At 68.5% G+C, this 44,722-nt stretch carries 43 protein-coding genes and 1 tRNA gene; 30 read left to right on the forward strand and 14 right to left on the reverse strand.

Annotated features, from left to right (window positions below; all coding sequences use genetic code 11):
* Window positions 1–566, forward strand: a 566-nt coding sequence (locus E3T24_RS17250) for an NlpC/P60 family protein (RefSeq protein WP_174776539.1), incomplete at its 5' end; no start/stop codon positions are given.
* A gap of 122 nt (window positions 567–688) precedes the next feature.
* Here the strand turns inward: E3T24_RS17250 and ppa are convergent.
* Window positions 689–1,180, reverse strand: a complete 492-nt coding sequence (ppa, locus tag E3T24_RS05725; RefSeq protein WP_134366850.1) for an inorganic diphosphatase — start codon at window positions 1,178–1,180, stop codon at window positions 689–691.
* Window positions 1,181–1,224: 44 nt separating this feature from the next.
* On the opposite strand from ppa, the gene tilS reads away from it, so the two are divergent.
* The 14 genes from tilS to E3T24_RS05795 all read left to right on the forward strand — a co-directional run bounded on the left by tilS (window position 1,225) and on the right by E3T24_RS05795 (window position 13,140).
* Window positions 1,225–2,265 (forward strand): tRNA lysidine(34) synthetase TilS, encoded by a 1,041-nt coding sequence (gene tilS / locus E3T24_RS05730; protein WP_134366849.1) that lies wholly within the window; start codon window positions 1,225–1,227, stop codon window positions 2,263–2,265.
* Complete coding sequence (gene hpt, locus E3T24_RS05735; protein WP_134366848.1) at window positions 2,246–2,797, forward strand: hypoxanthine phosphoribosyltransferase; 552 nt, start codon at window positions 2,246–2,248, stop codon at window positions 2,795–2,797. Before tilS ends, hpt begins: the two co-directional genes overlap by 20 nt.
* 97 nt (window positions 2,798–2,894) lie before the next feature.
* On the forward strand, window positions 2,895–4,892 hold the full coding sequence (gene ftsH / locus E3T24_RS05740) for an ATP-dependent zinc metalloprotease FtsH (RefSeq protein ID WP_134366847.1): 1,998 nt from the start codon (window positions 2,895–2,897) through the stop codon (window positions 4,890–4,892).
* A gap of 9 nt (window positions 4,893–4,901) precedes the next feature.
* On the forward strand, window positions 4,902–5,471 hold the full coding sequence (gene folE / locus E3T24_RS05745; protein ID WP_134366846.1) for a GTP cyclohydrolase I FolE: 570 nt from the start codon (window positions 4,902–4,904) through the stop codon (window positions 5,469–5,471).
* A gap of 44 nt (window positions 5,472–5,515) precedes the next feature.
* Entirely contained in the window at window positions 5,516–6,310 is a 795-nt protein-coding gene (folP, locus tag E3T24_RS05750) for a dihydropteroate synthase (protein WP_134366845.1), read from the forward strand.
* Window positions 6,307–6,672, forward strand: a complete 366-nt coding sequence (gene folB / locus E3T24_RS05755; RefSeq protein ID WP_134366844.1) for a dihydroneopterin aldolase — start codon at window positions 6,307–6,309, stop codon at window positions 6,670–6,672. Before folP ends, folB begins: the two co-directional genes overlap by 4 nt.
* Window positions 6,669–7,190, forward strand: coding sequence for a 2-amino-4-hydroxy-6-hydroxymethyldihydropteridine diphosphokinase (gene folK, locus E3T24_RS05760; RefSeq protein WP_134366843.1), 522 nt, complete (start codon window positions 6,669–6,671; stop codon window positions 7,188–7,190). The genes folB and folK overlap by 4 nt, the downstream gene beginning before the upstream one ends.
* Entirely contained in the window at window positions 7,187–7,657 is a 471-nt protein-coding gene (locus tag E3T24_RS05765) for a DUF3180 domain-containing protein (RefSeq protein WP_134366842.1), read from the forward strand. The genes folK and E3T24_RS05765 overlap by 4 nt, the downstream gene beginning before the upstream one ends.
* Window positions 7,650–8,147, forward strand: coding sequence for a PH domain-containing protein (locus E3T24_RS05770; RefSeq protein ID WP_134366841.1), 498 nt, complete (start codon window positions 7,650–7,652; stop codon window positions 8,145–8,147). Before E3T24_RS05765 ends, E3T24_RS05770 begins: the two co-directional genes overlap by 8 nt.
* Complete coding sequence (locus E3T24_RS05775) at window positions 8,144–9,706, forward strand: PH domain-containing protein (protein ID WP_134366840.1); 1,563 nt, start codon at window positions 8,144–8,146, stop codon at window positions 9,704–9,706. The genes E3T24_RS05770 and E3T24_RS05775 overlap by 4 nt, the downstream gene beginning before the upstream one ends.
* Complete coding sequence (locus tag E3T24_RS05780) at window positions 9,703–10,482, forward strand: DUF2520 domain-containing protein (protein ID WP_134366839.1); 780 nt, start codon at window positions 9,703–9,705, stop codon at window positions 10,480–10,482. The genes E3T24_RS05775 and E3T24_RS05780 overlap by 4 nt, the downstream gene beginning before the upstream one ends.
* A gap of 32 nt (window positions 10,483–10,514) precedes the next feature.
* Entirely contained in the window at window positions 10,515–11,384 is an 870-nt protein-coding gene (gene panC, locus E3T24_RS05785) for a pantoate--beta-alanine ligase (protein WP_241978631.1), read from the forward strand.
* A 12-nt stretch (window positions 11,385–11,396) separates the two neighbouring features.
* On the forward strand, window positions 11,397–12,938 hold the full coding sequence (gene lysS / locus E3T24_RS05790) for a lysine--tRNA ligase (protein ID WP_134403054.1): 1,542 nt from the start codon (window positions 11,397–11,399) through the stop codon (window positions 12,936–12,938).
* Window positions 12,939–12,945: 7 nt separating this feature from the next.
* A complete protein-coding gene (locus E3T24_RS05795) occupies window positions 12,946–13,140 on the forward strand; it encodes a hypothetical protein (protein ID WP_134405514.1) in 195 nt (64 codons plus the stop codon).
* On the opposite strand, the gene E3T24_RS05800 is transcribed toward E3T24_RS05795, so the two are convergent.
* The gene (locus E3T24_RS05800; RefSeq protein ID WP_241978632.1) at window positions 13,133–14,389 is read right to left on the reverse strand and encodes an ROK family transcriptional regulator; all 1,257 of its coding nucleotides are present in this window, start codon (window positions 14,387–14,389) and stop codon (window positions 13,133–13,135) included. The two genes, E3T24_RS05795 and E3T24_RS05800, sit on opposite strands and share 8 nt — an antisense overlap.
* 105 nt (window positions 14,390–14,494) lie before the next feature.
* Between E3T24_RS05800 and E3T24_RS17255 the strand changes: the two genes are divergently transcribed.
* Both E3T24_RS17255 and cls read left to right on the forward strand, forming a co-directional pair.
* A complete protein-coding gene (locus E3T24_RS17255; protein WP_166787168.1) occupies window positions 14,495–14,671 on the forward strand; it encodes a hypothetical protein in 177 nt (58 codons plus the stop codon).
* Window positions 14,672–14,677: 6 nt separating this feature from the next.
* Window positions 14,678–16,141: a cardiolipin synthase gene (gene cls, locus E3T24_RS05805; RefSeq protein WP_134366835.1), complete on the forward strand. Its 1,464-nt coding sequence runs from the start codon at window positions 14,678–14,680 to the stop codon at window positions 16,139–16,141.
* A gap of 17 nt (window positions 16,142–16,158) precedes the next feature.
* Here the strand turns inward: cls and E3T24_RS05810 are convergent, their stop codons facing one another.
* Together E3T24_RS05810 and E3T24_RS05815 are read right to left on the reverse strand one after the other, a co-directional pair.
* Window positions 16,159–17,031: a cytochrome c biogenesis CcdA family protein gene (locus E3T24_RS05810; protein WP_134366834.1), complete on the reverse strand. Its 873-nt coding sequence runs from the start codon at window positions 17,029–17,031 to the stop codon at window positions 16,159–16,161.
* Window positions 17,031–17,765, reverse strand: a complete 735-nt coding sequence (locus E3T24_RS05815; protein ID WP_134366833.1) for a thioredoxin domain-containing protein — start codon at window positions 17,763–17,765, stop codon at window positions 17,031–17,033. The genes E3T24_RS05810 and E3T24_RS05815 overlap by 1 nt, the downstream gene beginning before the upstream one ends.
* A 68-nt stretch (window positions 17,766–17,833) precedes the next feature.
* Here E3T24_RS05815 and E3T24_RS05820 point away from each other — a divergent pair, with 68 nt between their 5' ends.
* Entirely contained in the window at window positions 17,834–18,598 is a 765-nt protein-coding gene (locus E3T24_RS05820; protein WP_241976073.1) for a GntR family transcriptional regulator, read from the forward strand.
* A gap of 140 nt (window positions 18,599–18,738) precedes the next feature.
* Here the strand turns inward: E3T24_RS05820 and E3T24_RS05830 are convergent, their stop codons facing one another.
* Window positions 18,739–19,962 (reverse strand): hypothetical protein, encoded by a 1,224-nt coding sequence (locus E3T24_RS05830; RefSeq protein WP_134403053.1) that lies wholly within the window; start codon window positions 19,960–19,962, stop codon window positions 18,739–18,741.
* 748 nt (window positions 19,963–20,710) lie between these two features.
* Here E3T24_RS05830 and E3T24_RS05835 point away from each other — a divergent pair.
* The 7 genes from E3T24_RS05835 (at window position 20,711) to E3T24_RS05865 (ending at window position 33,290) form a co-directional block, all read left to right on the forward strand.
* Entirely contained in the window at window positions 20,711–23,236 is a 2,526-nt protein-coding gene (locus E3T24_RS05835) for an ATP-dependent Clp protease ATP-binding subunit (RefSeq protein WP_134366831.1), read from the forward strand.
* A 227-nt stretch (window positions 23,237–23,463) separates the two neighbouring features.
* The gene (locus E3T24_RS05840) at window positions 23,464–23,970 is read left to right on the forward strand and encodes an amino-acid N-acetyltransferase (protein WP_134366856.1); all 507 of its coding nucleotides are present in this window, start codon (window positions 23,464–23,466) and stop codon (window positions 23,968–23,970) included.
* A gap of 231 nt (window positions 23,971–24,201) precedes the next feature.
* Window positions 24,202–28,926 (forward strand): ExeM/NucH family extracellular endonuclease, encoded by a 4,725-nt coding sequence (locus E3T24_RS05845; protein ID WP_134434408.1) that lies wholly within the window; start codon window positions 24,202–24,204, stop codon window positions 28,924–28,926.
* A gap of 121 nt (window positions 28,927–29,047) precedes the next feature.
* On the forward strand, window positions 29,048–29,680 hold the full coding sequence (locus E3T24_RS05850) for a hypothetical protein (RefSeq protein ID WP_134366829.1): 633 nt from the start codon (window positions 29,048–29,050) through the stop codon (window positions 29,678–29,680).
* Window positions 29,681–29,701: 21 nt separating this feature from the next.
* Window positions 29,702–30,136 carry a dehydrogenase gene (locus E3T24_RS05855; protein WP_241976069.1) on the forward strand — a complete coding sequence of 145 codons (435 nt, stop codon included), beginning with the start codon at window positions 29,702–29,704 and terminating at the stop codon, window positions 30,134–30,136.
* 196 nt (window positions 30,137–30,332) lie between these two features.
* Complete coding sequence (locus tag E3T24_RS05860) at window positions 30,333–31,844, forward strand: GGDEF domain-containing protein (RefSeq protein WP_134366827.1); 1,512 nt, start codon at window positions 30,333–30,335, stop codon at window positions 31,842–31,844.
* A gap of 240 nt (window positions 31,845–32,084) precedes the next feature.
* The gene (locus E3T24_RS05865; protein WP_166789171.1) at window positions 32,085–33,290 is read left to right on the forward strand and encodes an HNH endonuclease signature motif containing protein; all 1,206 of its coding nucleotides are present in this window, start codon (window positions 32,085–32,087) and stop codon (window positions 33,288–33,290) included.
* A gap of 37 nt (window positions 33,291–33,327) precedes the next feature.
* On the opposite strand, the gene radA is transcribed toward E3T24_RS05865, so the two are convergent.
* Both radA and E3T24_RS05875 read right to left on the reverse strand, forming a co-directional pair.
* The gene (gene radA, locus E3T24_RS05870; RefSeq protein ID WP_134434410.1) at window positions 33,328–34,692 is read right to left on the reverse strand and encodes a DNA repair protein RadA; all 1,365 of its coding nucleotides are present in this window, start codon (window positions 34,690–34,692) and stop codon (window positions 33,328–33,330) included.
* A gap of 10 nt (window positions 34,693–34,702) precedes the next feature.
* The gene (locus E3T24_RS05875; RefSeq protein WP_241976067.1) at window positions 34,703–35,644 is read right to left on the reverse strand and encodes an SGNH/GDSL hydrolase family protein; all 942 of its coding nucleotides are present in this window, start codon (window positions 35,642–35,644) and stop codon (window positions 34,703–34,705) included.
* Between the two features lie 100 nt (window positions 35,645–35,744).
* Here E3T24_RS05875 and E3T24_RS05880 point away from each other — a divergent pair.
* Window positions 35,745–35,834, forward strand: a tRNA-Ser gene (locus tag E3T24_RS05880).
* Between the two features lie 244 nt (window positions 35,835–36,078).
* Here the strand turns inward: E3T24_RS05880 and E3T24_RS05885 are convergent.
* Both E3T24_RS05885 and E3T24_RS17260 read right to left on the reverse strand, forming a co-directional pair.
* On the reverse strand, window positions 36,079–37,995 hold the full coding sequence (locus tag E3T24_RS05885) for a hypothetical protein (protein ID WP_134434411.1): 1,917 nt from the start codon (window positions 37,993–37,995) through the stop codon (window positions 36,079–36,081).
* Window positions 37,992–38,918 carry a tyrosine-type recombinase/integrase gene (locus tag E3T24_RS17260; protein ID WP_166787169.1) on the reverse strand — a complete coding sequence of 309 codons (927 nt, stop codon included), beginning with the start codon at window positions 38,916–38,918 and terminating at the stop codon, window positions 37,992–37,994. The genes E3T24_RS05885 and E3T24_RS17260 overlap by 4 nt, the downstream gene beginning before the upstream one ends.
* A gap of 159 nt (window positions 38,919–39,077) precedes the next feature.
* Between E3T24_RS17260 and E3T24_RS17265 the strand changes: the two genes are divergently transcribed.
* Window positions 39,078–39,434, forward strand: a complete 357-nt coding sequence (locus E3T24_RS17265) for a hypothetical protein (RefSeq protein ID WP_166787170.1) — start codon at window positions 39,078–39,080, stop codon at window positions 39,432–39,434.
* A gap of 4 nt (window positions 39,435–39,438) precedes the next feature.
* Here the strand turns inward: E3T24_RS17265 and E3T24_RS05895 are convergent, their stop codons facing one another.
* The 5 genes from E3T24_RS05895 to E3T24_RS05915 form a co-directional block, all read right to left on the reverse strand.
* On the reverse strand, window positions 39,439–40,350 hold the full coding sequence (locus E3T24_RS05895; RefSeq protein WP_134403046.1) for a hypothetical protein: 912 nt from the start codon (window positions 40,348–40,350) through the stop codon (window positions 39,439–39,441).
* A 129-nt stretch (window positions 40,351–40,479) separates the two neighbouring features.
* The gene (locus E3T24_RS05900; protein WP_134405540.1) at window positions 40,480–40,824 is read right to left on the reverse strand and encodes a hypothetical protein; all 345 of its coding nucleotides are present in this window, start codon (window positions 40,822–40,824) and stop codon (window positions 40,480–40,482) included.
* Window positions 40,805–41,620, reverse strand: coding sequence for a metallophosphoesterase (locus E3T24_RS05905; RefSeq protein ID WP_166789172.1), 816 nt, complete (start codon window positions 41,618–41,620; stop codon window positions 40,805–40,807). Before E3T24_RS05905 ends, E3T24_RS05900 begins: the two co-directional genes overlap by 20 nt.
* 140 nt (window positions 41,621–41,760) lie before the next feature.
* Window positions 41,761–42,132, reverse strand: a complete 372-nt coding sequence (locus E3T24_RS05910; RefSeq protein ID WP_134403043.1) for a hypothetical protein — start codon at window positions 42,130–42,132, stop codon at window positions 41,761–41,763.
* Entirely contained in the window at window positions 42,129–42,455 is a 327-nt protein-coding gene (locus E3T24_RS05915; RefSeq protein ID WP_134403042.1) for a hypothetical protein, read from the reverse strand. Before E3T24_RS05915 ends, E3T24_RS05910 begins: the two co-directional genes overlap by 4 nt.
* A 311-nt stretch (window positions 42,456–42,766) precedes the next feature.
* On the opposite strand from E3T24_RS05915, the gene E3T24_RS05920 reads away from it, so the two are divergent.
* From E3T24_RS05920 to E3T24_RS05930, 3 genes are all read left to right on the forward strand, one after another.
* On the forward strand, window positions 42,767–43,330 hold the full coding sequence (locus E3T24_RS05920) for a hypothetical protein (protein ID WP_134434412.1): 564 nt from the start codon (window positions 42,767–42,769) through the stop codon (window positions 43,328–43,330).
* A 116-nt stretch (window positions 43,331–43,446) separates the two neighbouring features.
* Complete coding sequence (locus E3T24_RS05925) at window positions 43,447–43,941, forward strand: helix-turn-helix domain-containing protein (RefSeq protein WP_134403040.1); 495 nt, start codon at window positions 43,447–43,449, stop codon at window positions 43,939–43,941.
* The gene (locus tag E3T24_RS05930; RefSeq protein ID WP_134434413.1) at window positions 43,938–44,423 is read left to right on the forward strand and encodes a hypothetical protein; all 486 of its coding nucleotides are present in this window, start codon (window positions 43,938–43,940) and stop codon (window positions 44,421–44,423) included. The genes E3T24_RS05925 and E3T24_RS05930 overlap by 4 nt, the downstream gene beginning before the upstream one ends.
* Window positions 44,424–44,722 lie beyond the last annotated feature (299 nt).

Here is a 44,722-nt window from a genome sequence, read left to right on the forward strand (position 1 = left end):
CGGCCGTCCGTCCGGCGCCGGCCGCCCAGCCGGCTCCCGCTGCGGCTAAGCCGGCTGCTCCGGCTCCGGCTCCTGCGCCGGCTCCGGCTCCTGCTCCTGCGCCGGCACCCGCACCTGCGCCGGCACCTGCGCCGGCACCCGCACCTGCGCCGGCTCAGCCGGCCGCCTCGGCACCGACCCCCAACGCGAGCGCCGTCGACACGGCACTGAACTTCGCCCGTCAGCAGCTCGGCGACCGCTACCAACTGGGCGGATCCGGTCCCGACGTCTGGGACTGCTCCGGCCTGACCAAGGCCGCCTACGGTGCGGCCGGCGTCTACGTCGGGCCGCATTCGGCGACCGCGCAGTACCGCACGATGGCCAACCAGGGCCGGCTGGTGTCGTTCAGCCAGGTTCAGCGCGGCGACCTCGTCTTCTGGGGCGGCGGCGGCGACTACTACCACGTGGCCATCTACGTGGGCGGCGGGCAGGTGCTCGAGGCTCCGGACGTCGGCAAGCCGGTGCGCATCCACAGCATCTGGTCGCCCGGGGACGTAGCCCCGTACGTCGGCCGGCCCACCGGCTGACCCCGACCCCTCATCCGGCCGGCCCTTCTACGCCGAACCGTGAGAAAAGCCCCTTCCCGGACTCCGGGAAGGGGCTTTTCTCACGGTTCGGCGAGTGTGTGTGGGTGTTGGAGGAGCGGAGGCTAGTGGCCCTCGGTCGCCAGCTTCTCGATCCCGTCGCGCACGATCTGGTCGGCTTCGGCGGCGTCGCCCCAGCCCTCGGTCTTGACCCACTTGCCGGGTTCGAGGTCCTTGTAGTGCTCGAAGAAGTGCTCGATTTCCTTGCGCGTGTACTCCGGGATGTCCTTGACATCCTGGATGTGGTCCCAGCGCGGGTCGCCGGCCGGAACGGCGATGACCTTCGCGTCTGAGCCGCCGTCATCCGTCATGTTGAACACGCCGACCGGACGCACGGAGAGCCCGACGCCCGGAAAGAGCGGGAAGTCGAGCAGCACGAGAACGTCGACCGGGTCGCCGTCCAGGCCGAGGGTGTTCTCGAAGAAGCCGTAGTCGGTCGGGTAGACGAAGCTCGTGTAGAGCACCCGGTCCAGGTAGACCCGGCCGGTCTCGTGGTCGACCTCGTACTTGTTACGGCTCCCACGGGGGATTTCGATTACTGCGTCGTATGCGGCCATGGCCTGTTTCTCCCTTGATCAAAGTCTGCCGCTAACGTTACTGGATGGAGTCCCCCCGCCGTCCGAGGCTCAGCCCGGCCATCGCCGATGTGCGGCGGATGGTGCGTGAGCTGCTCCCCGAGGCCGGTCTCGTGCTGGTCGGGCTGAGCGGGGGAGCCGACTCGCTCGCCCTCGCCGCCGCCACCGCCTTCGAGGCGTCGCGCGCCGGCCTGGGCGCCGGGGCGGTCATCGTCGACCACGCGCTGCAGGCCGGCTCGGCCGAGGTCGCCGCCGAGGCGGCCCGTCAGGCCGGTGCGCTCGGCCTCGACCCGGTGCTCACCCTGCGGGTCACCGTCGACGAAGGCGCGGGTGCCGGCGGGCCGGAGGCCTCCGCCCGCCAGGCGCGGTACGCGGCGTTCGACCGGGCGCTGGCGGAGACCGGTGCGAGCCACGTGCTGCTCGGCCACACCCTCGACGACCAGGCCGAGACCGTGCTGCTCGGGCTGGCGCGGGGCTCCGGCCCGACCAGCCTGCAGGGGATGAGCGCCGTCAGCGGGCCGTTCCTGCGGCCGCTGCTGGGCATTCGCCGAGCCGTGACGCGCCGGTTCTGCCTCGACGTCGGACTGACGCCCTGGCAGGACCCCCATAATCTCGATCGAAGATTCGCGCGGGTGCGGGTGCGGCACACCGTGCTGCCGCTGCTCGAGGACGAACTGGGCCCGGGCGTCGCCGAGGCGCTCGCGCGCACGGCCGACCACCTGAGGGAGGACTCCGGCGCCCTGGACGACCTGGCCCGGCAGCGGGCCGAGGAGCTCTGCGAACTAAGTACGGGCGGCGTGCGGCTGGCGGTGAGCGGGCTGGAAGCGAACCCGCCCGCGCTGCGGCAGCGGATCATCCGTTTCGCGGTAGAGCGCGAATTCGGCGCATCCCTGGAACGGGTGCACACGCTGGCCGCGCTTCGGCTGGTCACCGACTGGCACGGACAGAAGGCGCTGGACCTGCCAGGCGTTAGAGTTGTACGGCAGGACGGTTGGCTGATTTTCGCCGCGCCTGGACACACTCCAAGCAAAGGAACATCCCGCTCCCATGGAACCCCGCGACATTGAAGGCGACCTCACCGAGATTCTGATCGATGAGGAGCAGATCCGGGCCAGGCTCGCCGAGCTGTGTCGCGTGATCGAGAAGGACTACGCCGGCAAGGACCTGCTGCTGGTCGGCGTTCTCAAGGGCGCGGTCATGGTCATGGCGGATCTGGCCCGCGAACTCGTGCACCCGATCACGATGGACTGGATGGCGGTGAGCTCCTACGGCTCCGGCACGCAGTCCAGCGGCGTCGTCCGCATCCTCAAGGACCTTGACACCGACCTGCACGGGCGGAACGTCCTGATCGTCGAGGACATCATCGACTCCGGGCTGACGCTCTCCTGGCTGCTCGCCAACCTCAAGTCGCGCGGACCCGAATCCGTCGAGATCTGCGCGCTGCTGCGGAAGCCCGCCGCGGCTCGCGTCGACATCGACGTGAAGTACCTCGGATTCGACATCCCGAACCAGTTCGTCGTCGGCTACGGCCTCGACTTTGACGAGCGCTACCGCAACCTGCGCTCGGTCGGCGTGCTCGCCCCGCACATCTACGCCTGACCCGCACGGAGCGCTGACACCCTGGCGCTGACACACATAGCGCTTTGGGCGAACACACGGTTCCCGCTCAGTGGCGGCAAGGTAGCCTGTGACCACGATGAACGTCAAGAAGCTACTGCGCGGGCCGCTCCTCTACATTCTGCTGGCATTTGTTGCCGTCTGGGTAGGGTCGAGCCTCATTACCATGTCGGGATTCAAAGAGATTTCGACCCAACAGGGGCTCGAGTTCCTCAAGGACGGGAAGGTCTCCGAGGCCAAGATCGTCGACGGCGAGCAGCGCGTCGACCTGACCCTGACCAAGGCCGATCCGAAACTCGGCAGCGAGGTGCAGTTCTACTACGTCGCCCCGCGCGGCGAGGAGATCATCACCGCCGTCACGAACGCAGACCCGAAGAACGGTTTCACCGACGAGGTGCCCAAATCGAGCTGGTTCCTGTCCCTGCTCGGGATCCTGTTGCCGCTGCTGCTGATCGGCGTGTTCTTCTGGTTGATGCTCTCCGGCATGCAGGGAGGGGGCAACAAGGTCATGCAGTTCGGCAAGTCCAAGGCCAAGCTCGTCTCCAAGGAGAGCCCCCAGGTCACGTTCGCGGATGTCGCGGGCGCCGACGAGGCGATCGAAGAACTCGAAGAGATCAAGGACTTCCTCAAGGAACCGGCCAAGTTCCAGGCCGTCGGCGCGCGCATCCCGAAGGGCGTTCTGCTCTACGGCCCTCCCGGCACCGGAAAGACTCTCCTCGCCCGCGCCGTGGCCGGTGAGGCCAACGTGCCCTTCTACGCCATTTCCGGTTCCGACTTCGTCGAGATGTTCGTCGGCGTCGGCGCGAGCCGCGTGCGCGACCTGTTCCAGCAGGCCAAGGAAAATGCCCCGGCCATCATCTTCATCGACGAAATCGACGCCGTCGGGCGCCACCGCGGCGCCGGCATGGGCGGCGGTCACGACGAGCGTGAGCAGACCCTCAACCAGCTCCTGGTCGAGATGGACGGCTTCGACGTCAAGGCCAACGTCATCCTGATCGCTGCGACGAACCGTCCGGACATCCTCGACCCGGCGCTGCTGCGCCCCGGCCGGTTCGACCGTCAGATCGGCGTGGACGCCCCCGACATGCTCGGACGCAAGCGCATCCTCGAGGTGCACTCCAAGGGCAAGCCCATGGCCCCCGGCGTCGACCTCGAGGTGCTGGCCCGCAAGACTCCCGGCTTCACCGGCGCCGACCTGGCCAACGTGCTGAACGAGGCCGCCTTGCTGACGGCCCGCTCCAACGCCCAGCTGATCGACAACCGCGCCCTGGACGAGGCCGTCGACCGGGTGATGGCGGGTCCGCAGCGCCGCAGCCGGGTCATGCGCGACAAGGAAAAACTGATCACCGCGTACCACGAGGGCGGCCACGCGCTGGTCGCGACCGCGATGCGCAACACCGACCCGGTGACGAAGATCACGATCCTGCCCCGCGGTCGCGCCCTCGGCTACACGATGGTGATGCCGGTCGAAGACCGCTACTCCGTCACGCGCAATGAGTTGCTCGACCAGCTCGCCTACGCCATGGGCGGCCGGGTGGCCGAGGAGATCATCTTCCACGACCCCACCACCGGCGCCTCGAATGACATCGAGAAGGCCACGTCCACAGCCCGCAAGATGGTCACCGAGTTCGGGATGAGTTCGGCCGTCGGCCCGCTCAAGCTGGGCCAGGGATCCGGTGAGGTCTTCCTCGGCCGCGACATGGGCCACCAGCGCGACTACTCCGAAAGGGTCGCCGAGAGCGTCGACGCCGAGGTGCGCCAGCTCCTCGAAGACGCGCACGACGAGGCCTACGAGGTGCTGAACACCAACCGGGAGATCCTGGACCGGCTGGCCGCGGCGCTGCTCGAGCACGAAACGCTCGACCAGCACGCGCTGGCCGATATCTTCGAGGGCGTCGTCAAGCTCCCGACCCGGCCGCAGTGGCTGTCCAGCGACAAGCGCCCCGTCTCCGACCAGCCTCCCATCCCGATGCCGGCACCCAAGATCTCCGCCCCGACCGGCGTGCTCGACGGCGACGCCGTCGCGAGCAAGCCGGCCCGCACGCCGGCCCGCAGCCCCCGTCCCGCCACCGCCTAGGTCGCGCCGGTGGCAGTAGACAGGGCGCGGATCGAAGCCGCGGTCGCCGAGATCATCGCCGCAATCGGCGAGGATGTCGCCCGGCCGGGGCTCGAGGCGACGCCCCGGCGGGTAGCGGAGTCCTACGCTGAATTCTTCGCGGGGCTCGACGTCGACCCGGTCGACCACCTGCGCGACACCATCCCGGTGGGACCCCACACGGGCGAGCTCGTGCTGCTGCGGGACATCGCCTTCCGGTCGGTCTGCGAACACCACCTGCTGCCGTTCCTCGGCACCGCCCACCTCGCCTACCTGCCCGACGAACGCGTCGTCGGGCTGGGCAAGCTGCCCGCCGTGGTCGACACCCTGGCCACCCGGCCCCAGCTGCAGGAGCGGCTGACCGAGGAAATCGCCGAGGCCCTGCACACGGGGCTCCGGCCGCGCGGGGTGCTCGTGGTCCTCGACGCCGTGCACGGCTGCGTGACCGCCCGCGGCCCGAGGCAGTCCGCCAGCTCGACCGTCACCATGGCCAGCCGCGGCGAGCTGTCCGAGCCCGCCGCGCGCGCCGAGATCATGGCCCTGATCGGGGCCGGGCGGTGACGCCCCCGCATTCGTCGGCGCCGGCCCCGCCGAGGACCCTGGTGATGGGGGTGCTCAACGTCACCCCGGACTCCTTCAGCGACGGCGGGAAGTGGGCCTCCACGGATGCCGCCATCGCCCACGCCCTCGCGCTCACGGGCGAGGGGGCCGATTTGATCGATGTGGGCGGCGAGTCCACTCGCCCCGGCGCCGGCCGCGTCTCGCCCGCCGAGGAGCAATCCCGGATCATCCCGGTGATCACCGAACTGGCCCGCCAGGGTCTCCGGATCAGTGTGGACACCCTCAACTCCGGCACCGCCGCGGCGGCCGCCGCCGCCGGCGCGAGCGTCATCAATGACGTCTCCGGGGGACTGGCCGACCCGGTGATGGCATCCGTCGCTGCGGACAGCGGGCTCACCTACGTGGCCATGCACTGGCGCGGACACGCCCGGAAGATGGACGCGCTGGCCCGGTACGGCGATGTCGTCGCCGACGTGCGCGCCGAACTCTCCGCCCGGGTGGAGGCGCTCACCGAGGCCGGCGTGCTGCGGGGCAACATCGTGCTCGACCCCGGTCTGGGCTTCTCGAAACTGCCCGAGCACAACTGGCAACTGCTCGCGCACCTGACGTCCTTCGCCGACCTGGGGCTTCCCGTGATGGTGGGCGCGTCCCGGAAACGGTTCCTGGCCGGGGCGCTCCCCGCCGACGTCGGCCTCTCCGAGCGCGACCTGCCGACCGCGGTGGTCAGCGTGCTGGCGGCCCAGGCCGGCGCCTGGGCGGTTCGCGTGCACGACGTCGCGGCGACGCGCACGGCACTGAACGTGCTCGCACTGGTCGACTCGGCCACAATGGAACTATGAGAAGCGACTCCATCACGTTGACCGGGCTCCGAGTCAACGCGCATCACGGCGTCTACGACTTCGAGCGTGAGAACGGTCAGGACTTCGTCATCGACGTGACGGTCTGGCTCGACCTGCAGCGGGCCGCGGCGTCCGACGACGTGACCCAGACCATCCACTACGGCGAACTCGCCGTCGAGGTCACCGATGCAGCCCGGCACAACCCGGTCGACCTGATCGAAACCGTGGCCGAGCGCATCGCCGCCGTGGTCCTGGCCCACGACGTGGCCGAGCGGGTGCAGGTGACGGTGCACAAGCCGCAGGCGCCGATCTCCGTGCCGTTCACGGATGTCGCGGTGCAGATCCTGCGGACCCGCGAATGAGCGGGCAGCCGGCGCTGCTGGCCCTCGGGAGCAACCTCGGCGACCGGGCGGCCACCCTCGCGGCGGCCGTGAACGAGCTGGCCGGGATTCACGGGCTCGAGCTGACCGCCGTGTCCCCGGTGTACGAATCGGTCGCGGTGAAGCCGCACGGCGTCGACGAGAACGCGCCCCGGTACCTCAACCTGGTGGTGGGCATCCGTTACGACGGCGACCCGCACACCCTGCTGGACGCCGTGAACGCCATCGAGAACGACCACGGCCGGGTGCGCGCCGAGTGGTGGGGTGATCGCACCCTGGACATCGACATCATCGCCTTCGACGACCTCGAAATCGATGACGCCCGCCTGACCCTCCCGCACCCTCGGGCCTGGGAGCGCGACTTCGTGCTGGCCCCGTGGCTGGACCTCGACCCCGAGGCCGTCCTGCCGGGGCACGGCACGGTGCGCGCGTTGCTCGCCGCCGTCGGCTCCACGGTGCGGCCCTACCGTCTGCCGCACGACATCGGCGGCGCCCGGTGAAGCGCACCCGCGCGACACCCGTCATCGCCCTGACCATGCTGGGCCTGGTCGTCGGCTTCCTGGTCGAAATCACCTCGGCGGCGACCGGGGCCGCGATGGTCCTGCCCCCGGCCACGCTGCCGGTGGCCCTGGTCGGCATCGCCATCGCCGTGGTGGCGCTGGCGTGGCCGATCCGGCAGGCGACCCGGGGCAAGGTGCGCCGGCACGTCAACCCCTTCCTCGCCATGCGCGTTGCCGTCCTGGCGAAGGCCTCAGCGCTGAGCGGGGCGCTGATGCTCGGCTTCGGCCTCGGCATCGTGCTCTACGCCCTGACCCGGTCCGTGATGCCGGCGGCAACGTCGGTCTGGTCCGCACTCGGGATGGCGCTCGGGGCCGCGATCCTGCTGACCCTCTGTCTCGTCGCCGAGCACTTCTGCACGCTCCCCCCGGACGACGAGGACGACGAGCAGGGCGGAATACGTGCCTGAGACCGCCGGACGACTGGACCTGCCCGAGGCGGGTGAGTGGAAGCGCGTCTCGCCCAGGTACGTGGTGGTGGAGATCGTCGGGACGGTGCTCTTCGGCCTGGCCCTGTGCGCCGCAGCCTCCGCGCTGTGGCTGGTCGCGGACGTGCAGTGGGCGCCGTACCTGCTCGCGGCCATCATCGTGATCACGGCGGTCACGGTCGCGTTCGAACCGCGCCGGGTGCGCGCCATCGGCTACCAGCTGCGCCAGGACGACCTGCTCTTCCGGCGGGGCATCATGTTCACCCGGTTCGTGTCGGTTCCCTACGGGCGGATGCAGCTGGTCGACATCACCCGCGGACCGATCGCGCGCCGGCTGGGACTCGCCGACCTCAAGTTCGTGACGGCCGCCGCCTCTTCCGGAGTCCTCATCCCCGGGCTCACCGAGGCGGATGCGGAGAGCCTGCGCGACGCTCTCGTCGAACTGGCCGAGAGCCGTCGGGCCGGACTGTGACCGAGCTGGCCGACGGGGAGTGGCACCGGCTGCACCCGGCCAGCCCCCTGCTGCGCGGCGGAATCTTCATCGTCGCGGTGCTCGGCTTCATCGTCGCGAACCTGCGCGAACGCCTGGTCGACTTCTTCCTGGGGGTTCCACGCTACGGCGGTGACCCGATCGACGAGATCCTCGAGCGCGGCGCCGTCGGCTGGGCCCTGCTCGGACTCACGGCCGTGCTGATCGCGATCCTGGCGGGCTTCTACCTGTCCTGGCGCATGCACACCTTCCGGGTCACCGGCGAGGTGGTCGAGGTGCGCAGCGGCCTGGTCTTCCGCAGCAACCGCCGTGCCCGCCTCGACCGGATCCAGGGCGTCAACATCGTGCGCCCCTTCGTGCCGCGCCTGTTCGGAGCCGCGAAGCTCGAGGTGAGCGTGGCCGGCCAGGACGCGAACGTGCAGCTCGCCTACCTGGGGTCGGCCAACGCGGACCAGCTGCGCCGGGACATCCTTCGCCTCGCGTCAGGTCTGCGGCAGCCCGCGCCGGTGCAGCCGGGCGCCGCCGCTCCCCTCGAGGGTGCCGCCGCCGTGGTCCCCGGCGCGGGAACCCCGGCCGGGCTCGGCGCGTTCGCCGCCCACCGGGCCGCCGACTTCTTCGCTCCCGAGCTTGACCCCGACGCGGCGCCGCCGGAATCCGTCGTGCGGATCCCGCCCGGACGGCTGATCGGCTCCGTCCTCTTCAGCAGGTTCACGGTCTTCCTGGTCCTGGCGGCCATCGCCCTGGCCGTCTTCGGCTGGACCGCCGACACCGGCGGCTGGCTGCTCGTGGTCATCCTGCCGGGCCTGATCGCGAGCGTCAGCTTCTACTTCTCCCGCGTCACCAGGTCGCTGCGCTACAGCATCGCCGGCACCGCCGACGGCGTGCGGGTCGGGTTCGGCCTGCTGACCACCAGCAACGAGACCCTGCCGCCGGGCCGCATCCACGCCATCCGTGTCTCCCAGCCCATCCTCTGGCGCCCGTTCGGCTGGTGGCAGGTGCACATCAACACGGCCGGCCACTCCACGAACAAGGGCGCCGGCGGCGAGGCCGACACCACGACGCTGCCGGTGGGCACGCTCGCCGACGTCGCCCGGGTACTCGAACTGATCCTGCCGGGGTTCGACTCCGCGCCTCAGCAGGCCCTGATCGAGCGGGGGCTCCGCTCCACGGGGGGCGACGACGGCTTCACGAACGCGCCGCGCCGCGCCGCCTGGCTGCTGCCGTTCTCCTGGCGCCGCACCGGCTACGCCCTCTCCGAGGGGGTCGCCCTGCTCCGCCGCGGCGTGCTCTCCCGGGAGCTGATCCTCGTTCCTCTGGCCCGGCTGCAGAGCGTGGGCATCAACCAGGGCCCGGTCGAACGGATGCTGCGCCTCGCCTCCGCGCGCCTGCACACCGTCGCCGGACCGGTGGTGGCGACCCTCAGCGTGCTCGACGCGGGCGAAGCCGTGGCGTTGTTCGAGCAGGTCTCGTCCGGAGCGATCACGTCCGCCCAAGCGGACACCACCCACCACTGGAACCTCCCGAACGGAGCCCTCGAATGAGCCAGCGTCCCGGCCGCCTCGGAATCGGCATCATCGGGGCCGGCCACGTCGGCCCCATCCTCGGCGCCGCCCTCGCCGGCGCCGGCCACGCCATCGTCGGAATCTCCGCGATCTCCCAGGCCAGCCGCGACCGGGCGGAGGCCATCCTTCCGTTCGTGCCGATCCTCAGCGTGCCCGAACTGGTCGAGCGCAGCGAACTGGTCATCATCGCGGTACCGGACGCCCAGCTGGAGAGCCTGGTCAGCGGGCTCGCCGCAACCGGCACCTGGCAGGCCGGACAACTCGTGCTGCACACCTCGGCGCGCTACGGCACCGCGGTGCTGGCGCCGGCGCAGGCCGGCGGCGCCATCCCCCTGGCCATTCACCCGGCCATGAGCTTCACCGGCACCAGCATCGACCTGGCCCGTCTGGCCGACACCTACTTCGCCGTGACCGCGCCGACCCCGGTGCTGCCGATCGGGCAGGCCCTCGTCGTGGAGATGGGCGGCGAGCCCGTGATCGTCGCGGAGGCCGACCGGGCCCGGTACGCCGAGGCCGTGGAGACCGCGACCGCGTTCTCCACCTCGATCGTGGAGCAGGCCACCGGGCTGCTCTCGGGGATCGGGATCGAACATCCGGGGGCCGTGATCGCCCCCCTGATGCGCTCGGCGATGGAGAATGCGCTGGCCCGCACCAGCCCCGACCGGCTCGACCTCTCGCACCTCGAGGGGCTCGGGGGTCCGGCCGGACTCGACCCCCCTGACCGGCCCGACGACCGCGACGATTTCGACGAATGATTCAACCGCAACACACCGGAGGACGAGTGAACGTGCTCACCACACCAGAAGTAATCACCAGCATCGACGAGTTGCGGAGCCGCTTGGCCTCCGCACGGGAGCGGGCCGTTCCCGGCGACGCGCGGATCGTCCTGGTGCCGACCATGGGCGCCCTGCACGCCGGCCACCTGACCCTGGTGCGCCGCGCCCGCAGCCGGGGGGACATCGTCGTGGTCTCCATTTTCGTGAACCCGCTGCAATTCGGGGCGGGAGAGGACCTGAACACCTACCCGCGCACCCTGGACGCGGACGTCGCCGCCCTGGCCGCGGAGGGCGTTGACTTCGTCTTCGCCCCGACCAGCCAGGTGATGTACCCGGCGGGCGCAGCCTCCACCCGGGTCACCGCCGGCGCCGTGGGCGCGCTGTACGAGGGCGCCGCGCGCCCCGGCCACTTCGACGGCATGCTCACCGTGGTGGCGAAGCTGTTCAACATCGTCGGCCCCGACCTGGCCGTCTTCGGCCAGAAGGATGCCCAGCAGGTCTTCCTGGTCGAACGGATGCTGGCCGACCTCGACTTCCGGCTCGCCCTCGAGATCGTGCCGATCGTGCGCGAAGAGGGCGGACTGGCCCTCTCCAGCCGCAACCGCAACCTCGATCCCGCCCAGCGCCTGGCCGCACGGTCGCTGAGCGCCGGTCTCGACGCGGCGGCATCCGCTGCCCCCCAGGGCGTCGCCGCCGCGCTGGCCGCGGCCCACGCGCGGATCGACGTTCAGCCGCTGGTTAAACTGGACTATCTCGTTGTCGTGGATCCGCGGACTTTCCTTCCGGTCGGCGCCGACCACGTCGGGCCGGCCCGGATGCTGGTCGCGGCGCTGGTCGGGAACACCCGACTGATCGACAACGTGGCCCTGGACATCCCCTAGACGGAGAACCGCATGAGCGAGCAGCAGAACCCCGAACCGACCGACGCCGAGAACGCCGCGGCAGCCGCAGCAGCGGAGGCCGAAAGCAACGAGCAGAAGCTCGTGCGCCTGGCCAAGCGTGACCGCTTGAACGCCGCCGCGACCGGCCCCGGCGGGGGTGCCTACCCGGTGTCGGTGCCCGTGACCGACACGATCCCGGCCGTCCGCGCGCGCTTCGGCGACCTCGAAGCGGATGCCGTCACCGGCGTCACCGTCGGCCTCGCCGGCCGCGTCGTGCACCTGCGCAACACCGGAAAGCTCTGCTTCGCCAGTCTCCAGTCCGGCGACGGCACCCGCATCCAGGTCATGGTCTCCCTCAGCGAGGTGGGCGAGGAGTCCCTCGCCGCCTGGAAGGACCTCGTCGACCTGGGCGACCACCTGTTCGTCTCCGGCGAGGTCATCTCCTCCCGCCGCGGTGAGCTGTCGATCATGGCGGCGGAGTGGCAGGTCGCCGCGAAGGCGCTGCTGCCGCTTCCCAACCTGCACACCGAGCTCAGCGAGGAGACCCGGGTGCGCAGCCGGTACCTCGACCTGATCAGCCGCGAACAGGCCCGCCGCAGCGTCGTGCAGCGCTCGCAGACGGTCGCGAGCCTGCGCCGCACCTTCACCGAGCGCAATTTCATCGAGATCGAGACGCCGATGCTGCAGGTCATGCACGGCGGCGCATCCGCCCGCCCCTTCACGACGCACAGCAACGCGTTCGACACGGACCTGTACCTGCGGATCGCCCCCGAGCTGTTCCTCAAGCGAGCCGTCGTCGGCGGCATCGACCGGGTCTATGAGATCAACCGCAACTTCCGCAACGAGGGCGCCGACTCCACCCACTCGCCCGAGTTCGCGATGCTCGAGGCCTATGAGGCATACGGCGACTACAACTCCATCGCCGACCTCACCCAGACCCTGATCCAGGATGCCGCGCTGGCCATCGCCGGCTCGCATGTGGTGACCTGGGCCGACGGCACCGAGTTCGACCTCAGCGGCGACTGGGACCGGATCGGCATGTACGACAGCCTGTCCGCGGCCGTCGGCTACCTCATCTCATCCGAAACCCCGCTCGCCGAGCTCCAGACGCTGGCCGACCGGGAGGGCCTGGAGATCGACCACCCCATCCACGGCAAGTACGTCGAGGAACTGTGGGAGCACTTCGTGAAGGGCGGACTGACCCGCCCCACGTTCGTGATGGACTTCCCGATCGACACCAGCCCGCTCGTGCGCGGCCACCGGGAGACCGCCGGCGTGGTCGAGAAGTGGGACCTCTACGTGCGCGGCTTCGAACTGGCCACCGGCTACTCCGAGCTCGTCGACCCGGTCGTGCAGCGGGAGCGCTTCATCGAGCAGGCCCGTCTCGCGGCCGGCGGAGACCCGGAGGCGATGCGCCTGGACGAGGAATTCCTGCGCGCCCTCGAGTACGGGATGCCGCCCACCGGCGGCATGGGCATGGGCATCGACCGCCTGCTGATGGCGTTGTCCGGCCTCGGCATCCGGGAGACCATTCTGTTCCCGTTGGTGAAATGATGGACGCATGAGCATCACGCCCTCCGACACGCCGAACCCCCACACGCCCGCCTCCGGCACCCCCGAGCCCGGCGAGCCCACCGAATCCGGCGGGCCCCGGCGGAACGGGCCCTCGCGGAACCGGATCGTGGTCTGGATCATCGGCGGCGGCATCGGCCTGTACCTGGTCGTCACCGGCCTCTACGGCATCCTGGTCAAATAGGAAGTCGCCGCGCCCGCGGGGCGGTCTGCCCGGCGGAGTGCGGGGCGAGCTCCTGGTGCAGGATGAGGGCGGCCGCGCCGACGGCGGCGGCGTCTGCGACGTGGGCGGAGAGGCGCACCTGCACGCGGTGCCGCGCCCGGGCGAAGAACCCCTCCGCCAGGCGGCGCTCGGCCGCAACGAGGTAGAGCGGGCCGGCCGTGGCGAAGGAGGGGCCGGCCAGCACGATCGAGTCCAGGTCGAGGATGTTGGCGACCGCGACGATGGCCGTGGCCAGGTGGTCGGCCGACCGGGTGATCAGCTCCAGGGCGAACGGGTCGCCGTCGACGGCGGCCGCGGCGACGAGCTCGAAGTCGAGGAACGGGTCTTCCTCGGGGGACAGCTCAACGGCCGACCGGCGTCCCTCGGCGAGACCGGCCCGCGCGCTGGCCGCGATCGCCTTCGGCCCGGCGAGGTCCTCCACGGTGGCTCCCGGTCCCGCCCCGTCGGGGGCGCTCACCCAGAGCTGGCCGATCTCGCCGGCGTTCGAGCTGGCGCCGCGGTAGACAGTGCCGCCGAGCACGATGCCCGATCCGATCCCGGCGCCCATGTAGACCGTGCAGTGCGCCGCCGTGCCGGCGATGGAGCCGCTCCAGAACTCGCCGATGGCAGCCGCGGTCGCGTCATTGTCGATGGTGACCGGAAACCCGGTCGCGCGCCGGACCGCGTCTCGGATCGGGAAGTCGCGCCAGGCCGCCAGGGTCGGAGGGGCGAGCAGGCTCCCGGAATCAAGGTCCAGCGGGCCCGGGGCCGCGATCCCGATGCCGACCACGCGGCCGGGCGCGACGCCCAGCCCGGTGAGGAGCGCGTCGACCTGGGCGGCCATCCGTGCCACCGTGAGGTCGGGATCGCTAGGCCCGACCCCACGGATGCGGGTGCCTCCCACCAGAGCCCCGCTCAGGTTCGTGACCACGAAGGTGATGAAGTCCGCGCCGAGCTGGATTCCGACGGCGAAGCGGGCGTCCGGGTCGACCTCGAGCAGCACCCGCGGCTTGCCGCCGGTGGACTCGCTCCTGCCGGCCTCCCGCACCAGGCCCTCCCGGATCAACTGCCGCACCACGGTGGACATGGTCGCCTGGGTGAAACCCGTGCGTTCGGCCAGTTCGACCCGGCTGATCGGCCCCGCCGACCGGATCAGATCGAGGACCAGGCCGCGGCTCGTGGCGGTCGTCAACGCCGCGCGGGGCTTCGGTATCCGTCCTCCTTCTGGCACCGGGCAAGCTTAGCCATCAACACTTCACAAAGCCCCCGGGTCGAGCCGAACAGCCCCGTGGACCTGTGCCCTCGCCCACCGTTTTCCCGTATCGTTGGAGGGACTATGGACAACTTCTGGGTCAGCGCATTCTGGTCGCTCCTGCCCACCATTCTGGTCGGGCTCATTTTCTGGGTGATCATGCGGTCCATCCTGCGTGCCGACCGAACGGAACGTAAGGTATACGCCCGGATCGAGGCGGAAGAGCGCGCCAAGCTCGGGCTCGACAAGCCGGTCACCTAGCACCGCATGTTCGGCATCGATGTCTCGACCGTCATCCTGGTGATCGCCCTGGTGGTCGATTTCGCCATCCGTGTCGTTGCGATCATCGTCGTGCCCCGCAACCGACGGCCGACCTCCGGGATGGCCTGGCTGCTCGCGATCTTCTTCCTGCCGTTCATCGGCGCACTGCTCTTCCTGATGATCGGCTACCGTACCCTGCCGAGGAAGCGCCTGGAGATGCAGGAGGAGATCAACCAGTTCATCCTCGACAGCACCGAGGGCATCGACCAGGTGCGCCGCGACCATCCGTGGCCGCCGTGGCTGGAATCGGTCGTCGAACTCAACCGCACGCTGGGGTCCATGCCGCTGGTCGGCGGCAACGAGGCCCGGCTGCTCGGTGACTACGAGGGCACTTTCGCCGAGATGGTCACCGACATCGACCAGGCACGCAATTTCGTGCACGTCGAGTTCTACATTTTCTCGCTCGACAGGACCACGGCGCCGTTCTTCGACGCCCTCGAGAACGCGGTCAAGCGCGGCGTCACGGTGCGCGTGCTGATGGACCACATCCAGTCCATGCGGAAGCCCGGCTACCGGGCGACGCTGAACCGGCTCACCGCCTCCGGAGTGAAGTGGGAGCTGCTGCTGCCGCTGCAGCCGCTGAAGGGCAAATGGCAGCGTCCCGACCTGCGCAACCATCGCAAGCTGCTGATCGTGGACGGCACGGTCGGGTACATGGGGTCACAGAACGTCATCGACCGCAGCTACAACATGCCCGCCAACATCCGTCGCGGACTGCAGTGGAAAGACCTCATGACACGGGTCGAGGGGCCGATCGTCTCCGGACTCAACGCGATCTTCATCACGGACTGGTACAGCGAGACGAACGACCTGCTCACCCGCGATATCCAGCCGGTGTCGACCGAGGTCGTTCCGCATTCGCTGGACTGTCAGGTGGTGCCCAGTGGGCCCGGGTTCGAGGGCGAGAACAACCTGCGGCTGTTCCTGGCGCTGCTCTACTACGCCCAGGACAGCATCATCATCACGAGCCCGTACTTCGTGCCGGACGAATCGATCCTGTACGCGATCACGACCGCGACCCAGCGCGGGCTGAACGTGGAACTGTTCGTGTCCGAGGTCGCCGACCAGGCCCTCGTCTACCACGCGCAGCGCTCCTACTACGAGGAACTCCTGCGGGCCGGCGTGAAGATCTTCATGTACAAGGCGCCGTACGTGCTGCACGCCAAGCACTTCACGATCGACGACGAGGTGGCCGTGATCGGGTCGAGCAACATGGACATGCGCTCGTTCAGCCTCAACTTCGAGGTGTCGATGATGGTGCGCGGCCGCTCATTCGTGCAGCAACTGCGCGCGGTGCAGGACGGCTACCGCGCCGACAGCCGCGAACTGACCCTCGAGGAGTGGATGAAGCAGCCGCTGCGCTCCACGGTGCTCGACAACCTCGCCCGGCTGACCTCCGCGGTGCAGTAGGAGCCCCTTGGCACTCGTCACCGGGCGATCGGCTCTGCTGATCGCCCGGGTTCGGCCTGCTCTGTGGCTCGCGCCGGAGCTGCCGGTTGCCGGCCGCGCACGAAGAAGATCACGGCGATGATGATCAGTGCCACGATGGCCGCCAGGCCGAAGACGAGATTGGAGACGCCCGAGGAGGCGTTCAGCACGAAGGACTCGGCGGCGAACTGCTCGCCGATGGTCAGGATGCCACCGAGTCCGGCCGTGCCCTCGGTCAGCAGGAGGAGTGCTCCGATTCCGATCGAGAGCAGGCCGGACACGACCAGCAGCCACGAATTCTGCCAGCGTCCGATCCGCACCATTCGCGGCCGCAGCCAGCCGCGCTCCGCGATCCTCAGGCGGTTCCAAACCAGCGCCAGCACGAACAGGGGCACGGTCATTCCCAGCGCATAGATCGCCAGCAGGATGCCGCCGTAGGCGGCGTTTCCGCCGACGGCGGCAACCGTGAGGACCGATCCGAGAATGGGGCCCGCGCACACCCCGGCCACCCCGTAGACCGATCCCAGGAGGAAGACCGAGGCCGAGGAGGTGCCCTCACCGCCCCCGTCCCTGGCGAACGCCGGAAGCCTGATGCCGATGAGCTGGACCAGTCCGAGGGCGATCACGAGGGATGCGGCGACGGCCACGAACCCGGCGCGGTTCTGCGTCAAAAACGCTCCGAGCGTGCCGGCGAGGACACCGATCGGCACGAGTGTGGTGATCAGCCCCAGGTAGAAGAGTCCCGTGCGGGCCAGGAGCTTCGTCGGCGTCGAGAACGCGTAGGCGAAGAACGCGGGAAGGAGCAGGACCGAGCAGGGGCTGAGCAGGGTCAGGACCCCGCCGATCAGCGCGCCGGCGTAACCGATATCCATTATTCGGCGGCTTCGGCGAGTTCTCGATCAATGGCCTGGCGGAAGGCCTCGACGGGTTGGGCGCCGGAAATGGGCGTGTCGTTGACGAGAAACAGCGGTGTTCCGGTCGCGCCGAACGAGCGAGCCTCGTCGGTGTCCCTGGTGACAGCCGCCAGTAGCGCGGGGTCGGCCAGGTCGCTCTCGAAACGAGCCATGTCAGGCACTCCGATGTCGCGGCCGATCTGGAGCAGACGCTCCCGCGGCAGGGCGAGGTGGGCTCTCTCGGGGGCATCCCGGAACGTCGCCTCGTTGAACTCCCAGAACAGGCCCTGCGCCCCGGCTGCCCGTCCCGCAACGGCGGCGTCAATGGACTCCTGGCCGAAGACCGTGAGATCCCGCCATTCGATGCGCACCTGGCCCGAATCAACATATTCGCCGATGAGCAGCGGGAGGGTCTCTCGGGCGAAGACGGCGCAGAACGGGCAGCGGTAGTCCGAATACTCGACCAGCACCACCGGGGCATCCGTGTCACCCCGCGCCGTCGGATCGCCGTCAATTCGACGGGACATGTCGAAGGCCGGTTCGGAGCCTTGCTCGTCGGCGCCGGCTGGGGGCGATGCCTGCTCTGCCGTGCCGGACTGGGCCGCGAAGCCGACCCCGAGGACGACTACAATCGCGACAGCGCCGGCGATCAGGTAGACAAGGCCGCGTCGGCGGGAGCCCGACGACGCGTTCTTGGGTTGCGCAGATGCCATGGTCGTCGCCCTCCCGGATTTTGATGAGACATTTACAATGTATAGACATTTAGTGAGAAAGGACAGCCGTGGCAGCACCTGCCCAGCCAGGCGCACGCGCTCATGATCCGTCTGAATCGGCCCCGCGCAGGCCGCTCTGGGAGAGCATCGGCGCGGACCTCGCGGTTCGCGTTGCCCGGGGAGAATTCGCGGACGGATTCCCCGGTGAGCTGGAACTGGCCGCGACCTATGGCGTCAGCCGGGGTACGATCCGCAGCGCCCTTCGCCCGCTCAGGGAGACGGGGTCGGTTACCGCTCAGAGGGGCAGGAAGCCCCGGGTGATCGTGGGCGGCCTGGGCAGCGCCTTCGGCCCGGTCTACAGCCTGTTCGCATCCGTGCAGGAATCCGGGATGACCCAGCGCAGCGTTGTTCTGGAGCGCCGGCTGGTCACCGATCCGGCCGTCGCCGAACGCCTCTCGCTGCCGCCGGCCCAGGAGTTGTTCAAATTGTCTCGATTGCGTCTCGCAGACGAGGAGCCGTTCGCGGTCGATCACGTCTGGCTCCCCGCTGACCGGGTCCGCCCGCTCCTGAGCGTCGACTTCGCCGCAACCGCGCTCTACAAGGAGCTGCGCGAGCGATGTGGCATCACCGTGGACGGCGGGGTTGAGGAGCTACGCGCCGACACCGCCTCGGCTCTGGACGTCGAACGTCTCGGCTGCGCCCCCGGAGCCCCTATTTTTCGGATCGAGAGAATCGGCTACCAGCGCGGAGCCGCCGTTGAACTGCGTTGCAGCCACATTCTGGGCGAGCGGTACTCCGTGACCGCCACCTTCGGGGCGGGCGTGCCCTCGTAGGCCGATGTGCAGTGCCGTGCCGGGTGCGGGCTAGTCGACGTCGTCGCGGCTGGGCGGGGGCGGCCCGGAGCCGACGGCCTCTGAGCCCACCGGCCCCGCTCCAACCGTGACACCCTCAGCCGGTATTTCGGCCGTCTCGGTCAGGTCGGTCGGTTCCGTCGGCGCGTCGGGAGTGAGGGGCGGCACCTCGTCCGGCGGGCGCTGCAGCAGCTCGAGCAGCAGCACCACCAGAAGGGCGAGCACGCGGTCCAGATGATCACGGCCGGGGTGAGCGGTCGCCAGAAGATCGCGACCGCGGCGGCCGCCACGCCGACCGCTGCCCGGATGTAGCGCCGGGCCCGGTAGAGCCAGACGCCAGCCCGCCCGGTGGTCACGCCGCTCCGCGCGGCGGAGCCGCGCAGGCTTCGGGCCCCGTCGCGGGTCAGGCGACGAACGGCGATCGCCCCGCGGAACGGGCCGGCCAGGTACGCGACCACGGCGACGGTCACCGCGGCCAGGCCCACCGACAGCGCGGTGGCGTACACGAGCGGCACGAGCGGCACGAGCGCGTCATAGACGGTGCCGGCGAGGTCGGCCGGCAGATCGGCGGGCGATATAGCGTTGACGAAGAGGATGCGGCCGACGGAGATCCCCGCGGCCAGCAGAGCCATCGAGAGACCGAGAGTCACGCCCGCCCAGATCAGGGCGCGCGACTTGCGCCTGGCCACGAGCACGCCGGCGGCGATCAACAGCAGGCTCACCCAGGGCAGCACGGCGCCGAGAACGTCGAGGAGCTGGTACGCGGTTCGGGCCTGCACGAGGGCATCCGCCTGCGCGATCGGGATCGTGCGATCGACCTCCGGGATGTTCGCGGCCAGGCCGAAGCCCTGCGCCACAAGCTGCTTCTTCACCTCGGCGATGATCGGCCCGAGCTGGATCCCGACCTCGCCGGTGCCGCTGATCACGAGCGCGGAGGAGGTCTCGCCCTCCAGCGCCGCGACGATCTGGGTGTGGCTGAGCCGCAGGGCTTCCTCCCAGACCTGCGCGAACGCATCCGAGGTGACGACCCGCTCGGCGCCGGAACGGATGAGGGATTCCACTCCGCGCACGGCCGGCGCCTCCAGCAGGGCGAGGGCGTCCTGCGCCCGGGGCGGCAGGTTGAGGCTCGAGAGCCCGTCGAAGAGGTCTTTCGTCACCCCCTGGATATCGACCTTCTCGTCGACGACGGTGACGATCTCATCGACCAGGTAGGCCTGGAATGCGGGATCGTCGGCCAGCGGCGCAACGGTGGCCACGAACGTGTTGGTGTCAGTCACCACGTTGCGGGTCCAGTGGGCCACCACGGCGACCGGCGCCAGCAGAACGCCGACGGTGACCAGCAGCACCGCCAGGAACGCGCGCCATCGGTGGCGGGAAGGGGGAGGAGTGCGGGGGGGCGGCGAGGCCGGGAAGGGGAACGGTCTCTGCGCCGGCCGCCGCGGCGGCCTCTGCGGCGTCGAGGTGCTCTCGCAGCCGCGCATTCTCGGATGACAGCCGGGCCAGCGCCGCTTCCGTGCTTTCCGCCGCAGCCGTGCTTTCCGCTTCGGGACTTCCGGTCCGGTCCACTGCCTCCGCCTCTCGCCTGCGATTGTCACGGCCCCCCGGGGCGCGTTCCCCACCACCGTTCGGAGTCATTATTGCGCTCGCCGGTCGATGCGTAAGGAGCGCGCGGCCGGCCGCGGCGGCGGGTACCTATGAGCCGCGACGGCGGGTGCCTATGAGCCGCGACGGCGGGTGCCTCGGCGGGTGCGCGGCGACATCCGTCACGCCTGCCCATGTCGCCCGCCCCCTGCCCACGCCGCACCCCTGCCCATGCCGCCCCCCGTACCCGCGCACCGCCGAGCTCGCCACTTCCGGTCGAGTTCGCCCGGCATGCCTGGCGAACTCGGCCGCAACGGTCGAACTCGGCGATCTCTCGGCCATGTCTCGGCGGGTGCCTCGGGGCCGCGGCGGCGGGCGCGGCGGCGGGTGCCTCGGCGGGTGCGCGGCGACATCCGTCACGCCTGCGGCGAACAGAGGCATGCATTTCAGGGTTCCCTCGTTACTCTCGATGTATCGGCGCCACAACTGCCCTGGCGCCAAGGGAGCGATCACATGTTTGAGAGATTTACCGACCGAGCTCGTCGCGTCGTCGTTTTGGCCCAGGAAGAGGCCAAGATGCTCAACCACAACTACATCGGTACCGAGCACATCCTGCTCGGCCTGATCCACGAAGGCGAGGGTGTCGCCGCCAAGGCCCTCGAGAGCTTGGGCATATCCCTCGACGCCGTGCGCGAGCAGGTGCAGGACATCATCGGCCAGGGCCAGCAGCAGCCGACCGGGCACATCCCGTTCACGCCGCGCGCTAAGAAGGTGCTCGAATTGAGTCTGCGCGAGGCGCTGCAGCTCGGCCACAACTACATCGGTACCGAGCACATTCTGCTCGGCCTCATCCGCGAGGGTGAAGGCGTTGCCGCCCAGGTGCTCGTTAAGCTCGGCGCCGACCTCAACCGGGTGCGCCAGCAGGTCATCCAGCTCCTGTCTGGATACCAGGGCAAGGAGCAGGTGCAGGTCGGCGCGAACGAGCAGGCGAGCGGTCCGGCGGGCAGCCAGATTCTCGACCAGTTCGGCCGGAACCTGACGCAGGCCGCCCGCGACAACAAACTCGACCCGGTCATCGGGCGCGAGAAAGAGATCGAACGGGTCATGCAGATCCTGTCCCGCAGGTCCAAGAACAACCCGGTTCTGATCGGTGAGCCCGGCGTCGGCAAGACGGCCGTCGTCGAGGGCCTCGCCCAGGCCATCGTCAAGGGCGATGTGCCCGAGACGCTGAAGGACAAGCAGCTCTACTCGCTCGACCTCGGCTCGCTCATCGCCGGCAGCCGCTACCGCGGTGACTTCGAGGAACGCCTGAAGAAGGTCACCAAGGAGATCCGCACCCGCGGCGACATCATCATCTTCATCGACGAGATCCACACCCTCGTCGGTGCCGGTGCCGCCGAGGGCGCGATCGACGCGGCCAGCATCCTGAAGCCTCTCCTCGCCCGCGGCGAGCTGCAGACCATCGGTGCCACCACGATCGACGAGTACCGCAAGCACTTTGAGAAGGATGCCGCGCTCGAGCGCCGCTTCCAGCCGATCCAGGTCGCCGAGCCGTCTCTGCCCCACACGATCAACATCCTCAAGGGGCTGCGCGACCGGTACGAGGCGCACCACAAGGTGTCCATCACCGACGGCGCCCTCGTGGCCGCGGCGAACCTCGCCGACCGCTACGTGTCCGACCGGTTCCTGCCGGACAAGGCCATCGACCTGATTGACGAGGCCGGCGCCCGCCTGCGCCTGTCGATCCTGTCGAGCCCGCCCGAGCTGCGCGAATTCGACGAGAAGATCGCCGTGGTGCGCGCCGCCAAGGAGACCGCGATCGAGGAGCAGGACTTCGAGAAGGCCGCCGGCCTGCGCGACGAGGAGAAGAACCTCCTCGGCGAGCGGCTGCGCCTCGAGAAGAAGTGGAAGTCGGGCGACGTCAAGACCACCGCCGTCGTCGACGAAGGACTGATCGCCGAGGTCCTGGCCCAGGCGACCGGCATCCCCGTCTTCAAGCTCACCGAAGAGGAGTCCTCGCGGCTCGTCTTCATGGAGAAGGCCCTGCACCAGCGCGTCATCGGTCAGGAGGAGGCCATCTCGGCGCTCGCCAAGACCATCCGCCGCACCCGTGCCGGCCTGAAGGACCCGAAGCGCCCGAGCGGTTCGTTCATCTTCGCCGGCCCCACCGGCGTCGGCAAGACCGAGCTGGCTAAGGCGCTCGCCGAGTTCCTCTTCGACGACGAGGCCGCCATGATCTCGCTCGACATGAGTGAGTACGGCGAGAAGCACACCGTGTCCCGACTGTTCGGCGCCCCTCCCGGGTTCGTCGGCTTCGAAGAGGGCGGCCAGCTCACCGAGAAGGTGCGCCGCAAGCCGTTCTCCGTGGTGCTGTTCGACGAGATCGAGAAGGCCCACCCCGACATCTTCAACTCCCTCCTCCAGATTCTGGAAGAGGGCCGGTTGACGGATGGCCAGGGTCGCGTCATCGACTTCAAGAACACCGTGATCATCATGACCACGAACCTCGGCACCAAGGACATCAGCGGCGCGCCCGTCGGTTTCCAGCTCGAGGGCGACACGGCCACCAGCTACGACCGGATGAGCGGCAAGGTCAAGGAAGAGCTGAAGAAGCACTTCAAGCCCGAGTTCCTCAACCGCGTGGACGAGGTCATCGTCTTCCCGCAGCTGACCAAGCCGGAACTGCTGCAGATCGTGGACCTGTTCATCAAGCGGCTGGGCGAGCGTCTGCTCGACCGCGACATGACGGTGGACCTGACCCTCGCGGTGAAGGAACACCTGATCGAGGTCGGCTTCGACCCCGCACTGGGTGCCCGGCCGCTGCGCCGCGCGATCCAGCGCGAGGTGGAGGACCGCCTGTCAGAGAAGATCCTGCAGGGCGAGCTCAACGCCGGCGACCACGTGCACGTGGACTACGTGGGCGGGGAGTACGTCTTCACCACGACCGTTCGCGCCTCAGCGGTCGGGGTCGGGGTCAACACGACGGCCGCGATCGGCACGGGGCCGGGCTCGCCCGACCTCGCGGTGACCAGCGACTAGCGCAACCCCGTTCAGAAGGGCCCGGCGGAGCATCCGCCGGGCCCTTCTGCGTTCTCGCCCGCCCCTTTCCACGTTCCGTCCCTCACCAATTCGACGGAGATTTTGCTTCTACAACCCTGTTTTGGGCCGGAAATGGGCATATCCGGCAAAATCTCCGTCGAATTGGTTCCTAGACTGGGAGATTGATGGTGCGGGATGAATCAGCAGGAAAGGCCGGTCGGCGACAGATGCAGGAGTATTCGGTTCGCCGGGCACGCACCACCGACGTGCCCCGCATCCAGGCCATCGTCGCGCCGCTGGTGCAGGAGCGCATCCTGCTCGGCAAGGAAAGCGTCGTCTTCTACGAGGCCGTGCAGGAATTCCGGGTGGTCGAAGATGCCGACGGCAACCTGATCGGCTGCGGCGCCCTGCACGTGATGTGGGAAGACCTCGGCGAGGTGCGCACTCTCGCCGTGACCGCCGACTGGCTGGGCCGCGGCGTCGGCCACGCACTGATGGACCGGCTCGAAGCGGATGCCCGCGAGCTCGGACTCAGCCGCCTGTTCTGCCTGACCTTCGAGGTGCCGTTCTTCGCCCGGCACGGCTTCAGCGACATGGGCTCCGAAACGGTGGACCCGCGGGTCTACGCCGAACTGGTGCGCTCGCACGACGAGGGCGTCGCCGAGTTCCTCGACCTGGCCCGCGTGAAGCCGAACACACTCGGCAATACCCGGATGGTCAAGCGGCTCGTCTGACCCGGAGCCGGGTGGACCGGACCGGCTCGTGCCGGCCTGCCAGCACAGTGAAGAGCAGAGTGAAGAGCGCACAGTACCCCTTCGGGCGGCGCTCATGTGGGGGTATTTTCGCATTCTTCTGCTCATTCGAGCAGAACGCCTGAATTCACCTTTTGTTATTTTGCAGGACGCTCAAGCAGGGCCCTGCCTCCGTAGCATTGCGATCAATGTCGTCGCCTACTTAGGGAACCCATGTCGCCTGCAGCACACAGCAGTTGGAAGTTGACTTTCGCCTCTCTCCTCGGCCTCGGCCTGGTCGCGAGCCCGCTCGTGGCGCTGCCGGCCGTCGCAGACGTCGGTGGCACCGGGGTCGTGATCAACGAGGCCTACCTGAACGGCGGCAGCGCCGGCGCCACCTACCTGAACAAGTTCGTCGAGCTCTACAACCCGACGGATGCCCTCGTCACCCTCGACGGCACCTCGCTGCAGTACCGCTCGGCCACCGGCACCGCGAACCCGACCGCCGTGCTCCCGCTGACCGGGTCCATCCCGGCCAGGGGCTACTACCTCGTGCAGGGAAACTCGAACGCCGCCAACGGCGCCCCCCTCCCTACTCCGAACGCTTCTCTCTCTTCCTCCTTCGCTGGCGGCGGCGGAACCCTCTTCCTCGCCAACCAGACCACGGCGCTGACCGCTCCCCCCGCGGGATCCCTGCTGAACGCACCCGGCGTCATCGACCTGATCGGGTACGGCTCGTCGCTCACGTTCGAGACCACGGCGGCGCCCGCGGCATCCGTCACCACCGCGCTCAGCCGCGCGACGGGCCTCGACACCGACGTCAACTCGGGCGACTTCACGCTCGCGGCCCCCACCCCGACCAACGCCGCCGGCGAGACCGCGGCCACCACCACGCCCACTCCGACCCCGGCGCCGACCACCCCGCCGGCGCCCGCCGCCGCGCTCCCGATCAATGAGATCCAGGGCAGCACGGATGCCGGCGCCCAGACCGGCAAGCTCGTCACCACGACCGGCGTGGTGACCGCCACCTACCCGGCCGGCGGCTTCAGGGGCTTCTACCTGCAGACCCCCGGCACCGGCGGCGCGGTCGATCTGACCACACACACCGCCTCGGACGGAATCTTCGTCTACACGAACGCGCTCGTCGCCCCCGTCACGGCCGGCGACTACGTCTCGGTGACCGGCACCGCGTCCGAGTTCTTCGGACTCACGCAGCTCACCGTCGGCGCGCTCAGCGACGTCACCGCCCTGGACAAGGCCGGAATCGTCGCCCCGGCACCCGCCACGGTCGGCCTTCCGGCCACGGATGCCGCGCGCGAGTCCCTCGAGGGCATGCTCCTGGCCCCCGCCGGCGCGTTCACCGTCACGAACAACTACTCGACCAACCAGTACGGCGAGATCGGCCTCGCCGCCGGGAGCACCCCGCTCGTCGGCCCGACCGTCACCGCCCGCCCGGGAACGGACGCGTACACCGCGGCCGTCGCCGCCAACAAGGCGCGCGCGGTCACCCTCGACGACGGCGCCACGACCAATTACCTCGGCAGCGCCACGAACAAGGGCCTCCCTGTTCCGTATCTGTCCACCGCGAACCCCGTGCGCATCGGTGCGGCCGTCACGTTCACGAAGCCGGTCATCTTCGACTTCCGCAACAGCAACTGGAAGTTCCAGCCGACCGCCGAGCTGGTGCCCGCGACCGCCGCCGCCGTGCAGCCCGCGACCTTCGCCAACACCCGCACAGCGGCGCCCAGACCGGTGGGCGGCGACATCCGTCTGGCCACCTTCAACGTGCTCAACTACTTCGCCACCACCGGTGACTCCATCACCGGCTGCACCTACTACACCGACCGGGCCGGCACGCCGATCACGGTCAACAGCGGCTGCGACGCCCGCGGCGCGGCCACCCAGGTCAGCTTCGAGCGCCAGCAGGCGAAGGTCGTCTCCGCGATCAACGCGCTCGACGCCCAGGTCGTCACGCTCGAGGAGATCGAGAACTCGGCCCGCTTCGGCAAGGACCGCGACTCCGCCCTCGCCAACCTCGTCGCCGCGCTGAACACCGCCGCGGGCAGCCCGGTCTGGGCCTTCGTGCCCTCACCGGCCGCCCTCCCGGTCAGCGAAGACGTCATCCGCACCGCGTTCATCTACAAGACCGCCGCCGTCGAGACTGTCGGCGGGTCGACCATCTTCGACCACGCCGCCTTCGTCAACGCCCGCCAGCCGCTCGCCCAGGCCTTCCAGCTGGTCGGCGACACCGGCAGCCGCTTCCTCGCGATCGTCAACCACTTCAAGTCGAAGGGGTCCGGAACCGGCGCCAACGCCGACACGGGCGACGGCCAGGGCGCCTCGAACCTGTCCCGTGTGAACCAGGCGACGGCGCTCGTCGGGTTCGCCGACTCGCTGAAGACCAGCACCGGCATCGCGCGCGTCTTCCTCACCGGTGACTTCAACGCCTACGACCAGGAAGACCCGATCAAGGTCATCACCGACGCCGGCTACCTCAGCGAGGAAGCCAAGAGCGGCGAGTACACCTACGCGTTCGGCGGCATGGTCGGCTCGCTCGACCACGTGTTCGCGTCGCCCGAGGCGGATGCCGCGGTCACCGATGTGGACGTCTGGAACATCAACTCGGTCGAGTCGGTCGCCCTGGAGTACAGCCGGTACAACAACAACGTCACCGACTTCTACCTGGCCGACGCGTTCCGCTCGTCCGACCACGACCCGGCCGTCGTCGGGTTGAACCTCGCCAGCCCCACCGACGTCGACATCAACCTGCTCAACATCAACGACTTCCACGGCCGCATCGACGCCAACACGGTCAAGTTCGCTGGAACGGTCGAGCAGCTCCGCGCGGAATACGGGGACGCGTCCACCCTGTTCCTCTCCGACGGTGACAACATCGGCGCCTCCCTGTTCGCCTCCGCCTCGCAGGGTGACAAACCCACCATCGACGTGCTGAACGCCCTCGACCTGAAGGCTTCGGCCGTGGGCAACCACGAGTTCGACCAGGGCTTCTCCGACCTGACCGGCCGCGTCGCCGACGCCGCCGACTTCGATTACCTGGGCGCGAACGTCTACCAGCTCGGCACCGAAACCCCGGCCATGCAGGAGTACGCCACCTACGTCGTCAACGGCGTCACGGTCGGCGTGATCGGCGCGGTCACCGAGGAGACCTCGGCGCTGGTCTCGCCGAACGGCATCGCCAGCCTGAGCTTCGGTGACCCGGTCGCCGCGGTCAACCGGGTCTCGGCCCAGCTCACCGACGGCAACCCCGCCAACGGCGAAGCCGATGTGCTGATCGCCGAGTACCACGAGGGGGCCAGCGCCGGAACGCCGGACGGCGCTTCCCTCGAGCAGGAGCTCGCCCTCACCGACAGCGCGTTCGCCCGGATCGTCACGCAGACCTCCGCCGAGGTCGACGCGATCTTCACCGGCCACACGCACAAGCAGTACGCGTGGAACGCCCAGCTCCCCGGTGCGGCCGCCGGGGTCACCCGCCCGGTGCTCCAGACCGGAAGCTACGGCGAGAACATCGGCCAGGTCGTGCTCAACTACGACGTTGCGTCCGGTGACACCACGACCGTGAAGAACCAGAACGTCAAGCGTTCGGTCACGGCCGACGCCACCCTGGTCGCCGCATACCCGCGGGTCGCCGCGGTGAAGACGATCACGGATGCCGCGCTCGCCCAGGCGGCCGTCATCGGCAACCAGCCGATCGGCTCGGTCACCGCCGACATCACCCGCGCCTGCCTCGGCGGCACCTCACCGTGCGCCGAGAACCGGGCCGCACCGTCTGCCATGGGCACGCTGGTGGCGAACTCCCTGCGCGAATCGCTGGCCGACCCGGCCAAGGGCGGCGCCGAAATCGGCGTGGTCAACCCGGGCGGCATGCGCGCCGAACTGCTGTACTCGCCGGACGGTGTCGTCACCTACGCCGAGGCCAACGCGGTGCTGCCGTTCCTGAACAACCTGTGGACGACCAGCCTCACCGGGGATCAGTTCAAGACCGTTCTGGAACAGCAGTGGCAGCGTGACGCGGCCGGCAACATCCCGAGCCGCCCGTACCTGCAGCTGGGGCTTTCCGACAACGTGAACTACACGTTCGACGCCACCCGGGCTGAGGGCGACCGCATCACGGGCATCTGGATCGACGGTTCGGCCATCGACCTGGCGCGCTCCTACCGGGTCGGCTCGTTCAACTTCCTGCTCACCGGCGGCGACAACTTCCGGGAGTTCAAGAATGGAACGGGCACGCGCGACTCCGGTCTGGTCGACCGGGACGCCTGGATCTCCTACCTCACGGCCAAGAGTCCAGTGGCACCGTCGTTCGCCGCCCGCCAGGCCAGCGTCACGGGCGTTCCGAGCGGGGCCGTCGAGCGCGGCGCCTCGGTCACGTTCACCGTGGGCGACCTGAACCTGAGCTCGCTCGGCGCCCCGAAGAACACGGCGCTGACGCTGCTCTGGTCCGGCAGCAGTGCCGGCCCGGGCACGGCAGCCGTCGACGCCTCCGGCAAGGCCGCGGTCACCGTCACGGTGCCGCAGGATGCCGCGGCGAACAGCGAGCTCGTTCTCACGGCCACGGAGTCCGGCACGATCGTGCGGGTGCCGATCACCGTGAACGTGCCGGTGCCGCCGGCGACCGATCCGACCGCCGCCAGCCCGAAGGCCCTGACCAAGGCACTCAAGGACAAGGTCGACACGTACGCGGCCGCCTACGCCGCGGGCGCCACGGTCACGGTCGACGTCGGAGCGGCGCACGCGGGCGAGTTCGTCTCGGTGTCGCTGCAGTCCAAGCCGGTCAAGAACCTGGGCGGCTGGCTTCTGGTGAACGCGAAGGGTGAGGTCAGCACGACACTGCCGGCCGACATCCGTGCAGGCAAGTACCAGCTCGTCGTGCAGGACGCGACCGGTGCCGTGCTCGGGTGGACCGAGATCACGGTTGCGAAGGTCAAGGCCCCTCGCTGACCATAGGACGTGCGCGGGCGCGGCCGAGCCTCTCCGGGCTCGGCCGCGCCTCTTCCTATATTCCCGCTCGACACGCTGAGCATTCCCCGGCGGCGCCGGTATACCTCGTTAGCCTTGGGTCATGTCGACGATCAAACATCCGGTCGGGCCCCAGTCCAGCAAGGTGTACTGGCGCCGTCGCCTCATCGTGGGTGTGGGCCTGCTCTTCGTGCTTGTCATTATCTTCCTGATCATCGTGCGGCCCGGTGCGGGCCCCGACGAGCAGGGCACCGCCCCGAAATCGGCGGCCAGCGCCGCAACGACGGATGCGCCGGCCGCCGCGGCGTCCGACCCGGCCGCCGGGGCATCCGCCTGCAACCCGGCGAGGGTGCAGGTGGAGGCCATCACCGACGCGGTCAGCTACGAGCCCGGACAGCAGCCGGCACTCTCGCTCAGCCTGACGAACACCGGCACCGAGCCCTGCGTGATCAACGTGGGAACGTCGAAGCAGGTCTTCACGATCTCCAGCGGCGCGGACGTCTACTGGACGTCCACCGACTGCCTCACCGACCCGGCCGACGCCGAGGTGACCCTCAAGCCCGGCCAGCCGGTGAGCTCGTCGGCCGCCATCGAGTGGGAGCGGGTGCGGTCGAGCCCGGACACCTGCGACGAGGCCACCCGCGATGCAGCGCCGGCCGGGGGAGCGGCGTACAACCTAAGCGTCTCCGTCGACGGGATCGAGTCGGCCACGCCGAAGCAGTTCTTCCTGTCCTGATCAACTGGTTGAATGGATGCCGTGACTGACGCGACTCCACCGACCCATTCCCTCGCCCTTGCCACTGCTCTGGCCGAGCAGGACGTGGTCGCCGTGGCCTACGCCCTGCGCAACGACGTGATGATCGTGCCCCAGCTGGTCGTCAACGGCCAGGCGGAGCAGGTGCGCGTGTTCGGGCGCGAGGGCACCGACCGGCGCATGCTGCTGCTCTTCTCCTCCGCCGAGAACTATGCCCGCATGGTGCCGGACGAGGTCGACCCGCAGGTGATGGTCGCCGACGGCCAGTGGCTGCGGGAGTTCCTCACCGTGCACAAGCAGGTGCTGGAGATGGTGTTCTTCGACATCGCCGGCCCGCACGTGATGCAGGCTGCCCCGGCCGACCTGTTGCGGGCTCTGGGTCCGCTCCCGGGCGAAGACGAACCCGCTCACAGCGACAGCGATGGCGACGGCGAGTAACTCGCCTCTTCTCCCCTCAGGCTGGGGGTTCGCAAACACCCGGCCGAGCAGGCGGCCCACGCTAGGCTGAGCGCGACAGTGTTCGGCCCGCTCTCACCAGCGGAGCATCCGACGGACTTTTCACGGTCTGCTTTCTGCATCTGTCAGGGAGCAGGACGTGGTGGTGGGGACTGTGCGTGGTCGGGACACCGCACGCTTGGCGCGCATTGAACGAGAGTTCTGGATCGACCGGGACGTGGCGCTCCAAGCCGCCGAGGAGTGGCTCGCGGAACTCGGCGAGGCAGACTCGGGGGCCACGTCGCGCCGCCTGATTGTGCTGATCGCCGCCGTGCGCATCCATCGCACCGACCCGGGCCAGATCGCCACCGATGTGCAGCAGATCCTGGGCTGGGCGGAACAGCACGGCGAGGTCGCGCTGCAGTCCCGGTGCCACGACGTTCTGGGCTCGGTCTTCGAGATGGTCGGCGATCGCGCCCTCGCGCTGGAGCATGCCGTCACAGCGAACGATCTGCTCGACGAGTCCGAGACTCCGCTGATGCGGGCCGCCGCCCGTAAGTGCCTCGCGGATGCCCTCGGCTCGGCAGGTTCTCTCGACGAGGCGCGGAGGCGGTATGACGATGCGCTGCGGCTGGTGATCGATGACCCGGAAACCAACATCCGTTACATCATCCTCAACAACCTGGCCTTCACGGAGCACCTGGCACACAACCAGGTCGAGGCCCTCGCCGCGGTCGACCGCCTGGTCGGTCTGTCGGAGCTCAGCGACCGCCAGATCGGGATGTCCGCCCGGGACACGATCGCGCGGATCTACCTGACGGTGGGTCGCATCGACGAGGCGGAGCAGATGCTGCTGACGGCCATGGACCCTGCCATCAGCGACGCGCACCCGGACAGCTCCGCGGCCGCCCTGGTCGCCCTGGCCCAGCTGTACCGCCTGGACGGGCGGCTCGAGAAGGCGCAGCTCGTGATCGACCGCTGCCGTGACATCGCCCAGCGCAACGGTCTCAATCGCTGGCTGACGGAAACGACCCGCGAGCAGGCCGAGACTCATGCCGCGAACGACGACTACCGCTTCGCGTTCGAGGCCTACCGCCACTACCACGAGCAGTTCGAGGCCCTCGGCGCGAGCGAGAACGAGGCGCGGGGACGCATCCTCGATGCCATGTTCCAGACCGCGGAGTCCCGTCGGGAGAGCGACCGGTATCGCGAGCTGGCCGAACGGGACCCGCTGACCGGGCTGCACAACCGGCGGTTCGTCGACGAGCACCTCGGTCTGGCCCTGATGAGGCTGCGGGAGGGCGGACCGGAACTGGCGGTCGCGATGCTCGACCTGGACCACTTCAAACGCATCAACGACACGTTCTCCCACGAGATCGGCGACGAGGTGCTGCGCGCGATCGGGCGCATCCTGATCGACGCCGTATGGGCCGTGCCGGGCGGGATCGCCGCGCGGCTGGGTGGCGAGGAATTCCTGCTGATCCTGCCGGAAACGGATGCGAACCAGGCCCGCGCCGTCTTCGACGAGCTCGGGCGAACCATCGCCGACTTCGACTGGTGGCCGATCACCGAGAACCTGCCCGTGACGGCGAGCATCGGCGTGGCGGTGGCGCCGCTCGACGGCGAACACACCTCGGACCTGCTGCGGGCCGCGGACACCCGCCTCTACGTAGCCAAGCAGGCCGGCCGAAACCAGGTCGTGCACGCTTAGCGCGGCCGCGTCCCCACCCTAGTTTGGACCCTGTCCGATCCCTCCACAATGTGGCCTTGATCGGGTTTTCCACCGTGTGCACGGATGCCGGGGGAGTGTCGGTGGGTGCCCGTAATCTGTCCCTCATGAAGCCGTCATTCATTGAAGAGCGTGAGGCCATGGGCCGGCATTTCGATGCCATCGCCGAGGCCGAGCGGGACCTCGCCGCGGCCTTCGCCCGGCGGGCGGAACGGGTCGAGGATGCCCGCCGATTCGGGCAGGCCATCGCCCGCACCGCGGCCCGGGGGCCGGGGGCCGGGGGCCCGCTGGGACGCACGGGAGGTCGCCGAGCGGGAGTTCTCGAGCGAGCTGGCCTGCACGATCCGGGTGCCGCAGCGCACGGCGGAGAACCTGGTCGCGGAGAGCCGGGCCCTGGCCGTGGATCTCCCCGCGACCCGGGCTGCGCTGGCGTCGGGAGAGATCAGCTACCGGCACGCGCAGGTGGTGGTCAACCAGGCGTGGTCGGTCCCCGCAGAAGGGCGGGCGAAATTCGAAGCCGCCGTGCTGAAATCAGCGTCAACGATGACAGCGTCGAAGCTCAAGTATCGGGCGCGGGTGCTGCGGGAGCGGTGGCATCCGGAGACGATCAGGGCCAGGCACCAGAAGTCCGTGAAGGACCGCGGGGTGTTCTTCGAGGCCGAGCAGGACGGCATGGCCTCGTTCATGTTCTACGGCAGCGCCGAGACAGCGCAGGCCGCGTACGAGCGGGTGACGTTGACGGCGCTGAGCCTGCAGTGCAAGGAAGAAGAACGAACCCTGACACAGTTGAAGGCGGATGTGTTCGAGGACCTCATCCTCGATGGGGTCACCCCCTCGGGCCTCGGGAAGGGGATCCGGGGCACGGTGAACATCACCGTTCCCGTGTTCAGCCTGATGGGCCTGAACGACGAACCGGCCCACCTGGAGGGCTACGGTCCGATCGACGCAGATACCGCGCGGCGAATCGCGGCAGGCGCGCCGAGTTTCACCCGGATCCTGGTGCATCCGGAGACCGGGGTGGTGCTCTCGGTCGGCCGGGACCGGTACAAGGTGCCCAAGGACCTGAGGCGGTACCTGCGGGTGCGGGACGAGACCTGCCGGTTCCCGGGCTGCAACCGGTCGGCGGCGCATTCGGACCTCGACCATTCGCTGGACTGGCAGTTCAACGGGCTCACCGGCGAAGACAACCTCGCGCACCTATGTCCGCCGTGCCACGCGCTGAAGAGCGAGACCGGGTGGACGGTGAAACACCTCGAGGGTGGTGTCCTTGAGTGGAGGTCGCCGAGTGGGCGCGCGTTCGTGACCGAGCCGGCCGCGGTCATCCGGCCGGTCGGGTCGTTGTCACCAGGGTTGTCGCTGACACCCACCGCGCCGCCGCCAGAGTCGGTGGGATCACCCGAACCGCCCGGTGACCCCGCACACTTCTGAGCGCTCGGGACTGACCGGTCTCAGGTATCCCAACGGATCAGAACGAGCGGTCGAGCTTCGCCTCGCGGGCCGAGACTCCCGTCGCGATCGCCGCGGCGACCGCCGTGCCGATCGACCCGGCCTCGGCGTCGATGCGGGTGGTGAAGCCGAGCCGGCCCGCTTCGGCCGTGCGAAGCTTGGACGCCGACACCGGCCGCACCTCGCCGGCCAGGCTGATCTCGCCGAATGCGACCGTGTTCTGCGCGATCGGCCGGTCCCGGAACGCCGACGCGATGGCGAGGGCGATGGCGAGGTCAGCGGCCGGCTCAGTGAGACGGATGCCGCCCACGGTCGAGACGTAGACATCCATCCCGCCCAGGCCGGTCAGGTTCGCCCGCCGTTCCAACACGGCGAGGAGCATCGCCACCCGGGAGGAGTCCACGCCGTTGGTGACGCGACGGGGGTTGGGGGCCTGGGTCTTGATGACCAGGGCCTGGATCTCGACCGGCATCGCCCGCCGGCCCTCGAGCGCCACGGTGACGCAGGTACCCGAGACGGCCGAGTTGCCGCGGCTGAGAAAGAGTCCGCTCGGGTCGGGTACCTCGGCGATGCCGTCGCCGGTCATCTCGAAACAGCCCACCTCGTCGGTGGAACCGAACCGGTTCTTCAGCGCGCGCACGAAACGCAGCGCCGTCTGCCGGTCGCCCTCGAACTGGCACACCACGTCGACGAGGTGCTCGAGCAGGCGGGGGCCGGCGATCGTGCCGTCTTTTGTGACGTGTCCGACCAGCAGGATGGGCAGATCGCGGTCTTTGGCGACCCGAATCAGGGTGGAGGCCACTTCCCGCACCTGGCTGGGCATGCCGGCGAGGCCGTCGGAGAGCGAACTGGCCACGGTCTGCACGGAGTCGATGATGACGAGGTTGGGTTTGACCGCGTCGATCTGGCCGAGGATGGTGGCCAGGTCGGTCTCGGCGGCGATGAACAGTTCGGGCTGCAGCGCCCCGGTGCGCTCGGCGCGGAGGCGCACCTGGCTGACCGACTCCTCGGCGCTGACGTAGAGCACGCGGGACTTCGCGGCCGCGGCCTTCGACGCGACCTCGAGCAGCAGGGTGGACTTGCCGACCCCGGGCTCGCCGCTGAGCAGGATGACGGATCCCGGCACGATGCCGCCGCCCAGCACCCGGTCGAACTCATCGATGCCGGTCGGCCAGTGCGAGACCGCGTTGGTGTCGACGTGGGTGATCGGCCGGGCGATGCCGTCGCCGCTGACACTGGCCGGCTTAAGTGCGCGGGCCAGGCTCGCCTTCTCGGTCATGTCGACGACGGTGCCCCATTGCTGGCATTCGCCGCAGCGGCCCGCCCATTTCAGGGTGGTCCAGCCACATTCGGTGCAACGGAAGTTGGAAACGGGTCTGGCCATGCCTGCGAGCCTAGCTGGGGCCGCCGACACCGCTTGTGTTGGGGGTTGTTGCGGCCGTCGTTTCGGCTGCGGACCCGGTCGGCGTTGCCGTGAGTGGTGCCTCCGCGGGGTCCGTTGCCGTGGTGGGTGCCGCCGCGGGCGCCGGTGCCGAGGTCGCCGCGCCCGCCGGTGCGGACTCCGCTTCGAGGGGAGGGAACCGCCGGGTGAGGCTCGCTTCCAGCGCCGGCAGGAACGCGTCGGCCCAGGCCCGGTAGCCACGGTTGTTGGGGTGGAACAGGTCGCCCGCGACGTGCGTGGCGACGCTGCGCAGCCCGAGCCGCTTGGTGGTCGCGTGCAGCGGCACCACGGTGAGCCGGTGCTCCGCGGCCACCTCGGCGATGATGCGGTTGGCGACTGCGACCATCCGTTCGTTGCGGGGCAGGTGGAAGCAGGGCAGGCTGGCGACCAGCGCATGCGGGGGGAGTGCCGCGAAGACCGTGCGGATGCCTGCCTCGAACGCCACCGCGTCCCAGAGGGCTATGTCGTTGGCGCCGATGGCGACCGTCACGATGTCGGGGGTGAGCTTCACAAACTTTGGCAGCTGGTCGCGCACGGCCAGTCCGACCGTCGCGCCCGAGACGCTCAGGTTGACCACCCGCACGGTGCGGGCGGTCGTCAGCGCGATCTGGTCGGCCAGGATGCCGACGTAGCCGCGGTGCGGGGAGCTCGCGCCGATCCCCTGGGCGGCGCTGTCACCGATGACGGCGTAGAGGAGCTCGCCCTTGTCCTTCGCCCGGGTGCGCCACCACAGCGAGTGCACCGGCAGGGTCTCGTTTAGGATGACAGCGCTCGCGGAGACGCGCTGCTGGAAGGCCCGGTGGTTGGCCACGACGGCCACGCCGATGCCGGCGGCCGTCGACACGGCGCCGACCGTCAGGGCAAGGGAACGGAGCCGGTTGTTCGCTGATATCACCTCGCGAGATTACAGCGGCCGGCTGGGTGCGCGCCGTTCAGACACGGATGCCCGGATCGCGATTGGCGCCGGCACCCGCTTCTCAACTACACTTTCCCTCGGTACCGTGTCCGAGCGGCCGAAGGTGCAACTCTCGAAAAGTTGTGTGGGGGAGACTCCACCGTGGGTTCAAATCCCACCGGTACCGCCACGGGGTTGTTCTTAGAACTGGTTGATTCTGTTCCAAGAACTCGTCCCAAAACGAATGGCCTCCGAGATTTCGGAGGCCATTTGTCGTTTCCGGCGTGCGTAGCGCGTGGTTTCCCGCTCATGCGGGCTGGTAGGTGCGGATTAAATGACAATGCACGGCCAGGGACGCCCGAGCGGCCGTTTTTCGGCGCTGCGAATTGTCCTGGTCGTGCGGTGGCGTGTTGATTCAGCTGGTGGGTGCGCGGTTAAGTTCGGAGCGGCGGGTCGAGTTCCGCGCCTTCCGGGGCGCCGGGGAGCACCTTGAGCGGCCACTTCGCTTTGTAGTTGGATAGGCCTTCGCGGTCACGGCGGCGCGTCTTTCGCAGGGGCCCCAAGTTCTGACCGGTCGTGGTGCTCTTGGACGTTTGGGTTTCGCGGTCAGTAAGGAAGGTAACGATCTTCCTGATGTTGGCCGACACGAGCAGCATGGTCGCCATTATCTGGTGTGCGGCGAATCCGCGGATTCGGCGGCGTGCTGGAGTGTCAGCTGCTTCGTGTCCGACGTCTTTCACGTAAGCGTGGTAGCTCTCGTCGGTGTTGCGGCCGATGCGGTACGCGTCGCTCCATTCCTTCGACTGGTAACGGAAGAGCTGAGCGTCGCGGATGCCGTCTTCGGGCCCAAACTCCACCGAGCTCTGCGTGCAGATTGAGTCGGGGGCCTCTGGAACATTGCCCGTAAGTACGGCGGTGCGGATCTTATCGGTCGCGTTGCGGTGGAGTTCGCGCAGGGGGCATTCCAAGGTCGAGTTCGGACCGACGGCGGGGCACATCATCGGTGTGTGCCCCCGTGCGTCGGGCTTCTCCTTGGGGCGAAGCTCGAAGGCCGTCCGTTCTTCGAGCCGTTTCCGGTAGGTGTCCTCGTCAATCGTGTGGGCTTCTGCATCGACCGAGGCGTTGAGGAGATCCTTTGGGGTCCCAGCGCAGTAGTGGCGGCCTTCGACCTGTTTGGCACCGGCTTTGCCTCCCTTGATTCCCAACCCGGTCTTCTTGTAGTCGGTGATGACAGCCCACCCCATTTCCTTCACTGGGATGTGCAGGACTTCGGGTGTAAGGGTCGCGAAGTAGAGGCGGTCGGCGACGACCGTTCCGGGAGTGTGGCCGCGGTCAGCAATGGACTGGAGGACCCGCACGGTTTCACTGGCGACGTGCTGAGTGCCCGGCAGACTCATTGAGAACCCGAGGGCGATGTTGGGGAATTCAGCATGGTCGACGGGGCGATTCGGTACCAGAACGGCGATGCTGCCAGCCCGACCCCACACGAAGTCCTTGTCTGCTTTGCTTTCCGGACCTGACTCCTCGCGTCTTTCCGCGTTAATCGGGTACCAGCCGGAGTCGTGTTCGAGGACGAGGTTGTCCGAGTAGTTCTTACCGGTTTTTGGGTTGACCCTCAGCTCCAGACCGGTCTTCTTGTCGACAGGGGAACGCCCCCGCGGGCTGGCCGCGACCATGGGAGTCTGGTCAATACCGACAGTGGTGTGCTGATTGATCTTCCTCCGAACCTCGCGTGGTAGGAGCCGAAACGTCATTTCCAGGAGCGAGTCGGAAAACCAGTTGAGCCGTTCCCGCCCCTGCGCGACGACCTCCGGATCGCGCAGCTCGACGATTCGGTCACGCTGAGCTCGGTTGGTGAGTCTGTAGAGCGGGGTGTCGGGGTAAGGGTCCATGAGGGCTTTCATGCGGTGGAAGGAATTCCATGCGGCGTTGTACCAGCGCCTCGCCTCAGCGCGTCCTCTCGCCGTCCCGGATAAGTTGGCGGGGAGACCAAGGAAGACACGCGCCTCCTTGGTGAGGCGACGATGCAGGACGGCTCCCATCTCCGTGGCCCAAAGCGGGGTGTGCTCGCGTGCGAGGAGAAGCAGGACGATGAGGATGACGCGGTCATCAATCTTCGGGGGGCGGCCGCCGGGGTGCGTGCCTTGGCGGGCTTCGTGACGCCACGCGGCGAGTTGTTCCAGCATCCTGGACCCGTCGACCATCGTGGCAGCTCGGCGTACGTCGTCGATGTCGAACTTGGATGTCCGGCCCGAGGTGGTGCCAACGGCGTCGTCGAGGAGGTGCTCGAACGCGGTGCTCTCCTGCACCTCGTCCTGCACCTCGAGGGTGCCGTCGGTGATGCCGCTCATCGGGTCGGCTCCGCTCCGGAGATCAGGTGGCGGACGTCGACCATGTCATATGGAGTCATGGCCTGCACGTAGGGCGCGAGCGAGGTTGGGGTCGCTAGTCCGGCTAGCTCCAGCAGGATGTCGAGTCTGAGGCCGGCGTTGAGGTGCCGCACAATCCAGGTGGCGCGGAGCCTGGTCGCTGATGGAGTGGGTTCATCTGGAGCATCGATGCCGAACTGGTGGATCACCCGAGCCGGGTATTCAGGCAGACGGTACCCGGCGAACAGCCACTCGCCGGGCTCGCGGCCATTGATGCCCGTCGCGAGGGCGCGTCGCCACTCGACGCGGAGCGGGACCGTGCGAGGGTGGTTGCCGCGCACGCTGACCAGAAGTTCGTCGCCGTCGGTGGTGACGTCGCTGATGCGTGCGAGGGCGATCTCTTCGGCACGCATGCCGGCTCCGGCGCCGAGCGCGAGGAGGACGTGTGCGTTCATTCGTCGCTCCACGTTCGTGCGTCGCGCGGCTGAACTTCGGAAGGTGATGAGATCCCGGCTGGCGTAGGGGTGAGCCGAGGCCGGGTTCTTCCGGGTCTGACGGTCGGGCGTGGCGGCGGTGAAGTGCGCGACGAGGGTATTGAGACGTTGCGCGGTCTGCTGCTGGTAGGTCTCGGCACGGGCAGGCATGACCTCGTGCACGAATCGGCGAATGAGCGCGGGCCGGAAGGCGGCTGCGGGATCCAGGTTCGCTGCCGCTGTCTGCCACAGCCAGTGGGCAAACTTCGCGGTCGCTGCAAGATAGTTCCGTGCAACACCACGAGTTTGGAGCCCGAGGCTGGTCACGCTGGCGCGAACGAAGGTTTCGATTTCAGTCCAGTGCGCTGCAGGGATCTTGGCCACGTAGTTGTCGATGACGCGCTGCACTGCGGGCGGGCTGACGGCGCTCATGCCCGGCCGCCGCAGGGCTGAGCGACGGACGGGAGACCGCCGGATGGTCGGGTGACGGGGAAAGTGCTCTGGGGGATGCTCATACAGGTTGGACATGCGGAGAATCCCGGCCATCTCGCCGATGCATGCCCTTTTAGGGCACCGAACCAGGTAGCATAAATGACCGTGACCGATCCGCGTTTTCGCCCGCGAGCTTCCTGCGAGCCGACGACGAACTTCGGTACAGCCCGTCCCGTGTCCTGGGACAGCCCTCATGGGATGTCGGAGAGTGCGCTTGATCAGCTGGGGGCCGCCAAACTTCAGCACGCGCATGCCCAGCAGGTCCGTGCCGCCCTTGCGGCGGATGGTGCGACCATAGCGTCCTATGCCAGAAAGAACGGACTCGACGAAACGCGCCTGGGAAGGATACTTCGAGGTGACGTGATCATGAGGGTCGAGGACATGGTCAATGCGGAACGTAACCTCAAGCTGAGGGAACGGCGCGCTGCCGCCGGGGAGGGCCCGGCCCAGCGCTGACGGTTCAGCGCGGCGCGGCGACCGCATCTCGCAGCGCGTTCCGGCACCACCGGAGGTCGGGTTCCCGAGCGAACCGGAGGAATCGGTCCAACGCTTCGGGCGATTGCAGCCCGGCAGCAATTATCAATGGCACGAGCGGGGTGCCGGCTTCCAGATGCTGCACGATCCAGGTCGCGTGCATCCTCCGGGCCTGCAACTGGATCTTGCCTTCCGCCCGTGAGACGAAGTCCGTGATCAGATTCCGGTTGCCACCGGCGTGCTGCTCGCGGAACGCCCACGCCTCGTCCTGACATGCGCCTACTCGTTCAACGAGGGCCCGTTCCCATTCACGCAGCACGGGAACCACCCGGGCTCGCTCGCCACGCACCGTGATGAGTACGCCGTCGTCGTCGGCTCTGATGTCTCCGATCGTGAGGTTGACGATCTCTCGTCCTGCCAGGCCGGCGCCGAGTCCGAGGGCGAGTAGCGCCTCCGCGTTCGACCTCCTTTCGGCAGTGGTCTGGGCGGTTGCCCAACTCTTCAGGGTCACCACCTCCCGGGCGGTGTACGGCGCCGACGGATCCGATCCGCCTAGCGGCCGCAAGACCGGCGGTGCCGCCGCGTCGAGCAGCGCCTCCGAGATCCGGAGGAGCCGGGAGCGCAGGGTGCTTCGGCTTGCCTTGCTCCCGTATTGCGTCAGGCCGACGGCAATGAACCGCTCGATCGTGCGAACGGCAAATATCACGTCGCGTTCGAGGGGCATGGCTGCCGTCTGCCACGCCCACAAGGTCAGCGGGGTCGCCGCAGCGTACAGTTCCCTCTCGGAGTAGACCGTCCCCGGTGCAGCGTCAACGACAGCGGCGCGCACGAAATCCCCGATGTGGTTCCAATACCCTGCATCCATCCGGGGCAGATAGGTCGGCTCGTCGTGATTCACCGGGTATCCCCCTGTTTACGACGGGAGCACTGCACCGCGCCCGGTGCTCCGCCGGGGACTGACTGCCGCTTCTGGGCGGCGGTTTGAGACTCTTTGAACGCCGCGAGATCAGCCCGCGTGGGTCCAGCCTCAATCAGGCACGACACCGTCGGCTCCCGGCAGCTCATCACGGCTTATGGCTTCTATGGCGGCCACGAGCGAGGTCTGGGCCCAGAAAAAGTCAACGTCCTCGTCCCAGCCGTCGGTGTACATGGTCCATCGGCCACGGGCACCGACCCGGAGAGTGTCGATCGACCGTAGAGGACGGGTCCGGTCATTAATCGTCGGCGGTGCGCCGGCCCCACGTACCCGGGTCACGGTGCCCAGCTCGAGGTCAAAATAGTGGCGGCTGTCCCGCGTTACGACGCGCCACGCGCCGCCCTCATCTCCACGGAGTTCCCTCACGCGGATTGGTTCAACTGCCGGGTCGTCCATCGTCGGTCCTTTCTGGTTGGTGGGTGTCCGGTACGACGGGGGCGCCGTTCCGGTAGAGGAATTCCAGGCCGAGGGTGGCGGTATTCAGGATCGTCAGGTTCACCCGGTTCTTGCCGTTCGTGTCGAGCACGACAACGCGGGTGGGGTAGGCGGCCCCGGGCACGGTCAGCACCTGGTCGTGGAATTGGTGGTAGTGGCCTCCGAGGGTCAGTCGGGGGCGGGTTTGCAGGACGGCACGGCGAAACATCACCCGACTTTCCGTTGCGTACCTGATGTCGTCCGTCGAGAAGCCCAGGTCCCGGGCGCGTCTGTCTAGATCGGGCTCGTCCATCAGCGGCGCTTCATGTCCGACTAGGACATCTGCGCGTTCGGTGCCCAGGCGCCGCAGGTCGCCTTCAGTGATCTGCTCCTCGGGCCACCATGAAATGCCCTCTTTTCGGAGTTCGCGGTCTATGCTGTTGGCTCCTCCGAGGGTGGCGAGGGTGAAACGTCCGCCGATCTGGGTGCGATACGCGCGGGGGAGGTGGGCGATGTTGGCCGTGATCCAACGGATGCCGTCGGGATCGACGGGATACTTCAGGATCTTGGGGTGCCAGTCGTGATTACCGTCTAGGAAATACATGGCTATCTGATGCCGGGCCAGGGCGCGCGAGATCTTGTTGAGGTCGATCTGCCAATTCCGGCCAGGCCACAGCACGCCCCAATCGCCCAGTTGCACGATGACGTGCACGCCGCGGTCAGCCAATGTCTTGAACGCTTGAAGGGCGTGCTCGATGTCCCCATGCAGGTCTCCCATGACTCCGATCCGACGCACCGTGGACAGAGTCTGCACGGCGTACGGCGAATACGCTGAGCTGGGTGCCGGGCGGTGCGTCCGAAAGAGTGGGGACAGGTCGTTGCGGGGGTCGCGATCCGGAGGGGTCGCCTCGCCTGCGTTCATGGTTCGAACTGCGGGATGACGCGGTAGTTGATGTAGTCGCCGACGAAGTGCACGGTTTCGATCTCGGCGGCGCTGAGTTCCCGTGCCGGCTTCACCAGCTCGATGCTCACGATGGGGGCGCTGACATAGCGGCCAGTGACCTGGCTGGCGGACACGACTCCAAGGGGGCTGCCGATCTCGACCGGACCGATCCCGGAAAAGCTTAACCACTCGTGGTCGCCAGGAAGCTGGCGAGCCGCCGGGCCCGGGGTCCGCCGGTAGGCGCGCAGGTCGCCGTCGATGAGGAGGACCGAGCCGTGCTCTGTGGTCAGCCGGGTGATGCCCGACGAGCCGGGCACCCCATCGGACGGCGCTTGTCTGCGGATCATGCTTCACCCCGTTCGCTGTCGAGATCTGGGGTTATGCGCTCGATCGCGGTCACCGGCGAGCTGCGGCGCGTCGTCGCATCCACACCCGGAACGGCCAGGTCAATGAGCAGCTGCATGGAACGGCCGACCGAGCACTCCACAACCCTCAGCAAACGGACGGTGGAACGATCACGGCGCAGACTGTGGACCCGGTCGGGATCATCCGCCGCGGGAATTCGGCACATCTCGTGTCGGTCGAGGTCAAGCCAGTAGGTCGAGCCGGACCGGGTTCGGATCCTGAACTGCCCGGTGACCTGGTCCATCAGGGTGCTCATCGAGAGCATGAGCCAACCTCCGTGCAGCTGCGCAGCCGGACTGGGCGGACAGGACCTGACCTGTCGACGGTGGGCGTCGTCGCCACGGGCCCGTGCACCCAATCCCGACCCGCGACGCCCTGAGTAGTCGCACCTTGATGGGGCATTCGCGAACCTCCCGTGTCACTCGACTGCTCGAGTGAACTGTCGGTACAGGGACGCTAGCCGGGGATTCCCATCGTGCGGGTCCGTGCAGGAATACACCTTCCGGCACACCGCGAGACTCGTCCCGCGCATGACCTCTCCGACACCGCACGCCGTGCGGGTCGGAAAGGGAAACCATGCCCAATCAGAGCCCCGTGGAACAGCTCCACGCCGAATACGCACGGCTGCACGACCAGCCTCCCTCTACCCTTACTGAGGACCAGAGACGATCGCTGACCTTCTACAACGGTGAAATGGAATCCCGCAGCGCCGGCGAGATCCCCGACACCGTCCCTCGAGACGTCGCCAACTGGATCCGCAACGTGTTCGCGCTGGAGGCCTTTGTTCGCTGTCAGGGCCGCATGCCCCGCGAAAACCGCCGCCTCCCAGAGGGCGCGATCTCCGCCGTGGAGAAACAGCGCGCTAACAGTGTCCGCGCGCAGCGCCGCGCATTCATCGCCGGGCGCCTCAGCACCTACCAGGCGCGCCGGCTGCTCTGCGTCCCCGGGTTCAGTTTCCATCCGCTGGAGGACGTCTGGCAGGCGACCCGCGTCGCGTATGCCGACTTCACCGCCACACAGGGGGCGCACCGAAACTTCGCAGCACAGACCCGTCCGAACGGGCCCTCGCGGGGTGGGCCGCGAAAATGCGCTTTGCCTACCGGGGCGGCACTCTGTCCGCAGACAGGGTCGAGACTCTGACGGGTCTGGACTTCTGGACCTGGGGCGCCCCGTCCAGCCGGGACTGAGTTCCCGTGCCGGAATACAGTTCGGACTGCTCTCCACCGGCCGACGGTGGCCCGGTGCAGGATCAGACCATGACGAATGGCTTTGACGGCGACGGGCGCGCCACGAGCGGGTCACAGCACCGTTCGGACGAGACTCGCTCGGCGGGAGCGGCGGCGCCTTCGCCGCAGCTCGCTCGGGCCGTTCGTGCAACGGCAGAGGTGTGGCGGCGGTTGGAGGAAGAGTTTGGTCTCCTGACCAGCGGTGAGGTTGCCGAGCTGCTGGGAGTCACGCCCGCTGGTCCGAGCTGGGTGGCTGCGCAACGGAAGGCTCGCAAGATCATCGGCGTGCGCCGGGGGAACACCTACCGGTACCCGGGCTTCCAATTCGACCACCAGACGGTCCTGCCCGTGATCGCACCCTTGCTCGAGCTGGCACGCGCCAACGGGTGGTCGAGCGACGATCTGACCCTCTGGATATTCGGCCCCACCACATCTTTCGTTCAGGAAGATCGGCCGGTCGACCATCTGCGGGAGCCCGAGGCGGTCCTGGCCACCGCGACGCTGACCATGGAAGCCTTGTGGTGACCGGCAGCGACCCGTCTCACCGGGCGGATGAGCCCACGCGTTCCGCGCTCGAGGCCACTGACGTCGAGAACGCCAAGCTTGGACGTCGCTCTTCGGCCGCGAAAACACACACTCAAGCCACGTGGGAGTCGACCGTGGGACCCTTCTACGACGGCGCGAGCCTGATGCGCCTGCTCGCCATATCGACGGAGGAGTTGGACCGGGCGTCGAATGCCGGCGAGATCCTGCGCACCCGAACAGCCGACGGCACCGACCTCTACCCGAGCTTTCAGCTCAACGCCTCAGTAGAGCGCTTAGCGGGGCTGCGCGAGGTGTTGACCGTTTTGGACCCGGGGCTGGATGATCCGTGGGGCGACGCCCTTTGGCTCACCGCGGTCGTCCGGCGATTCGAGGGCCGCTCCGCCGCAGAGTTGATGCGGAATGGTGAACTTGAACCCGTTCTTGCTGCGGCGCGACAAGATCGGACCACGTGGGACCGGTAGTCGGACGGCGGTCCCGACCGGCGTTACAGCCTCGCCGAGGCAGCGGACTGGGGTCGGACCAGGTGATCTGCGGCCCTCTCTGTCAACCTTGGACAAGGCACCGGGATCGTCCCGAATAGTGTTGTAGAGGGCGGGGAAGGAGTTCCCCTTGACGAACGCAGTGATGACAGGGCCCAGCTCGACCGGGCAAGCTGTAGGGATGGAAGATGTTCCCGATCCTCAGGTTCCCGAGCGTGCTCGGCGGCGAACCTACACCGCCAAGTACAAGTGCGACATTCTGACCGAGTACGACTGCCTCA

It is taken from the genome of Cryobacterium sp. TmT2-59, assembly GCF_004403545.1.
Taxonomy (GTDB): Bacteria; Actinomycetota; Actinomycetes; order Actinomycetales; family Microbacteriaceae; genus Cryobacterium; species Cryobacterium shii.

Bases quoted from the DNA above. Each gene is read 5' to 3' on its own strand.
- E3T24_RS05905 (WP_166789172.1), bottom strand. From the start codon at position 41,620: ATGGGAGACCTGCATGGGGACATCGAGCACGCCCTTCAAGCGTTCAAG.
- E3T24_RS17265 (WP_166787170.1), top strand. From the start codon at position 39,078: ATGACCGTGACCGATCCGCGTTTTCGCCCGCGAGCTTCCTGCGAGCCG.
- hpt (WP_134366848.1), top strand. From the start codon at position 2,246: ATGGAACCCCGCGACATTGAAGGCGACCTCACCGAGATTCTGATCGAT.
- E3T24_RS05900 (WP_134405540.1), bottom strand. From the start codon at position 40,824: ATGGACGACCCGGCAGTTGAACCAATCCGCGTGAGGGAACTCCGTGGA.
- ftsH (WP_134366847.1), top strand. From the start codon at position 2,895: ATGAACGTCAAGAAGCTACTGCGCGGGCCGCTCCTCTACATTCTGCTG.
- lysS (WP_134403054.1), top strand. From the start codon at position 11,397: ATGAGCGAGCAGCAGAACCCCGAACCGACCGACGCCGAGAACGCCGCG.
- tilS (WP_134366849.1), top strand. From the start codon at position 1,225: ATGGAGTCCCCCCGCCGTCCGAGGCTCAGCCCGGCCATCGCCGATGTG.
- E3T24_RS05835 (WP_134366831.1), top strand. From the start codon at position 20,711: ATGTTTGAGAGATTTACCGACCGAGCTCGTCGCGTCGTCGTTTTGGCC.
- folK (WP_134366843.1), top strand. From the start codon at position 6,669: ATGAGCGGGCAGCCGGCGCTGCTGGCCCTCGGGAGCAACCTCGGCGAC.
- E3T24_RS05795 (WP_134405514.1), top strand. From the start codon at position 12,946: ATGAGCATCACGCCCTCCGACACGCCGAACCCCCACACGCCCGCCTCC.
- folP (WP_134366845.1), top strand. From the start codon at position 5,516: ATGGGGGTGCTCAACGTCACCCCGGACTCCTTCAGCGACGGCGGGAAG.
- E3T24_RS05915 (WP_134403042.1), bottom strand. From the start codon at position 42,455: ATGCTCTCGATGAGCACCCTGATGGACCAGGTCACCGGGCAGTTCAGG.
- E3T24_RS05840 (WP_134366856.1), top strand. From the start codon at position 23,464: ATGCAGGAGTATTCGGTTCGCCGGGCACGCACCACCGACGTGCCCCGC.
- E3T24_RS05910 (WP_134403043.1), bottom strand. From the start codon at position 42,132: ATGATCCGCAGACAAGCGCCGTCCGATGGGGTGCCCGGCTCGTCGGGC.
- E3T24_RS17260 (WP_166787169.1), bottom strand. From the start codon at position 38,918: ATGAGCGCCGTCAGCCCGCCCGCAGTGCAGCGCGTCATCGACAACTAC.
- E3T24_RS05865 (WP_166789171.1), top strand. From the start codon at position 32,085: ATGCCCGCCGATTCGGGCAGGCCATCGCCCGCACCGCGGCCCGGGGGC.
- E3T24_RS05925 (WP_134403040.1), top strand. From the start codon at position 43,447: ATGACGAATGGCTTTGACGGCGACGGGCGCGCCACGAGCGGGTCACAG.
- E3T24_RS17255 (WP_166787168.1), top strand. From the start codon at position 14,495: ATGGACAACTTCTGGGTCAGCGCATTCTGGTCGCTCCTGCCCACCATT.
- E3T24_RS05815 (WP_134366833.1), bottom strand. From the start codon at position 17,765: ATGGCATCTGCGCAACCCAAGAACGCGTCGTCGGGCTCCCGCCGACGC.
- E3T24_RS05885 (WP_134434411.1), bottom strand. From the start codon at position 37,995: ATGAGCGGCATCACCGACGGCACCCTCGAGGTGCAGGACGAGGTGCAG.
- E3T24_RS05845 (WP_134434408.1), top strand. From the start codon at position 24,202: ATGTCGCCTGCAGCACACAGCAGTTGGAAGTTGACTTTCGCCTCTCTC.
- E3T24_RS05850 (WP_134366829.1), top strand. From the start codon at position 29,048: ATGTCGACGATCAAACATCCGGTCGGGCCCCAGTCCAGCAAGGTGTAC.
- folB (WP_134366844.1), top strand. From the start codon at position 6,307: ATGAGAAGCGACTCCATCACGTTGACCGGGCTCCGAGTCAACGCGCAT.
- E3T24_RS05810 (WP_134366834.1), bottom strand. From the start codon at position 17,031: ATGGATATCGGTTACGCCGGCGCGCTGATCGGCGGGGTCCTGACCCTG.
- E3T24_RS05920 (WP_134434412.1), top strand. From the start codon at position 42,767: ATGCCCAATCAGAGCCCCGTGGAACAGCTCCACGCCGAATACGCACGG.
- cls (WP_134366835.1), top strand. From the start codon at position 14,678: ATGTTCGGCATCGATGTCTCGACCGTCATCCTGGTGATCGCCCTGGTG.
- radA (WP_134434410.1), bottom strand. From the start codon at position 34,692: ATGGCCAGACCCGTTTCCAACTTCCGTTGCACCGAATGTGGCTGGACC.
- E3T24_RS05780 (WP_134366839.1), top strand. From the start codon at position 9,703: ATGAGCCAGCGTCCCGGCCGCCTCGGAATCGGCATCATCGGGGCCGGC.
- ppa (WP_134366850.1), bottom strand. From the start codon at position 1,180: ATGGCCGCATACGACGCAGTAATCGAAATCCCCCGTGGGAGCCGTAAC.